The sequence below is a fragment of the Oceanicola sp. 22II-s10i genome (assembly GCF_002210105.1).
Taxonomy (GTDB): Bacteria; Pseudomonadota; Alphaproteobacteria; order Rhodobacterales; family Rhodobacteraceae; genus Pseudooceanicola.
Genome location: NZ_AQQU01000001.1, coordinates 782,789 through 838,281, shown reverse-complemented (window position 1 = coordinate 838,281; position 55,493 = coordinate 782,789). Strand labels below are relative to the sequence as shown.

General features: G+C 66.1%; 54 protein-coding genes and 3 tRNA genes (2 of these 57 running past the window's edge). 30 read left to right on the top strand and 27 right to left on the bottom strand.

The window, feature by feature from the left end; translation table 11 throughout:
• The 3 genes in view from ATO6_RS04165 to dapF are tightly spaced (each overlapping or abutting the next) and all read right to left on the bottom strand, a layout consistent with a single transcriptional unit that may run on beyond the window.
• Window positions 1–232, bottom strand: partial view of an FMN-binding negative transcriptional regulator gene (locus tag ATO6_RS04165; RefSeq protein WP_088622652.1) — the start only. Its footprint begins 392 nt before the window's first position; only the first 232 of its 624 coding nucleotides appear in the window; it begins with the start codon at window positions 230–232; the stop codon falls past the left edge of the window.
• Window positions 232–1,491: a tRNA (N(6)-L-threonylcarbamoyladenosine(37)-C(2))-methylthiotransferase MtaB gene (gene mtaB / locus ATO6_RS04160; protein ID WP_088622651.1), complete on the bottom strand. Its 1,260-nt coding sequence runs from the start codon at window positions 1,489–1,491 to the stop codon at window positions 232–234. The genes ATO6_RS04165 and mtaB overlap by 1 nt, the downstream gene beginning before the upstream one ends.
• Window positions 1,491–2,324, bottom strand: coding sequence for a diaminopimelate epimerase (dapF, locus tag ATO6_RS04155; RefSeq protein ID WP_088623403.1), 834 nt, complete (start codon window positions 2,322–2,324; stop codon window positions 1,491–1,493). The genes mtaB and dapF overlap by 1 nt, the downstream gene beginning before the upstream one ends.
• 138 nt (window positions 2,325–2,462) lie before the next feature.
• On the opposite strand from dapF, the gene ATO6_RS04150 reads away from it, so the two are divergent.
• A tRNA-Lys gene (locus ATO6_RS04150) sits at window positions 2,463–2,538 on the top strand.
• Window positions 2,539–2,543: 5 nt separating this feature from the next.
• Window positions 2,544–2,620 (top strand) — tRNA-Met (locus ATO6_RS04145).
• Window positions 2,621–2,678: 58 nt separating this feature from the next.
• Here the strand turns inward: ATO6_RS04145 and ATO6_RS04140 are convergent.
• Both ATO6_RS04140 and ATO6_RS04135 read right to left on the bottom strand, forming a co-directional pair.
• Entirely contained in the window at window positions 2,679–3,542 is an 864-nt protein-coding gene (locus ATO6_RS04140; RefSeq protein ID WP_088622650.1) for an amidohydrolase, read from the bottom strand.
• Between the two features lie 110 nt (window positions 3,543–3,652).
• Window positions 3,653–4,810 (bottom strand): M20 aminoacylase family protein, encoded by a 1,158-nt coding sequence (locus tag ATO6_RS04135; protein WP_088622649.1) that lies wholly within the window; start codon window positions 4,808–4,810, stop codon window positions 3,653–3,655.
• 184 nt (window positions 4,811–4,994) lie between these two features.
• On the opposite strand from ATO6_RS04135, the gene ATO6_RS04130 reads away from it, so the two are divergent.
• Both ATO6_RS04130 and ATO6_RS04125 read left to right on the top strand, forming a co-directional pair.
• Window positions 4,995–6,383 carry a bifunctional enoyl-CoA hydratase/phosphate acetyltransferase gene (locus ATO6_RS04130; protein ID WP_088622648.1) on the top strand — a complete coding sequence of 463 codons (1,389 nt, stop codon included), beginning with the start codon at window positions 4,995–4,997 and terminating at the stop codon, window positions 6,381–6,383.
• Window positions 6,380–7,546, top strand: coding sequence for an acetate/propionate family kinase (locus ATO6_RS04125; RefSeq protein ID WP_088622647.1), 1,167 nt, complete (start codon window positions 6,380–6,382; stop codon window positions 7,544–7,546). The genes ATO6_RS04130 and ATO6_RS04125 overlap by 4 nt, the downstream gene beginning before the upstream one ends.
• Here the strand turns inward: ATO6_RS04125 and ATO6_RS04120 are convergent.
• The gene (locus ATO6_RS04120) at window positions 7,543–8,238 is read right to left on the bottom strand and encodes a TetR/AcrR family transcriptional regulator (protein WP_176440817.1); all 696 of its coding nucleotides are present in this window, start codon (window positions 8,236–8,238) and stop codon (window positions 7,543–7,545) included. The genes ATO6_RS04125 and ATO6_RS04120 overlap by 4 nt on opposite strands.
• A 104-nt stretch (window positions 8,239–8,342) precedes the next feature.
• A complete protein-coding gene (locus ATO6_RS04115) occupies window positions 8,343–9,260 on the bottom strand; it encodes an NADP-dependent oxidoreductase (protein WP_176440816.1) in 918 nt (305 codons plus the stop codon).
• A gap of 157 nt (window positions 9,261–9,417) precedes the next feature.
• Here ATO6_RS04115 and ATO6_RS04110 point away from each other — a divergent pair, with 157 nt between their 5' ends.
• The gene (locus ATO6_RS04110) at window positions 9,418–10,206 is read left to right on the top strand and encodes a xanthine dehydrogenase family protein subunit M (RefSeq protein WP_088622644.1); all 789 of its coding nucleotides are present in this window, start codon (window positions 9,418–9,420) and stop codon (window positions 10,204–10,206) included.
• Window positions 10,207–10,210: 4 nt separating this feature from the next.
• Here ATO6_RS04110 and ATO6_RS04105 read toward each other — a convergent pair whose 3' ends face one another.
• Window positions 10,211–11,404 (bottom strand): winged helix-turn-helix domain-containing protein, encoded by a 1,194-nt coding sequence (locus tag ATO6_RS04105; protein ID WP_088622643.1) that lies wholly within the window; start codon window positions 11,402–11,404, stop codon window positions 10,211–10,213.
• Window positions 11,405–11,407: 3 nt separating this feature from the next.
• Window positions 11,408–12,430 (bottom strand): LacI family DNA-binding transcriptional regulator, encoded by a 1,023-nt coding sequence (locus tag ATO6_RS04100; RefSeq protein WP_088622642.1) that lies wholly within the window; start codon window positions 12,428–12,430, stop codon window positions 11,408–11,410.
• A gap of 141 nt (window positions 12,431–12,571) precedes the next feature.
• Between ATO6_RS04100 and ATO6_RS04095 the strand changes: the two genes are divergently transcribed.
• The 3 genes from ATO6_RS04095 (at window position 12,572) to ATO6_RS04085 (ending at window position 15,068) form a co-directional block, all read left to right on the top strand.
• Window positions 12,572–12,648 (top strand) — tRNA-Arg (locus tag ATO6_RS04095).
• 184 nt (window positions 12,649–12,832) lie between these two features.
• Window positions 12,833–13,279 carry a fasciclin domain-containing protein gene (locus ATO6_RS04090; protein ID WP_254919091.1) on the top strand — a complete coding sequence of 149 codons (447 nt, stop codon included), beginning with the start codon at window positions 12,833–12,835 and terminating at the stop codon, window positions 13,277–13,279.
• A gap of 148 nt (window positions 13,280–13,427) precedes the next feature.
• Entirely contained in the window at window positions 13,428–15,068 is a 1,641-nt protein-coding gene (locus tag ATO6_RS04085) for an FAD-binding dehydrogenase (RefSeq protein ID WP_088622640.1), read from the top strand.
• Here ATO6_RS04085 and ATO6_RS04080 read toward each other — a convergent pair.
• Complete coding sequence (locus tag ATO6_RS04080) at window positions 15,065–15,769, bottom strand: hypothetical protein (protein ID WP_088622639.1); 705 nt, start codon at window positions 15,767–15,769, stop codon at window positions 15,065–15,067. The genes ATO6_RS04085 and ATO6_RS04080 overlap by 4 nt on opposite strands.
• A complete protein-coding gene (locus ATO6_RS04075; protein ID WP_088623402.1) occupies window positions 15,741–16,028 on the bottom strand; it encodes a hypothetical protein in 288 nt (95 codons plus the stop codon). The genes ATO6_RS04080 and ATO6_RS04075 overlap by 29 nt, the downstream gene beginning before the upstream one ends.
• A gap of 195 nt (window positions 16,029–16,223) precedes the next feature.
• On the opposite strand from ATO6_RS04075, the gene ATO6_RS04070 reads away from it, so the two are divergent.
• Window positions 16,224–16,751, top strand: coding sequence for a hypothetical protein (locus ATO6_RS04070; protein ID WP_088622638.1), 528 nt, complete (start codon window positions 16,224–16,226; stop codon window positions 16,749–16,751).
• A 181-nt stretch (window positions 16,752–16,932) separates the two neighbouring features.
• Here ATO6_RS04070 and ATO6_RS04065 read toward each other — a convergent pair whose 3' ends face one another.
• On the bottom strand, window positions 16,933–17,391 hold the full coding sequence (locus ATO6_RS04065) for a MarR family winged helix-turn-helix transcriptional regulator (RefSeq protein ID WP_088622637.1): 459 nt from the start codon (window positions 17,389–17,391) through the stop codon (window positions 16,933–16,935).
• 95 nt (window positions 17,392–17,486) lie between these two features.
• Between ATO6_RS04065 and ATO6_RS04060 the strand changes: the two genes are divergently transcribed.
• From ATO6_RS04060 to ATO6_RS04045, 4 genes are all read left to right on the top strand, one after another.
• The gene (locus ATO6_RS04060; protein WP_088622636.1) at window positions 17,487–17,948 is read left to right on the top strand and encodes a hypothetical protein; all 462 of its coding nucleotides are present in this window, start codon (window positions 17,487–17,489) and stop codon (window positions 17,946–17,948) included.
• Between the two features lie 133 nt (window positions 17,949–18,081).
• The gene (locus ATO6_RS04055; protein WP_088622635.1) at window positions 18,082–18,702 is read left to right on the top strand and encodes a ribonuclease HII; all 621 of its coding nucleotides are present in this window, start codon (window positions 18,082–18,084) and stop codon (window positions 18,700–18,702) included.
• A 108-nt stretch (window positions 18,703–18,810) separates the two neighbouring features.
• Complete coding sequence (locus ATO6_RS04050; protein WP_088622634.1) at window positions 18,811–19,905, top strand: site-specific DNA-methyltransferase; 1,095 nt, start codon at window positions 18,811–18,813, stop codon at window positions 19,903–19,905.
• Window positions 19,906–20,087: 182 nt separating this feature from the next.
• Window positions 20,088–21,620 (top strand): serine hydrolase, encoded by a 1,533-nt coding sequence (locus ATO6_RS04045; RefSeq protein ID WP_141101928.1) that lies wholly within the window; start codon window positions 20,088–20,090, stop codon window positions 21,618–21,620.
• A gap of 63 nt (window positions 21,621–21,683) precedes the next feature.
• Here ATO6_RS04045 and adh read toward each other — a convergent pair whose 3' ends face one another.
• The 4 genes from adh to ATO6_RS04025 form a co-directional block, all read right to left on the bottom strand.
• Window positions 21,684–23,204 (bottom strand): aldehyde dehydrogenase, encoded by a 1,521-nt coding sequence (gene adh, locus ATO6_RS04040; protein WP_088622632.1) that lies wholly within the window; start codon window positions 23,202–23,204, stop codon window positions 21,684–21,686.
• A gap of 124 nt (window positions 23,205–23,328) precedes the next feature.
• Complete coding sequence (locus ATO6_RS04035; protein ID WP_176440862.1) at window positions 23,329–24,291, bottom strand: GAF domain-containing protein; 963 nt, start codon at window positions 24,289–24,291, stop codon at window positions 23,329–23,331.
• A gap of 105 nt (window positions 24,292–24,396) precedes the next feature.
• Window positions 24,397–25,524: an alkane 1-monooxygenase gene (locus ATO6_RS04030; protein ID WP_088622631.1), complete on the bottom strand. Its 1,128-nt coding sequence runs from the start codon at window positions 25,522–25,524 to the stop codon at window positions 24,397–24,399.
• Window positions 25,525–25,553: 29 nt separating this feature from the next.
• Window positions 25,554–26,639 carry an A/G-specific adenine glycosylase gene (locus tag ATO6_RS04025; RefSeq protein ID WP_088622630.1) on the bottom strand — a complete coding sequence of 362 codons (1,086 nt, stop codon included), beginning with the start codon at window positions 26,637–26,639 and terminating at the stop codon, window positions 25,554–25,556.
• Window positions 26,640–26,734: 95 nt separating this feature from the next.
• On the opposite strand from ATO6_RS04025, the gene ATO6_RS04020 reads away from it, so the two are divergent.
• From ATO6_RS04020 to ATO6_RS04010, 3 genes are read left to right on the top strand one after another with little or no spacing between them, the layout of a single operon-like run.
• A complete protein-coding gene (locus ATO6_RS04020; RefSeq protein ID WP_088622629.1) occupies window positions 26,735–27,241 on the top strand; it encodes a DUF721 domain-containing protein in 507 nt (168 codons plus the stop codon).
• Between the two features lie 26 nt (window positions 27,242–27,267).
• Window positions 27,268–27,921: a DsbA family protein gene (locus ATO6_RS04015; RefSeq protein WP_088622628.1), complete on the top strand. Its 654-nt coding sequence runs from the start codon at window positions 27,268–27,270 to the stop codon at window positions 27,919–27,921.
• Entirely contained in the window at window positions 27,921–29,039 is a 1,119-nt protein-coding gene (locus ATO6_RS04010) for a CaiB/BaiF CoA-transferase family protein (protein ID WP_088622627.1), read from the top strand. Before ATO6_RS04015 ends, ATO6_RS04010 begins: the two co-directional genes overlap by 1 nt.
• Before the next feature lie 123 nt (window positions 29,040–29,162).
• Here ATO6_RS04010 and ATO6_RS04005 read toward each other — a convergent pair whose 3' ends face one another.
• A complete protein-coding gene (locus ATO6_RS04005) occupies window positions 29,163–29,981 on the bottom strand; it encodes a sulfotransferase family protein (protein WP_088622626.1) in 819 nt (272 codons plus the stop codon).
• Between the two features lie 150 nt (window positions 29,982–30,131).
• Here ATO6_RS04005 and ATO6_RS04000 point away from each other — a divergent pair, with 150 nt between their 5' ends.
• Both ATO6_RS04000 and ATO6_RS03995 read left to right on the top strand, forming a co-directional pair.
• Window positions 30,132–31,709 (top strand): DUF5928 domain-containing protein, encoded by a 1,578-nt coding sequence (locus tag ATO6_RS04000; RefSeq protein ID WP_088622625.1) that lies wholly within the window; start codon window positions 30,132–30,134, stop codon window positions 31,707–31,709.
• Window positions 31,710–31,718: 9 nt separating this feature from the next.
• Window positions 31,719–32,102, top strand: coding sequence for an HIT domain-containing protein (locus ATO6_RS03995; RefSeq protein WP_088622624.1), 384 nt, complete (start codon window positions 31,719–31,721; stop codon window positions 32,100–32,102).
• A gap of 32 nt (window positions 32,103–32,134) precedes the next feature.
• On the opposite strand, the gene ATO6_RS03990 is transcribed toward ATO6_RS03995, so the two are convergent.
• A complete protein-coding gene (locus tag ATO6_RS03990) occupies window positions 32,135–32,542 on the bottom strand; it encodes a GFA family protein (RefSeq protein ID WP_088622623.1) in 408 nt (135 codons plus the stop codon).
• A gap of 107 nt (window positions 32,543–32,649) precedes the next feature.
• On the opposite strand from ATO6_RS03990, the gene ATO6_RS03985 reads away from it, so the two are divergent.
• Both ATO6_RS03985 and polA read left to right on the top strand, forming a co-directional pair.
• Window positions 32,650–32,844, top strand: a complete 195-nt coding sequence (locus ATO6_RS03985; protein ID WP_088622622.1) for a zinc-finger domain-containing protein — start codon at window positions 32,650–32,652, stop codon at window positions 32,842–32,844.
• 122 nt (window positions 32,845–32,966) lie between these two features.
• Window positions 32,967–35,774 (top strand): DNA polymerase I, encoded by a 2,808-nt coding sequence (gene polA, locus ATO6_RS03980; RefSeq protein WP_088622621.1) that lies wholly within the window; start codon window positions 32,967–32,969, stop codon window positions 35,772–35,774.
• A gap of 13 nt (window positions 35,775–35,787) precedes the next feature.
• Here the strand turns inward: polA and ATO6_RS03975 are convergent, their stop codons facing one another.
• The 3 genes from ATO6_RS03975 to secA all read right to left on the bottom strand — a co-directional run bounded on the left by ATO6_RS03975 (window position 35,788) and on the right by secA (window position 41,237).
• The gene (locus tag ATO6_RS03975) at window positions 35,788–37,362 is read right to left on the bottom strand and encodes a phosphate ABC transporter substrate-binding/OmpA family protein (protein WP_088622620.1); all 1,575 of its coding nucleotides are present in this window, start codon (window positions 37,360–37,362) and stop codon (window positions 35,788–35,790) included.
• Window positions 37,363–37,383: 21 nt separating this feature from the next.
• On the bottom strand, window positions 37,384–38,394 hold the full coding sequence (locus ATO6_RS03970; protein ID WP_088622619.1) for a hypothetical protein: 1,011 nt from the start codon (window positions 38,392–38,394) through the stop codon (window positions 37,384–37,386).
• 134 nt (window positions 38,395–38,528) lie between these two features.
• Entirely contained in the window at window positions 38,529–41,237 is a 2,709-nt protein-coding gene (gene secA / locus ATO6_RS03965) for a preprotein translocase subunit SecA (RefSeq protein WP_088622618.1), read from the bottom strand.
• Between the two features lie 188 nt (window positions 41,238–41,425).
• Here secA and ATO6_RS03960 point away from each other — a divergent pair, with 188 nt between their 5' ends.
• The 5 genes from ATO6_RS03960 (at window position 41,426) to ATO6_RS03940 (ending at window position 45,286) form a co-directional block, all read left to right on the top strand.
• Window positions 41,426–42,328, top strand: a complete 903-nt coding sequence (locus ATO6_RS03960) for a peptidylprolyl isomerase (RefSeq protein ID WP_088622617.1) — start codon at window positions 41,426–41,428, stop codon at window positions 42,326–42,328.
• A gap of 7 nt (window positions 42,329–42,335) precedes the next feature.
• Window positions 42,336–43,559, top strand: a complete 1,224-nt coding sequence (argJ, locus tag ATO6_RS03955) for a bifunctional glutamate N-acetyltransferase/amino-acid acetyltransferase ArgJ (protein ID WP_088622616.1) — start codon at window positions 42,336–42,338, stop codon at window positions 43,557–43,559.
• The gene (mutT, locus tag ATO6_RS03950) at window positions 43,556–43,954 is read left to right on the top strand and encodes an 8-oxo-dGTP diphosphatase MutT (RefSeq protein WP_088622615.1); all 399 of its coding nucleotides are present in this window, start codon (window positions 43,556–43,558) and stop codon (window positions 43,952–43,954) included. The genes argJ and mutT overlap by 4 nt, the downstream gene beginning before the upstream one ends.
• 177 nt (window positions 43,955–44,131) lie before the next feature.
• Window positions 44,132–44,269 (top strand): hypothetical protein, encoded by a 138-nt coding sequence (locus ATO6_RS24975; protein ID WP_088622614.1) that lies wholly within the window; start codon window positions 44,132–44,134, stop codon window positions 44,267–44,269.
• Between the two features lie 153 nt (window positions 44,270–44,422).
• Window positions 44,423–45,286 (top strand): EamA family transporter, encoded by an 864-nt coding sequence (locus ATO6_RS03940; protein WP_088622613.1) that lies wholly within the window; start codon window positions 44,423–44,425, stop codon window positions 45,284–45,286.
• A gap of 60 nt (window positions 45,287–45,346) precedes the next feature.
• Here ATO6_RS03940 and infB read toward each other — a convergent pair whose 3' ends face one another.
• From infB to rimP, 4 genes are read right to left on the bottom strand one after another with little or no spacing between them, the layout of a single operon-like run.
• Window positions 45,347–47,875, bottom strand: a complete 2,529-nt coding sequence (gene infB / locus ATO6_RS03935; protein ID WP_088622612.1) for a translation initiation factor IF-2 — start codon at window positions 47,873–47,875, stop codon at window positions 45,347–45,349.
• Window positions 47,876–47,892: 17 nt separating this feature from the next.
• Window positions 47,893–48,507, bottom strand: a complete 615-nt coding sequence (locus tag ATO6_RS03930; protein WP_088622611.1) for an RNA-binding protein — start codon at window positions 48,505–48,507, stop codon at window positions 47,893–47,895.
• A 23-nt stretch (window positions 48,508–48,530) separates the two neighbouring features.
• Complete coding sequence (nusA, locus tag ATO6_RS03925; protein WP_088622610.1) at window positions 48,531–50,153, bottom strand: transcription termination factor NusA; 1,623 nt, start codon at window positions 50,151–50,153, stop codon at window positions 48,531–48,533.
• Between the two features lie 5 nt (window positions 50,154–50,158).
• Window positions 50,159–50,737 (bottom strand): ribosome maturation factor RimP, encoded by a 579-nt coding sequence (rimP, locus tag ATO6_RS03920; protein WP_088622609.1) that lies wholly within the window; start codon window positions 50,735–50,737, stop codon window positions 50,159–50,161.
• Between the two features lie 195 nt (window positions 50,738–50,932).
• Here rimP and ATO6_RS03915 point away from each other — a divergent pair, with 195 nt between their 5' ends.
• Both ATO6_RS03915 and ATO6_RS03910 read left to right on the top strand, forming a co-directional pair.
• The gene (locus ATO6_RS03915) at window positions 50,933–51,631 is read left to right on the top strand and encodes a hypothetical protein (protein WP_088622608.1); all 699 of its coding nucleotides are present in this window, start codon (window positions 50,933–50,935) and stop codon (window positions 51,629–51,631) included.
• 67 nt (window positions 51,632–51,698) lie between these two features.
• Window positions 51,699–52,121 carry a PaaI family thioesterase gene (locus ATO6_RS03910; protein ID WP_088622607.1) on the top strand — a complete coding sequence of 141 codons (423 nt, stop codon included), beginning with the start codon at window positions 51,699–51,701 and terminating at the stop codon, window positions 52,119–52,121.
• On the opposite strand, the gene ATO6_RS03905 is transcribed toward ATO6_RS03910, so the two are convergent.
• Window positions 52,108–52,461 (bottom strand): helix-turn-helix transcriptional regulator, encoded by a 354-nt coding sequence (locus ATO6_RS03905; RefSeq protein ID WP_088622606.1) that lies wholly within the window; start codon window positions 52,459–52,461, stop codon window positions 52,108–52,110. The genes ATO6_RS03910 and ATO6_RS03905 overlap by 14 nt on opposite strands.
• Before the next feature lie 46 nt (window positions 52,462–52,507).
• On the opposite strand from ATO6_RS03905, the gene ATO6_RS03900 reads away from it, so the two are divergent.
• Window positions 52,508–52,957: an SRPBCC family protein gene (locus ATO6_RS03900; RefSeq protein ID WP_088622605.1), complete on the top strand. Its 450-nt coding sequence runs from the start codon at window positions 52,508–52,510 to the stop codon at window positions 52,955–52,957.
• Here ATO6_RS03900 and pip read toward each other — a convergent pair.
• On the bottom strand, window positions 52,954–53,931 hold the full coding sequence (pip, locus tag ATO6_RS03895) for a prolyl aminopeptidase (RefSeq protein WP_088622604.1): 978 nt from the start codon (window positions 53,929–53,931) through the stop codon (window positions 52,954–52,956). The genes ATO6_RS03900 and pip overlap by 4 nt on opposite strands.
• 49 nt (window positions 53,932–53,980) lie before the next feature.
• Here pip and ubiG point away from each other — a divergent pair, with 49 nt between their 5' ends.
• A complete protein-coding gene (gene ubiG / locus ATO6_RS03890; RefSeq protein ID WP_088622603.1) occupies window positions 53,981–54,727 on the top strand; it encodes a bifunctional 2-polyprenyl-6-hydroxyphenol methylase/3-demethylubiquinol 3-O-methyltransferase UbiG in 747 nt (248 codons plus the stop codon).
• A gap of 84 nt (window positions 54,728–54,811) precedes the next feature.
• A protein-coding gene (locus tag ATO6_RS03885) for a sodium:calcium antiporter (protein ID WP_088622602.1) crosses the window boundary here: on the top strand, window positions 54,812–55,493 show its 5' portion. 356 nt of this gene lie beyond the right edge of the window; only the first 682 of its 1,038 coding nucleotides appear in the window; its start codon is at window positions 54,812–54,814; its stop codon lies beyond the right edge, outside the window.

Genomic DNA, 55,493 nt, shown 5'->3' with positions numbered 1-55,493 from the left:
CAGCCACCACGAGACGCGCGCGCAAGGGCGCGGCGAGGGCCCCAACGATGGGGTTCGGGCGGGCGAGGTGCAGTTCGGCCAGTTGGCCGTCCTCGCTAAGTAGAAAGGGCACATGGCTGACGAACGGCACCTCCGCCCCGTTCGCGACGGTCAGGATGCCGAACCCCTGCTCCCGCGCGAAGGCGATGTTGCGCGCCGTTTCCACATCACGGAAGGCGCGGTTCGGATGCATCAGGCGAACAGGCCCTTGGGCCCGGCGGCGCGGATGGTCGCGGGCACGATCTGCCCCTCGGGCCGGTCGCTGTCGAAATGCACCTCGGCGAACTGCTCGGTCCGGCCCATCCGGGCGTTCTCCATCAGGACGAGGTGATCCCGCCCGACCTGCGCCGCCAGATGCGCCTGCACCGCCCGCTCGCCCGCATCGCGCAGGGCCGAAGCCCGCGCCTTGATAGCATTGCCGTTCACCTGCGGCATCCGCGCGGCGGGGGTGCCGGGGCGGGGCGAATACGGGAAGACATGCAGCCAGGTCAGCCCGCAGTCCTCGACCAGTTTCAGCGAATTGGCGAACATCGCGTCCGTTTCGGTCGGGAACCCGGCGATGATGTCCGCGCCATAGGTCATCTCGGGCCGCAGCTTTCGCGCGTCCTCGCAGAACCGGATGGCGTCGTCGCGCAGGTGCCGCCGCTTCATCCGCTTGAGGATCATGTCGTCGCCCGCCTGCAGGCTCAGGTGCAGGTGCGGCATCAGACGGGGCTCGGTCGCGATGGCCTGCATCAGCGCCTCGTCCACCTCGATCGAATCGATCGAACTGATCCGCAGGCGCGGCAGGTCGGGCACCAGCCGCAGGATCCGCATCACCAGATCGCCCAGCTTGGGCGTCATCGGCAGGTCGGCGCCCCAGGAGGTCAGATCGACCCCGGTCAGCACCACCTCGTTATAGCCGCGATCCACCAGCCGTTTGATCTGGTCGACGACCACGCCGGCCGGCACCGAGCGCGAGTTCCCGCGCCCGTAGGGAATGATGCAGAAGGTGCAGCGATGGTCGCATCCGTTCTGGACCTGCACATAGGCCCGGCTCCGCGTGCCGAAGCCGTCGATCAGGTGGCCCGCCGTTTCGGTCACGGACATGATGTCGTCGACCTGCACGCGCTCCGTCTCGCCGATCAGGTCGGGGACCATCCGCCGCCACGATTCGGGCTGCATCTTCTCGGTGTTGCCGAGGACGAGGTCCACCTCCTCCATCGCGGCGAATGTCTCGGGCTCGGTCTGGGCCGCGCAGCCGGTGACGATCAGCCGGGCGTTCGGGTTCTCGCGCCTGAGCCGCCGGATCTCCTGCCGGGCCTTGCGGACGGCCTCGGACGTCACGGCGCATGTGTTCACCACCACGGCATCGTCCACGCCAGCCCGCGCGGCGAGGTCCTTCATCGCCTCGGTCTCGTAGGCGTTCAGGCGACAGCCGAGCGTCGCGAAGATGGGCGCCTTGCGATCCATCACAGCGCCGCCAGGAAATCCGCGGACAGTTCGGCCCGGAACACCAGCGCGGTCGGCCCGGTCATCCAGACACCATCCTCGCGCCAGTCCAGCACCAGCCAGCCGCCGTCCAGTTCCATCCGCACGCGCCGCTCCGTCAGCCCGCGCCGCGCTGCCGCGACGACCGTCGCGCAGGCGCCCGAGCCGCAGGCCAGCGTGATGCCGGTGCCGCGCTCCCAGACCCGCATCCGGATCTCGTCGCGCGCCCGGACCTCGGCGAATTCCACGTTCGTCTTCTCGGGGAACAGCGAATCGAGCTCGACCGCCCGCCCGCGCCCCGCGACATCCGCCGCTTCGGCGTCGTCCACGAAGAACACGCAATGCGGGTTGCCCATGCCGACGCCGACCGGGTCACCGTCCAGCGGAAGGTGCAGGCTGTCCATCTCGCGCGCCAGCGGGATCTCGTCCCACGCCAGTTGCGGCGGCCCCATGTTGACCGAGACCTCACCGCCCTCGATCCGCGCCGACAGCAGGCCGCGCGTGGTGCGGATGCTGATCGCCTCCGCGCCCGTCTCGCCCATCACCAGCCCCGCGACGCAGCGGGTGGCGTTGCCGCAGGCCCCGGCCCGCGTCCCGTCGCTGTTCCAGAAGTCGAGCGTGATGTCGGTGCCGTCGCCGTCGCGAATCTCGGCCAGCTGGTCGAACCCCACGCCCCGGTGCCGGTCGCCGAGCGCCCGCGCCAGCGCGGGCGTGGTCACGGCATCCCGCCCCCGCGAGTCGATGACCACGAAGTCGTTGCCGAGCCCGTGCATCTTGAGAAACCCGAGCGGAGTATGAGTCGCCTGATCGCGCATGGCGCGCATATACGCCTTTGTCCCAGACATTTGAAGCTTGTCGGGATGGCCGCAACGCAGCGTTGCGCCAAAGGTGACAGGGACGGGGGATTTGTGCTTGACCTCCTATCCGGCCCGCCTTAGACGAGCGCCTCGAGTGGGCCGTTAGCTCAGTTGGTAGAGCAACTGACTTTTAATCAGTGGGTCACAGGTTCGAATCCTGTACGGCTCACCACTCGTGGCGGAGTAGCTCAGTTGGTTAGAGCAGCGGAATCATAATCCGCGTGTCGGGGGTTCAAGTCCCTCCTCCGCTACCATCCCCCTCGGAATGACAGTCTGCGGCGAGAGCATGTCCCGCCGCAAACCGCGCTTGGATCACTCGAACCCGTAGAGCCGCTTGGGATTCTCCACGAGGATCTTCCGACGCGTCCCTTCGTCCGGCACGCAGTCGAACAGCACCTTCATCAAATCCTGCACCTTGGGCACCGTATCCGGCCCGTGGCCGACATGCGGCCAGTCGCTGCCCCAGACGATCTGCTCCGGCGCGGCGGCGACGATGGCCTTCATGTAGGGATAGATGTCCGTATAGGGCGCGCCGATGCGCGTGTTGCGGTCCGCGCCGGAGATCTTGGTCCAGTAGCGCCCGCTGCGCAGGTGGTCGAGATAGGCGACATAGTCCGGATGATCCGCCCCCTTGTCCGCCATGGTGCGGCACATGTGGTCGACCACGTAATCCAGCGGCAGCTTCTCCAGCTCCGGCGCGACGGCGGCGAGGTCCGAGCATTCGACCCAAAGCTGAGCATGCCAGCCGCGTTCCGCGATGCGCGGGGCGAGCTTCTTGAGATCGTCGAAATTCGTGCCCCGCGTCGACATGACCTTGCCGTCCTGCCGGATCAGGTTGATCCGGACACCCCGGAACCCCGCATCCGTCAGCTCGTCCAGCCGCCGGTCGCTGACATCCGGATCCAGCACCGCGACTGCGCGCAGGCGGTCCGGATAGCGCTGCAGCGCGTCGAAGGTGACGTTGTTGTCCTCGCCCGCCGTCGAGGCATGGACGATGACGCCACGGTTCACACCCATTTGGTCCCACAGGTCGAAGGCATCCTCGATCGTGAAGACACCCGTGGGCGAATAGCGCTCGCCGGTGACGAAAGGGAATCTGTCCGGCGGGCCGTAGATGTGGAAATGGCAGTCTATGCTGCCCTCGGGCAGGCGAATGTCCCCGGTGTCGTTCGGCATGGTCGTTTCCTCCTCCAGTTCGGATCCTGTCTGGAGGCAGGCGCCACGGCTCACAAGCCGGGGCGCCCTTTTTGCACCGACATGAGAAATCCGGCCGTCTCAGCCGCCGCTCAGGCGGCCCCGCGCGCCTCGACCAGTCGGGCGAATATGCTGGCCCCGACCGGCAGGATCGCGTCGTCGAGGATGAACCCCGGATTGTGCAGCGGCACGTTCCCCGCATGGCCGACCGTGAAATAGGCCCCCGGCACGACGGCCAGCATGTCGGCCATGTCCTCGCTGCCCATCACAGGCTCGGTCCCCTTGGACACCAGGTCCGTCCCGACGACAGTCCCCGCGACCGAGATCAGATCCTCGGCCCGGTCCGCGTCGTTGACCAGCACGTCGAAGACATTGCGCACGTCCAGCTCGATCTCGCAGCCATGCGCCAGCGCCAGACCCGCGCAGATCGTCCGCATCCGGTCGACGACCAGATCCCTGTCCTCCCGTTCGAAGTAGCGGATCGTCCCCGACAGACGCACCGAATCCGGGATCACGTTGTAAGCGCTGCCGCCGTGGAACTGGGTGACGGACAGCACCACCGGATGGGTGGCGTTCAGGTTGCGTGACACGATGGTCTGCAGTTCCCCGACCAGCGAGGCCCCGATCACCACCGGATCGCGCCCGACATGCGGCGCGGCGCCATGGCTGCCCTTGCCGCGCACGTCGATGTCAAAGAACTCGGCCCCCGCCATGGCGATGCCCGGCTTGATCCGCACCTCGCCCGGCCCGGTGAAGGGCGAATTGTGCAGGCCGTAGATCTCGTCGACCGGGAACTGCTCGAACAGCCCGTCCGCGATCATCGCCCGCGCGCCGCCCAGACCCTCCTCCGCCGGCTGGAAAATGAACACCACCCTGCCGTCGAAATCCCGCGTCTCGGCCAGATACCGCGCCGCGCCGAGCAGCATCGTCGTGTGCCCGTCATGCCCGCAGCCGTGAAAGACCCCCTCGGTCCGCGAGGCGAAGGGCAGGTTCGTCAGCTCGTCCATTGGCAGTGCATCCATGTCCGCCCTTAGCCCGATGGTCCGCCCCGGTCCGCGCCCCTCGAGCACACCGACGACACCGGTCTTGCCCAGACCGCGCGTCACCGCGATCCCCCAGCTTTCCAGCAACTCGGCGACGATCCCCGAGGTCCGGACCTCCTGAAACCCGATCTCGGGGTGCTGGTGGAAATCGCGCCGGATGGCGGTCAGGTCGTCGGCATAGTCCTCGATACGGGGGATCAGCGGCATGGGGCCCTCCTGTTCTGGCGCTTTCAGTTGGGACCGGTGTGGCGGCATGGTCAAGCGGCAGGGGTGCCTTTGCGTAATGATGATCCGCGTCAATCCGCTGTCACGGTCCGCGCAATAGGGTTCCCGGCATTGACAGGACAGCACAGGTCCGTCCCGATGGGCCGGGACCGCGACAGGAGGGATGATGAAGATCGAGAACCGCACATTCGATGAGCTTGAGGTGGGCGACCAGTCCGAGCTCAAACGGCTGGTGACGGCGGACGACCTGATCGTCTTTGCCAATGTCTCGGGCAACCACAACCCGATGCACATCTTCGATGCGGATGGCGACGGCGACGGTCTGGACGAGGCAATCGCGCCCGGTCTCTACGTCGGTTCGCTGGTCTCGGCGGTCCTCGGCAACGTGCTGCCGGGTGCGGGCACGCTCTATCGTGCGCAGAGCTTCACCTTTCACGCCCGCGCCCATGCGGGCGACGAGCTGATCTCCCGCGTTACCGTCACCGACAAGAACGACCGGACCTTCACCGTCACTCTGGCGACCGAGGTCCGCCGCCTGTCCGACGACGCGCTGATCCTGTCCGGCGTGGCCGAGGTCGAGGCCCCCAAGCGCAAGGTCACCTACGACAGCCACGACCTGCCCGGCCTGATCGTCCAGCGCCACCGGCATTTCGAGAAGCTGCTGAAACAGGCCGCCCCCCTGCCCGCACTGGCGACGGCCGTGATCTGCCCCGAGGAGCCCAACTCGCTGGCCGGCGCGCTGCTGGCCCGCGACCATACGCTGATCGAGCCGATCCTGATCGGCGCCTCCGACAAGATCGCCGCCGCCGCCGCCGAGATCGGCCGCGACCTGGCGGGGGTCGAGGTGATCCACGTCCCCGACCACGAAGCCGCCGCAGCGCATGCCGTGTCGCTGGTCCGCTCGGGCCGCGCCGGGGCGCTGATGAAGGGGCACCTGCACACCGACCAGCTGCTGCGCGCGACGCTCGACAAGGAGAACGGCCTGCGCGCCGGGCGGCGGTTCACCCATGTCTTCGTGATGGACGTCCCCGGCCTGACGCATCCGCTGCTGGTCACGGATGCCGCGATCAACATCGCGCCGGACCTGCGGACCAAGGTGGACATCGTCCAGAACGCCATCGACCTCGCCCGTTCCATCGGGATCGAGGAACCCAAGGTCGGCGTCCTGTCGGCGGTCGAGACGGTGAACCCCGACATGCCCTCCTCGCTCGACGCCGCGCTGCTGTCCAAGATGGCTGAACGCGGGCAGATCACCGGGGGCCTCGTGGACGGGCCTCTGGCGATGGACAACGCCGTGGACATTGCCGCGGCGCGGACCAAGGGCATCACCTCGCCCGTCGCGGGACGGGCCGAGGTGCTGGTCGTGCCCGATATCGACGCGGGCAACATGCTGGCGAAACAGCTGACCTACCTCAGCCACGCCGAGGCGGCGGGGCTGGTGCTGGGCGCGCGGGTGCCGATCATCCTGAACAGCCGGGCCGACGACGACATGAGCCGCCTCGCCTCCTGCGCGGTCGCGGCGCTCCACCACGCGCGGATCACGGCAGGCAAATGAGTCACGTCCTCGTCCTCAACGCCGGATCCTCATCGCTCAAGTTCGGCCTGTTCACCGCCGGGGCGGAGCCGCAGGAACTGCTCGGCGGCGGCGTCGAAAGGATCGGCGGCGCGGCCCGGATCAAGCTGACCGGCGCGGCGGGGCTGGAAATCGCCCGCCGCGACCTGGACCCGGCGCAGGGCACCGATCACGCGGCCGCGCTCAGGGCGATTCTCGCCGAAACAGAGACACATTCCCCTGACGCCGCCATCGTCGCGGTCGGCCACCGCGTGGTCCACGGCGGCATGGAGTTCGCCGCGCCCGTGCTGCTGACGCCCGAGGTCATCGCGCAGCTCGAAACCCTGATCCCCTTCGCCCCGCTGCACCAGCCGCATAACCTCGCCGGTATCCGCGCCGCTCAACTGGCGTTCCCCGCTGCACGGCAGGTCGCGTGTTTCGACACCGCGTTCCACCGGGGCCATCCCTTCGTGAACGACACCTTCGCCCTGCCCCGCGCCTATTACGACAAGGGCGTCCGGCGCTACGGCTTTCACGGGCTCAGCTACGACTACATCGCGGGCCACCTCGCCACGCATCACCCCGACCTGCACGCGGGCCGCGTGGTCGTCGCGCACCTGGGCAACGGCGCGTCGATGTGCGGGATGGTCGGCGGCCGCTCCGTCGCCTCGTCGATGGGGTTCACCGCACTGGACGGGCTGCCCATGGGCACGCGCTCGGGCCAGATCGACCCCGGCGTGCTGCTCTACCTGCTGGATCAGGAAGGCATGACCACCGCCGAGGTCGCCGACATGCTCTACACCCGGTCCGGCCTGCTCGGCCTGTCTGGCCTCAGCCACGACATGCGCACGCTGCTCGCCTCCGACGCGCCCGAGGCGCGGCAGGCGATCGACTACTTCACCTTCCGCATCCGCCGCGAACTTGGCGGGCTTGCCGCCGCGCTGAAGGGTCTCGACGCGTTGGTCTTCACCGGCGGCATCGGCGAGAACGCCGCGCCCATCCGGGCCGAGGTCTGTGCCGCGCTGGACTGGATCGGGGTGGAGATCGACACGGAGGCCAACGCCGCGAACGGGCCCGTCATCAGCATGCCCGATGCCAAGGTCCGCGTCCTCGTCATCCCGACCGACGAGGAACTGGTGATCGCCCGCGCCGCCGCCCGCCTCTAGACGTCCGGTTCAGGCTCTATCGTGCCCGGAACGAAGCGTGCTGCGTCCCGCGCGGTCAACCCCGCCACGGCGAAGCCGACCAGCGCATCGCGTGCGGCAGAGCGGTCCGCCACGCTGGTCGCCCCTTGCGACAGCGTGGCCAGCCGGTCCGCATCGCGATCCTCGGCGCTGGTCAGAACGACCGAACTGACCATCAGCATGTAGCGCCAGAAAAGGTCGCCGACCGGCACGTCCGGGCAACACAGCCGGAACGCCGCGACATAAGCCGTGGCCAGCGGGTTCAGATGCTCGGCCACGATCCGGCGGGTCGCATCGTCGGGCGTCAGCCGGTGCATCAGGATGAACCGCGCCATCAACACGCCCTGATCCTCGTTTCCGTCCCCGAGATACGGTTCGATGAAACTCGACACCACGGCGGCCAGGTCCGGCACACCCTCGCCCGCCTCGGCCACCATCCGGTCCAGTGCCGAGAGCCGTTCCCGGCTGACCCGCGCGATGGTCCGTTCGAACACGGCGGCGGCCAGATCGTCCTTGGACCCGAAATGGTAGTTCACCGACGCGACGTTCACCTGCGCCATGGCCGTGATCTGCCGGACCGAAGTCGCCTCCACCCCATGCCGCGCGAACAGCACCTCCGCCGCCGTCAGCAGTCGCGCCGCGGCGGGCGCCTCCGGATCCACAGTGCGTTTCAAACCCATGTTTCAATCAATGCCGCAGCGCGGCCCGATGTCAACGACCGAGCCGCGCCTGATGGGTCTTGCCAGCACTGTTCCGTGGCGCGAAGACCACGCCCGGTTCAGGGCACCAGAACGATCTTGCCGCGTACGTGCCCGGCCTCGCTCAGCTCGTGCGCCTTCACCGCATCGCTCAGCGGCATCACCTCGATCACCGGCGGCTTCCACGCCCCGTGCTCAAGATGCGCCGTCACCCGCTCCAGCCGTTCCCGGCTGCGCGATACCGCGGGCCGCAGCGAGGTAACGTCAGGCCGCGTCGCCTCCGGCGCCGTCGCGCCCGATGCGACAAAGGCCGCCCGCCCGCCGGGTTTCAACGCGGCAAAGGTGCCCTCGACAGTCCCGCCGCCGACGCAGTCGAACGCCGCGTCGCAATCGCCCAGCAGTTCCCCCAGGTCGGCACCCCGGTAGTCGATCGCCTGATCGACACCCAGCTCGCGCAGGTAATCGTGGTTCTCGGCCCGCGCCGTCGCCACGACCGTCGCGCCCAGGTGATGCGCAAGCTGCACCGCCATGCCGCCGACACCGCCCGCACCGCCCTGGATCAGGATCTTTTCCCCGGCCTTCAGGTGCAGCGTATCCTCCAGCGCCACCATTGCCGTAAGTCCGGCCAGCGCGATGGCCGCCGTTTCCACGTGGCTCAGCGCGGCGGGCTTGCGCCCCAGAAGCTCGGACTTGAAGAGGATATGGCTGGCATAGGCCGCCTCCGTCTCGGTCGGGCAGACACCGAACACCTCCTGCCCCACCGGCAGGTCCGCGCCCGGCCCGGCGGCGACGATCACGCCCGAGAAATCGCGCCCCGGCACGTGCGGCAGCGGGTGCTGCGCCAGCGACTTGCCGCGCCGCACCTTCCAGTCGGCCGCGTTCACGCTCGCCGCCTTGATCTCGACCAGCACCTCGCCGTCACCCGGCACCGGGTCCGGACGTTCGGCCGGCGTCAGCACCTCGGGGCCGCCGTATTCGCGGATTTCCATGACCTTCATTTGCGCATCCTCCTGTTTCCGCGAAACATAGCGGTCCCTGCGGCCTGCGCATCCCTGAAACCGTATTCCGCACATATTGACACTCGCGGCGCAGGGTCCGACTGTGGCCCCGCGCCCGCCAGCCTGCACCGCTGGCCCACGATCAGGGAGAGATGGGATGTACGATTTCGAACTCGTGAAACCGAAGACGCTGGCCGAAGCACTCGAAGCGCTCAAGGGCGATGAGGCACAGCCGCTCTCGGGCGGGCAGACCCTGATCCCGACGATGAAGCAGCGCCTCGCAGCGCCGGAAACGCTGGTCAGCCTTCTGGGCATCGACGAGTTGAAGGGCGTGAAGAAGGACGGCGACACGCTGGTGATCGGCGGCGCGACGAACCACGCGACCGTGTGCAAGGAAGCGGCGGGCGTGTTCCACGGCCTGTCCTATCTCGCCGGCAAGATCGGTGACCCGGCGGTCCGCAACCGTGGCACCATCGGCGGGTCCATCGCCAACAACGACCCGGCGGCCTGCTATCCCTCGGCGGCCATGGCCTGCGGCGCGACCATCGTAACGAACGACCGGGAAATCCCGGCTGACGAGTTCTTTCAGGGCCTGTTCACCACCGCGCTGGAAGAAGGCGAGATCGTCACCGGCGTCCGCTTTCCGATCCCCGAGGTGTCGGACTACCAGAAATTCGAACAGCCCGCGTCACGCTTTCCGCTGACGGGTGTGTTCCTCGCCAAGTTCGGCGACCGCGTCGGCGTGGGCGTCACCGGCGCCTCCGAAGACGGTGTGTTCCGCTGGACCGAAGCCGAAGAGGCGCTGGCCGCCGATTTCCGCCCCGAGGCCATCGCGGACCTGACCGTGTCGCCCGACGGGATGATCGGCGACCTGCACGGCACGCCGGAATACCGCGCGCATCTGGTCAAGGTCCTGACCGGCCGCGCCGTGAAGGCGGCCAAATAAGGCTCTAGTCCAGCCAGTCCGGCGCGTAGTCGACCCGCTCGACCCCCGCGAACCGCGCGACGCGGGCCAGTTCCGCGTCCAGTTTCGCCAGCCGACCCTTCGACGCCTTCACCCCCGGCTCCAGCCAGAGCCGGGTGACGGACAGCACCCCGGCATCCCGCAGCGCCTTCATGTCGATGCGCCCGATCAGCCGGTCGCCTTCGAGGATCGGGAAGACGTAGTAACCGTATTTCCGCTGCGCCTCGGGGACGAAGATCTCGATCCGGTAGTGATAGCCGAACAGGTATTCGCAACGCTTGCGGTCACGGATCGCCGGATCGAACGGGCTGAGGATCCGCAACCGCCCCGTCACCGGCGCCGCCGCCCCGGCCTCCTCGACCAGCCCCGGCCGGGCATAGAACGCCCGCGCACCGCCGCCCGCCGCCCCGACGCGGATCTGCTCCAGCCGTCCCGCCGCTTCCTCCGCCCGGCACCACTCCGCCGCCTCGGAGGGCGTGACATGCGCCCAGAAGGCCGCGATCTGGCCCGAGGTCGCAAACCCCAGCCGGTCCATCGCCGCGTTGTTCAGCCAGTCGATGCTTTCGGCGTGCTCGCCCGGCTCGTGCGGCGGATGCACCCGTTCGGCCAGATCGTAGACCTTGGCGAACCCCTCGCGCCGCGTCACCGCAAGCGATCCGGTGTGCCACAGGAATTCCAGCGCGGTTTTGGACGGATGCCAGTTCCACCAGCCGCCGCCGTTCCCGGCATTGCCGTCCTCGGCCAGATCGCCCCCCCGGACGGCACCCAGTTCGCGCACCTTCTCCATCACTGTCTCGAGGCTCGACACGAAGGCATCGCCCTGCCAGCGCGTCCACTTCGCCTCCATCTTGTCGCGGTTGCGGGCATAGCGCAGGTGCCAGTGCGGCAGGAACTCCGTCGGGATGACCGAGGCGTCGTGGGTCCAGTGTTCGAACAGCCGCCGGTCGCGTTCCAGCAACGGCTTGAGGTGCTTGGGCCGATAGGCCGGACGTCGCGCGAACAGGATCATGTGATGCGCGCGTTCGACCGTGTTCACGCTGTCGACCTGGACAAAGCCGAGGCCGCGGATCACCTCCATCAGGTCGTCGCCCTTGCCGGGCCCGGCGGGCGCGTCGCCGAGCAGGTGACGGTGGAGGAAAATCCGGCGCGCCGCCGTGTTGTCCAGCTCGGGCGCGGCCATGGTTCAGACCTGGCGCAGCGTGTCGCCGGGGTCGATGGTCGGCGTCAGCTCGATCTTCTGGCCTGCCTCACCTTCGCCGGTCAGCCGGTCCGCGATGATCTGCGCGGCACGCATCCCGATCTCTTCACGGCAGGAATCCATCGTGGCCAGCCGCTGCGGCAGGCCCTTGAGCAACCGCACGCCGTTGAAGCCCGCCATGCCGACCTTGCCGGGCACGTCGTAGCCCTTCTCGATCATCCACAGCAATCCGCCGGCTCCGATCAGGTCGTTGGAATAATAGAGGAAATCGAGGTCCGGACTACGCGCCATCATCGCCTCGGTCATCTCGCGCCCCTTGGCCAGCGCCGATCCGCCGGAATAGAACTCGTGATCCTCGATCTCGACTCCGCCCTTGGCCAGCCCCTCGGTAAAGCCCTCGAACCGCTTGCGCGCCCTGTGGTCCAGTCCGATCGCGCTGCCGAGAAAGCCGATCCGGCGGTATCCGGCGGCCAGGATCGCCTTGGCCATCTCGCGCCCCGCACGGCGGTGCGAGATGCCGACCATCGAGTCAATCGGCGTGCCGTCCGTGTCCATGATCTCGACCACCGGAATGCCCGACCCGCGCAGCATCGCGCGCGCGGCGTCGTTGTGTTCCAGCCCCGCGATGATGACGCCCGAGGGACGCCACGACAGCATCTCGTAGAGGACCTTCTCCTCCTTCTCGGGCAGGTAGTCGGTCAGCCCCACGACGGGCTGAAGTTCGGTCGTCTCAAGGACCTTGCTGATCCCGCTCATCACCTCGGGGAACACGAGGTTGGTCATCGACGGAATGATGACGGAGACGAGGTTCACCCGCTGGCTGGCCAGCGCGCCCGCGATCTTGTTCGGCACATAGCCCAGACGTTTCGCGGCCAGCAGCACCTTTTCCCGCGTCGCCTCGGACACATCCCCCCGATTCCGCAGAACGCGGCTGACTGTCATCTCGGACACGCCCGAGGCTTCGGATACGTCGCGGAGCGTCAGCGGTCGGGTCTCTGGTCGGGTCAAGCGGGGGTCCTCTGCCGGGGCCTAAGTGGTAGCGCGAACCCCGGAAGCGTAGCAAGTGAATTGACCCGGCGGCGCGGGCGCGCGCGTAAACCGCCGGAGGCGGATGACATCCCCGGAAACGCGCTGTAAGAGGGGCGCGGCGGTCCCGTGGCTCAACTGGATAGAGCAGCCCCCTCCTAAGGGGCAGGTTGCAGGTTCGAACCCTGCCGGGATCACCATCGCATCCGCACCGATCAGACCTGCCATGTTCACGTCCGAATGCCGGTTTCGTGACTGCCCCGGCACCCGCGTCGTTGATCCGCCGCTCAGACCCTCCCGTAACTCCGACATCGCCCACCGAGGCGCATTGCAACAGGAGCTGATACAATGCTGAGAAGGACTTTCCTCGCCACCGCCGTCGCCATGACCGCACTCACCGCCGCGCCGGTGCAGGCATCTGAATCCGACATCGTCGACACCGCTGTCGGCGCCGGGAACTTCACCACGCTCGTCACCGCGGTCGAAGCGGCCGGTCTGGTCGAGACGCTGAAAGGCGAAGGCCCGTTCACCGTGTTCGCCCCCACCGACGAGGCCTTCGCCAAGCTGCCCGCCGGCACGGTCGAGGACCTGCTGAAGCCCGAGAACAAGGACAAGCTGGTCCAGATCCTCACCTACCACGTGGTTCCGGGCGCGGTGATGTCCTCGGACCTGAGCGACGGCATGACCGCGCCGAGCGTCGAGGGTTCGGAAATCACCATCAAGACCGAGCCCGAAGTCATGGCGAATGACGCCAAGGTTACGCAGGCCGACATCGAAGCGTCGAACGGTGTGATCCACGTCATCGACACCGTGATCATGCCCGGCATGTAACCCGATCCTGCGGCCGCCGGTCCCTGCCGGCGGCCGCGGCTGACAATTCGCCCCGAAAAGCCGGGGCGGCCTGTCCATCTCACCAATTCCTTTCCGCAGCGTCGTCAGGCTCTATACTCTTGCTGCGGTGCAGAAGGAGAGGAGTGGCATGACAAGCGATGTGATCGTGATCGGGGCGGGCCTTGCGGGGCTGGTTGCGGCGACGGAACTGGCGGACCGGGGCAAGACCGTGACCGTGCTGGACCAGGAAGGCCGGCAGAGCCTCGGCGGTCAGGCGTTCTGGTCGCTCGGCGGGCTATTCATGATCAACACGCCGGAACAGCGGCGCATGGGAATTCGCGATTCCATCGACCTCGCGCGCACCGACTGGATGGGATCCGCCAGCTTCGACCGGCCCGAGGACAACTGGCCGCGGCAATGGGCCGGGGCGTATCTCGACTTCGCCGCGGGCGAGATGCGCGGCTGGCTCAGGGACATGGGCATGCGCTGGTTTCCGGTCGTCGGCTGGGCCGAACGCGGCGGCGGGGCGGCGGACGGGCACGGCAACACCGTGCCGCGCTTTCACCTGACATGGGGCACCGGGCCCGGCGTGCTGGCACCGTTCCTTGCACGGGCCGAAGCGCATGAGAAGGAAGGCCGGATCACATTCGCCTTCCGCCACCGCGTCGATGCGCTTGAAACCACGGGCGGAGCGATCAGCGCCGTCACAGGGTCGGTGCTGAGCGACGACGACGTCAAACGGGGCGAGAAAAGCTTGCGCGAGCTGGCGGGCCAGTTTCGGCTGGAGGCGCAGAGCGTCATCGTCGCCTCGGGCGGAATCGGCGGAAACCTCGACCTCGTCCGGCAGAACTGGCCGATCGAACGGCTCGGACCGCCGCCGGAGCACATGATTTCGGGCGTGCCTGCGCATGTGGACGGGCGGATGATCGGCATTGCCGAACAGGCGGGCGCATCGCTGATCAACGCCGACCGGATGTGGCACTATTGCGAGGGGATCCGGAACTGGGACCCGATCTGGCCCAATCACGGCATCCGCATCCTGCCCGGCCCTTCGTCGATGTGGTTCGACGCGGATGGCGAACGGCTGCCCGCGCCCTGCATGCCGGGGTTCGACACGCTGGCCACGCTGAAGGAGATCCGCAGGCGGGGGCACGACCATTCGTGGTTCGTGCTGACCCAGAAGATCATCGAGAAGGAATTCGCGCTGTCGGGATCGGAACAGAACCCCGACCTGACCTCGGCCCGCTGGGGCGAAGTGCTGAAGTCGCGACTCGGCAAGGGCGCGCCGCCGCCGGTCGAGGCGTTCAAGGAGCATGGCGAGGATTTCGTGGTGGCCGAAGACCTCGATACCCTTGTCGAAGGGATGAACCGCATCGGCACCGGCAAGATCGACTCGATCCGCCTGCGCAGCCAGATCCTCGCCCGCGACGGGCAGTTGTCGTCGCCGTTCGCCAAGGACGCCCAGATCACCGCCCTGCGCGCCGCCCGGAAATATCGCGGCGACCGGCTGATCCGCACCGCGCCGCCGCATGCGATTCTCGACCCGCACAACGGGCCGCTGATCGCCGTCCGGCTGAACATCCTGACGCGCAAGACGCTCGGCGGGCTGGAAACCGATCTGAGCGGTCAGGTCATCGGCCGGGATGGCGCGAAGGTCGACGGGCTTTACGCGGTCGGCGAGGCGGCGGGATTCGGTGGCGGCGGCTACCATGGCTACAACGCGCTTGAGGGGACGTTCCTCGGCGGCTGCATCTTCTCGGGCCGTCAGGCGGGACGCGCGGCAGGCTAGACCACCCGGATCACGTCCTTGCCGACGGCCAGCATATAGCCGCGCCGGGCGATGTTCTTGACCAGCAACTCGCTGACCATCTGATTCCCCAGCGTGTCGCGCAGGCGCTTGATCCGCGTGGCCCCCGCAGCTTCGTCGCAGTCGGCCTCGGCCTTGCCCGAGATCATCGATTCGATCTGCGCCCCGGTCAGCACGTCGTCGTCCATCCGCGCCTCGGCGAGAATCGACAGCGTCTCCATCGCGGCATCGGTCAGCTTGAAGCCCATGTCGTTCAGGTAGACGGTCTTTTCCCCGCGGCTGACCACCAGCGAATTGACCTCGATCCCCGCCTTCTCGATCTGCGCCATCCGCCGATTCATCGCGACCAGCAGAACGAGAAAGATCAGCGAGGCGAGCATCAGCGCCGTGGCGAACACCATCAGGACGAAGATCACCACGCGGTAGCTGTCGAGCGTTTCGGAAAAGGCGGTGCCGGACTGGGCGAGAATCTCCAGCAGCTTGACCTCGGTCTGGGTCTGCAGAGCGTCGTTCTCGGCGAATATCTGGGCGACACGGTCGTTGAAGGCGTTCGCATCGGGCAGGTTGGCCAGCAGCAGAACACCGGCCAGGGTCAGCAACCCGACGATGACGGCCAGGCCGATGACGACAGCGCGCGATCCCGCGCGCCGCACGTCAGAAGCGAAGATAGTATTCTCCGGCATTGGCCTTCCTCTGCTCCAGCCCCGAGGCGTCGAAGACGCTGAGGACATTCAGCAACGTCCAGCCGTTCTGTGCAAGCCGCCGCGACACCTCGGCCTGCGCCGCCCCGCGGTCACAGGCGGAGACCTGCATGACACCGTAGTGCAGCTTGAGCGGAGAGTCGCGCCGCGCCTTGTAATCGGCGTAGCAGGCAGCCTGCGCCGAGGCGGGAACAAGCCCGAAAAGCGCGGTTACGAGGAGCGAGGCGAGGATGTGTTTCATGTATTCGTGATCGCACATGCGTGGGCCGTTATTCAATAACGGCGGGGGTTTGGAGCGATGTTATCGGATAACAACCCGGCGTTATTGTGCGATTTCGGCATCCGGGGCGAGGGTTGGTCCATCACCGCTCGGGCCGACTTGTCCGGGTCACGACATCCCCGGGCCGATGCCCCACCACCCGAAAGGACCCACCCCATGGCACGCAAGTTCCTCGCCACCATCCTCGCCGGCGCCCTCGCCATCACCGGTTTCACCGCCCCTGCACGGGCCAGCGACAATGATGCGCTGGTCAAGTTCCTGGCCGGGGCCACCGCGCTTGTCATCATCGGCAAGGCGATCGAGAACAGCAACAAGTCCAAGGCCACGGTCTCGCGCCATGACAACAACCGCTGGGACAACCGTCATGACAACAAACGCTGGGACAACCGTCATGACGGGCGCCGCGACGGGCGTGACCACCGCGCCGGGCGGCATGATCGCGACGACCGCTGGGGCCGCAACGACCGTGACCAGCGCCGCGGGATCTCGATGCCCTCGGCCTGCCGCACCGACGTGCAGACCCGCAACGGCACGGTTCGCGGCTACGGCTACCGCTGCGTCCAGCAGCATCCGCGTATCGCCCGCAACATGCCCGGCCAGTGCCTGACCCAGGTCCGGACGCATGGCCATACCCGGTTCGTCTACACCTCGCATTGCCTCGCCCGGAACGGTTTCCGCGTCTGAGGCACACGAATGGCGGTCGCCCCGTGCCACGGGCGGCCGCCGGTCCCGGCGGGTGAGCAGCGCCGGGGCCGTTTGAAGCAAGGGGGCGACACCGGTCGCCCCCTTTTTCATTGTCGGTGTTGGAGGCCTCTCGACGGCGGCGTCCGCCAGACCCGCGCCGATGACATGGCGCGAGGGTCGATCAAGGATCAGTCGGCGGCGGTCCGTCGTCATGCTGGCCGAAAGTCTCCACCACCTTCGCCAGTAGCCCGAGGAACTGATCCCGCTCCTCGGGGGTCAGCCCGGACAGGGCCGAGCGGTTCACCGAAAGGGCCGCCTCGATCGCCGGATCGCGCAGGGCCTTTCCCTTTTCAGTCAGATGGATGACCTGCACACGCCCGTCGTCCGGGCTCTGCCGCCGTTCGATAAGTCCGTCGCGGTGCATCCGGGACAGGGTGTTTGCCATGGTCGCCTGTTCCACGCCGATCCTGCGAACCAGCTCGGCCTGGGTCAGCTCCGTTCGCTCCCAGAGCTGGACCATGACCGGGAACACGCCGGTCGACAGCCCCATCGGCTTGATACGCGTCTGCAGGGCGGCCGCGAACCGGCGCGCAAGGTCGTTGACCAGATAACCGGCCGAGGTTTGCCGAGAGAACGTCATAGGGGACCGGATACATAAGAATAGCACGCTATGCAATATATCCATAGCGTGCTATGTTGATGCGACTCGACCCCGGCTCAGCAAGGAAGCACGACATGGCGAAAATCATTCATCCGATCGCAGGCGCAGTGGCCCTGCTGCTGATATTCACCTTCTGGAGCACGACGATAGGCGTGGAACTGTTCGGCACGACCCGACAGGTCATCGCCGTCAAACAGGCGATCCCCTGGGGATTCCTGCTGCTGATCCCGGCGATGGCCGTGACGGGCGGAACCGGCGCGATACGGTCCCGTGGCCGAACCGGCGGCCTCGTCGGACGCAAGACGCGGCGCATGCAATATGCCGCCGCCAACGGGATCCTCGTGCTGATACCGGCGGCCCTGTTCCTGTCACGACAGGCGGCGGCGGGGGATTTCGGCTGGGCATTCCAGACGGTCCAGGCCGTCGAGCTGATCGCAGGCACCGTGAACCTCGCGCTGATCGGGCTGAACATGCGCGATGGCCTGCGCATGTCGGGTCGCTTGAGACGGCGGTCGCGCGGGAAATCGGTCGGCTGACGCGCCAGTCGGGCGATGCACGAGGCGGGGGAGCGACCTGCCCCCGTCCCGCGCCGCAGGCCAGGCGGACAAGGCGTCGCCCCTGGCTCAATTCCCCTTGCCCCCGCGCGCCGCGCGGGGTTCATGGGGAGCCATGGAAGGTCCCGATTTCTCGTTCGAACAGATTGCCATGTCCAAAGGCATGGTCCGCATCGCCGGCGTCGACGAGGTCGGGCGCGGTCCGGTCGCAGGGCCGGTGACCGCCGCAGCGGTGGTGCTGGACGCCGCACGGATCCCCGAGGGGCTGAACGATTCCAAGAAACTGACGGAAAAACGCCGCCGCGCCCTCGCGGAAGAACTGCACGCGGTGGCCGAGGTCTCGATCGCGCACGCAAGCGTCGAGGAAATAGACGCGATCAACATCCTGCGCGCCAGCCATCTGGCGATGTGCCGTGCCGTCGCCGGGCTGGCCACCCCGCCCTGTCACCTGCTGATCGACGGCAACATGATCCCGCGCGACCTGACCCTGCCCGCCGAAGCGGTCATCAAGGGCGACGCGCGGTCGCTGTCCATCGCCGCTGCGTCGATCGTGGCGAAAGTCGCCCGTGACGCGATCATGTGTGACTTGGCGCAACACCATCCCGGCTACGGCTGGGAAACGAACGCCGGCTATCCGTCAAAAAGCCACAAAGCGGCGCTTCTAGATCTGGGGATAACCCCACACCATAGACGGTCCTTTGCGCCGGTGCACAATATCTTGTGGCAAGACGTTTAGTTAACCTCTTGATTCAAAAAAGAAATTGACCGCGAATCGGCTTTGACTCATCCTTCTCGGCAATGATCGAGCGCCACCAACGGCGCCGGGACGAGGCAGATAAGAACGATGACGAACGCAAAAGGCGCAGCCCCGCTGCCGCTGAATACGATCCTTGCCGGTGATTGCGTGGAGGCGATGAACGCGCTTCCCGAGAACTCGGTCGACCTGATCTTCGCCGATCCGCCCTACAACCTGCAGCTGAAAGGCGACCTGCACCGCCCCGACAATTCCCGCGTCGACGCTGTCGACGACCACTGGGACCAGTTCGACAGCTTCCGCGCCTATGACGAGTTCACCCGTGCCTGGCTGGCCGCCGCGAAACGCGTGCTGAAGCCCAACGGCGCGATCTGGGTCATCGGCAGCTACCACAACATCTTCCGCGTCGGCGCCGAGCTTCAGAACCAGGGCTACTGGATCCTGAACGACGTTGTCTGGCGCAAGTCGAACCCGATGCCGAACTTCCGCGGCAAGCGCTTCACCAACGCGCATGAAACGATGATCTGGGCGTCCAAGGACGAAGGCGCGAAATACACCTTCAACTACGAGGCGCTGAAATCGCTGAACGAAGGCGTGCAGATGCGGTCCGACTGGGTGATCCCGATCTGCAACGGCGGCGAGCGGCTGAAGGACGCCAACGGCGACAAGGCCCACCCGACGCAAAAGCCCGAGGCGCTGCTGCACCGCGTGCTCGTCGGCTCGACCAACCCCGGCGACGTGGTGCTGGATCCGTTCTTCGGCACCGGCACGACCGGCGCGGTGGCCAAGATGCTGGGCCGCAACTTCATCGGGATCGAGCGCGAGGCCGCCTATCGCGAGGTCGCCGAGAAGCGGCTGAAGCTGGTCCGCAAGTATGACCGCGAGGCGCTTCAGGTCTCGACCGGCAAACGCGCCGAGCCGCGGGTACCCTTCGGCCAGCTGGTCGAACGCGGGATGCTGCGTCCGGGCGAAGAACTGTTTTCCATGAACGGACGGCACAAGGCCAAGGTCCGCGCCGACGGCACGCTGATCGGCGACGATATCAAGGGGTCGATCCATCAGGTCGGGGCGCATCTGGAAGGCGCGCCAAGCTGCAACGGCTGGACCTACTGGTGCTTCAGGAAGGACGGCAAGACGGTGCCGATCGACCTGCTGCGCCAGCAGATCCGGGCCGAGATGGACTGAGCCCACCCCCCACCGACATTCCAATTCCGAGCTGAACACCGCCAGCGTCGCGCAGCCCGCGTGATGCTCACCTATGCCCCGTCTCGTCAGAGGCGGGGTTTTTTCTGGTGCGTTGACCGGTGTCAAAGCGCGTCGGGGCCCGACGCGCAAACCTGCGGCGATCCCGATCGAAAGGACCGCCCGTGCTACGCTTACTCGCGATCGTCTGCCTCGTTCTGTCGTTCCGGCCTGCCATGGCCCAGCAACCCGGCCTGCACTACGCGGCGCTGACCGGCGACATCCCCATGCTGCAAGGACTTCTGACAGCCGGCGCCGATCCCGACGCCCAAGACGCCTACGGGTCGACCCCGCTGAGTGTGGCCGTCACTTTCGACAAGGACGCGGCGGTCGCCGCGCTGCTGGCCGGTGGGGCGGACCCGGACGCGGTCGAGGCACAGGGTTCGACTCCGCTGCACCTGGCCGCATTCTTCGGACGGCGCGCCGCAGCCGAGGCCCTGATCGCGAGCGGTGCCGATATTCATCTGCGAAATGGCGAAGGCTCCACCGCCTTCGACATTGCCGCGCAGCCAGCCGCGCTGGACGCGGTGGCGTTGGCCACGATCAGCGGCGCCCTCGCACCGCTCGGGTTCCGGGCCGAAGCCGGGGACATCGACGCGGCGCGACCCGGCATCGCCGCGCTGTTGCGCGCGGACATGGCACCGCCGCCCGACTACACACCTGCACCCGGCGGAATGCGCAGGGGCACCCCGGACCTGCCCGCAGGTGCCTTGGACGCGCTCTTCGGCGATGCGACACACCTGCCGAACCTGCGCGCCCTGCTTGTCGTTCAGCACGGCGACCTCGTGGCGGAACGCTACTTCAACGGCGCCGAACGTGACCGGCCCGAACTGATCCAATCGGTCAGCAAGAGCGTGATCTCGGCCCTCGTCGGTCTGGCGATCGAGGACGGCTGCCTGTCCCTTGACGACACCGCCGCAAGCCTGCTGCCCGAGGTATCCGCCGACCCGGCCAAGGCGTTGATCACCCTGCGCCAGTTCCTTCAGATGCGCTCGGGCCTTCCGTGGGAGGAAACCGATCCCGCGCTCTGGCAGGAACTGCTGAAGGGTGAAACGCTGAAGATGGCGCGCGACTTTCCTCTGGTGGCGCAGCCCGGAACGGCCTTCCACTATTCCAACCTGACCGCGAACATCCTCGCCCTCGTCACCGCACGGCAGTGCGGGACCGACCTGATGGACATGGCGCGCGACCGCATTTTCGACCCTGTTCAGGGGCAACTCGGTGAATGGTGGGCCGATCCCGACGGCTACCGCTACCCGCTGTTGCATATGACGGCCCGGACCGCCGCGCGGTTCGGCCTGCTCTACCTCAACGGCGGAACATGGAACGGGCGGCACTTGATCCCGGCCGGATGGGTCGCCGCGTCGCTGGAACCTCACACGCCCGAAGCGAAGCTGCGCGACAACGAAGAGGCCCGGATCGGGCGGTGGTTTCGCGATGTCGGCTATGGCTACCAATGGTGGTCGGCGCGCATCGGCACGCGCGAAGTCGATTTCGCATGGGGCCACGGCGGCCAGCTGATCATCCTCGATCCGCAGGACGACCTGATCCTCGTCACGCTGGCCGATCCGTTCTGGAACCAGCACGATGCCGTGTCATGGCGGCATGAACGCGGTGTGTTGAACCTGGCGGGCAAGTTCATCGCCCTGCTGCCCTGAGAAACGGAGAGCGGGCCGGGGGAGTGCCCGGCCCGCTGCATGCCCGAACGCCGAGGAGGCGGCTTAGAAGAAGCCCAGCTTGTTCGGGTTGTAGCTGACCAGCATGTTCTTGGTCTGCTGGTAGTGGTCGAGCATCATGCGGTGGTTTTCGCGCCCGATGCCGGACTGCTTGTAGCCGCCGAAGGCCGCATGCGCCGGATAGGCGTGGTAGTTGTTGATCCACACCCGCCCGGCCTCGATCGCGCGGCCGAAGCGGTAGGCGCGGGTGCCGTCACGGGTCCAGACACCGGCGCCGAGGCCGTACATCGTGTCGTTCGCGATGGCGAGCGCCTCGGCCTCGTCCTTGAAGGTCGTGACCGAAACGACGGGGCCGAAGATCTCCTCCTGGAACACGCGCATCTTGTTGTGGCCCTTGAGGATCGTCGGCTGGATGTAATAGCCGCCCGCGATGTCGCCGTTGAACCGCGCCGCATCGCCGCCGATCAGCACCTCGGCGCCTTCCTCGACCCCGATGGTCAGGTAGGACATGATCTTGTCCTGCTGTTCCTTGCTGGCCTGCGCGCCGACCATCGTCTCCATCAGGCGCGGATCGCCCTGCTGGATCGCCTTCACCCGTGCGATGCACTTCTCGATGAACGCCTCGTAGATGTCCTCGTGGATCAACGCGCGGGACGGGCAGGTGCAGACCTCGCCCTGGTTGAAGGCGAAGAGGACGAAGCCCTCGACCGCCTTGTCGAGGAAGGCGTCGTCTTCGTCCATGATGTCCTTGAAGAAGATGTTCGGGGACTTGCCGCCCAGTTCCAGCGTCACCGGGATCAGGTTGACGGTCGCCGCCTCCATGATCCTGCGCCCGGTCTCGGTCGAGCCGGTGAAGGCGATCTTGGCGATGCGCGGCGAGGTGGCCAGCGGTGCGCCGACCTCGGGGCCCATACCGTTGACGATGTTCAGCACGCCGTCGGGCAGCAGGCCGCCGATCAGTTCGGCAAGGACCATGATCGCGGCGGGCGTCTGTTCGGCGGGCTTCAGCACCACGCAGTTGCCGGCGGCCAGTGCGGGCGCGAGTTTCCACGCGGCCATGAGGATCGAGAAGTTCCACGGGATGATCTGCCCGACCACGCCGAGGGGTTCGTGGAAATGATAGGCGACGGTGTCGTTGTCGATCTCGGACATCGTGCCTTCCTGCGCGCGCAGGACACCGGCGAAATAGCGGAAATGGTCGATCGACAGCGGGATGTCGGCGGCGGTCGTCTCGCGGATCGGCTTGCCGTTGTCCCATGTCTCGGCGGTGGCGAGCAGGTCGAGGTTCGCTTCCATCACATCCGCGATCTTCAGCAGGATGTTCGAGCGTTCGGCGGCGCTGGTCCGGCCCCAGGCACCTTTCGCGGCATGCGCAGCATCCAGCGCCTTTTCCACGTCGGCGGCGTCGGAGCGGGCAACTTCGCAGACCTTCTCGCCGGTGATCGGGGTGATGTTGTCGAAGTATTTCCCGTTCACCGGGGCGACGAACCGACCGCCGATGTAGTTGTCGTAGCGGGTCTTGAAGGGCGAGGTGAAATAGGCCTCGACGCGGGTTTGGGTGTTCATGCGGATCCTCCTCCGTTCTCCGGCACAAGCGCCGGATCAAGGGAAAGATGCGTGAGCGATCCCTGTCTGTAACCGGGGGGTCGGCGGGCTGTATCGCGCCACTGTCTCAGCGCTGAGACAGGTTTCAGCCGTTTTGAGAGATACCGAGCCGGTTCATCCGGCGATAGAGCGTCGCCCGCCCGATCCCGAGCGCCCGCGCCGCCTGACTGACGTTCCCGCCGGACCGCGCGAGCGCGCGCATGACCGCCGCGCGTTCGGCCTTTTCGAATCCCCGCGCCTCGTCATCGCGGCCGAGGATATCGCTGGCGGGAACCGGGGCGATGCCCCCCTGCGCGCCGAAGCCATAGGCCCGGCGCGCGGCGCGGGTGGCGCCCACGACCAGATCGTCGCCGTTCACGGCCAGCAGCGAGGCCGCGCCCTGCATGTCGTCCGAGGCCACGACGATGCGATGACCGGGAAAGGCCGCGCGGAAGGTGTCTGCCTCGATCGCCTGCGCGGTCTGCGCGACCATCGCGCCGATCAGGCGGTTGAACGCCTCGGTCTGGTCGGTCCGGGCGGACGACACGTCCAGCGCCGCGATCAGGGTGCCGTCGGGGCCGTGGATCGGCGCGTCCATGCAGCTCATCCCGATGTTGCGGGCAAGGAAATGCTCGTCGCGGTGGATGGTGACCTGCCGCCGCTCTACGAGGCAGGTGCCGATGCCGTTGGTGCCCTCCGCCGACTCGCTCCAGTCCGCGCCGGGCCAGAGGCCCCACGCGCGGAACACCTCGGCATCGCCGTCGGTGCAGCGGTGTTCCATCACGATGCCCTCGGCATCGGTCAGCAGGACGCTGCAGCCGGAATGCCCGACAAGGCCGAATAGCGCGTCCAGCCGGGGCACCGCCAGCCGCAGCACATCCGCCATCGCCTCGCGACGGTCGGACAGTTCCCGCGCCTCGACCCGCTGGCCATGCGCCGCCACGGCCGGATCCAGCCCGTGGGTCTGGAATGACCGCTGCCATGAGGCGGCCAGCCGCGATTTTGCCGCGGCAGAGCCCGAACTAAGCGACGTAAGAACCCGCTCCACATGCTTGCTGGACGTCGCGATGATCGCCTCCCCTGCAGCGGCCCACGCTCCTCCGGTGCGCCGTGTCGCACGATGCTAGGCCGACTCAGCCCCGCAACTCAACCCGCTCTGCGGAATTTGAGCGGGTCAGGCGGTGTGGCGGCCGGTCTTGTAGGGCGCCCAGTCGGTGATCTCGGGGTAGTACATCGCCCGCCACTTGCGCACTCGCGGGTTCATCATCCGCCGCCAGACCGGCGGGACCATCGCGACCGAGCCCATGATCGGATAGCCATAGGGCAGCTGCGGCGCTTCGTTCTCGCCATAGGTCTGCAGCAGGGGGAACCGACGGTCCGGCTTGTAGTGATGGTCCGAATGGCGCTGCAGGTTGATCAGCAGCCAGTTCGTCGCCTTGTGTGCCGCGTTCCACGAATGATGGGGCTTCACATGCTCGAACTTCCCGTTGCCGAGGTATTTCCGCGTCAGCCCGTAGTGTTCGACGTAATTCGTAAGTTCCAGCTGCCATACCGCAACCAGAGCCTGCCACAGGAACAGCGCCAGCCCCGCCAGACCACCGATCAGGACCGCCAGCGTCAGCATCAGGATCTGCAGTGCCGCATAGCGCCAGAACGGATTGCGACGGTCCCAGACCGGTGCCTTCCGGCGGGCCAGCATCCGCTTTTCCGCCTCCCATGCCGAGCGCGGGCATTCCCGCAGGACCCGAAAGAAGAAACGGTGGAAGCCCTCGTTGTATTTCGCCGTCACCGCATCGCGGGGCGTGCCGACGTCGACATGATGGACCAGCAGATGTTCCGTCCGGAAATGGGAATACAGCACAGACGCCAGCAGCAGATCCCCCAGCCAGCGCTCGGTCCTGTTCTTCTGGTGCAGCAGTTCATGCGCAAAGACGATGCCGGTCCCGCCCGCCATGACCCCCACGCCGTAGAACAGAACAATCTTTTCCAGAGCGCCCAGATGCGTCGCGCGGGTGACATACCAGATCAGCCCGAACACCGTCAGCGCCTGCAGCGGGAACCAGACCAAGGTGACCAGCCGATACCAGAACAGTCCCTCTTCAGGCGTGTCGGGATCGGGATTCTCCTCGTTCATCCCCATCAGCACGTCCAGCAGGCTGGACACGACGTAGCCATAGACCGGCAGCAGCAGCACCATCCAGCCGCCCCAGATCGCCCCGATCCATGCAAGCGGCACGTTGATCAGCGCAATGGCGAACGGCAGGGCGGAACTGGGGCGAAGTGTAACTGACTGCGGTATCATGTGGCCTCCCGGCTCGGGACGCGGTTTCCTCAGGCAGTGTCGAACGCGTGCCGGGCGAGGTCAAACGCCTTCCGCATCACGGTGGGCAGATCGGACGGGCGGAATGACGCAGGCGCAACAAAAGCCCGGCCACCCGGCGGGATCTCGGCCGCGCGGAGGGTCTCCAGCCCCGCGATCGCACCATTGCCGCTGACCGCGACCGTCAGTTTCAGGTGGAAATGCGTGAAGGTGTGCAGCGCCTCGGCCTCCAGCAGCCGCCAGTCGCCGGGCACGGGCGGTTCGCTGTCGGGCAGCGGTTCGCTGACGTCCACCCAGGCGGTTCCGGGCCAGCTGAGCGTGCCGCCCAGCAACCCGCTCTCCACCCGACGCTCCAGCAGGACCGCCCCGCCGGCACCCCGCGCGACGAACACGATCCCGTGTCGCACCGGTTTCGCCTTCTTCGGCGTCTTCTTCGGCAGCTCGGCAGCCGTCCCCGCCCTCCGCGCCAGGCAGGGTTCGCGCAACGGACATATCCCGCAGGCGGGCGAACGCGGCGTGCAGATCGTCGCGCCCAGATCCATCACGGCCTGCGCATGGTCGCCGGGCCGCGCCTCGGGCGTCAGCCGCGCGGCCAACGCGGTCAGCTCCTTCTTGGACCCCGGCAGCGGCGCATGAATGTCGAAGAGCCGCGCCATCACACGCTCCACGTTTCCGTCCACTACCGTCTCGGGCCGGTCGAACGCGATCGCGCTGATGGCCGATGCGGTATAGGGCCCGATCCCCGGCAGGCTCATCAGCCCCTCGCGCGTGTCCGGGAACCGCCCTCCATGCTCCGCCACCACGGCCCGCGCGCATTTCAGCAGGTTCCGCGCCCGCGCATAATAGCCAAGCCCGGCCCATTCCCCCATGACCGCCCCGTCCTCGGCCCCGGCCAGCGCACCGACATCGGGCCAGAGCGTCGTGAACCGCGCGAAATACTCCTTCACCGCCGCGACGGTGGTCTGTTGCAGCATGATCTCGGACAGCCAGACCCGGTAGGGATCGGGCACGACACCCGCCTCCCTGTCCGCAGGCCCGACCCGCCACGGCAGGTCCCGCGCATGGACATCGTACCAGTCCATCAGCGCGGCGCTCATCTCCCGATCACGCAAGTTTTTCCCCCTGTAACACATCGCGTCTGGCCCCTGCCCCGCAGGCCACTACAATAGGGCCCGTCAGACCGAGGCAAGTCATGAACCGCCGGACCACCACGACCTACGGGTTCAAACGCACGTCCAGCCTTCTCGAAGGCCGGATCCGCCGTGCCGGCGAAACCCGCGGATTCGCGGTCACCCGCCTGCTGACCCACTGGGACGAGATCGCAGGCCCCGATCTCGCCGCTCTCGCCCGCCCGGTCGAGGTGAAATACGGCAGGCAGGGCCTTGGTGCCACCCTGACGCTGCTGACCGACGGCGCCCGCGCGCCGCTGGTCGAGATGCAGAAGGAAAAGCTGCGCGAACGCGTCAACGCCGCCTACGGCTACAACGCCATCTCGCGCATCCGCATCACCCAGACCGCCGCCACCGGCTTTGCCGACGGGCAGGTCGCCTTCGACGCCCGACGCCCGCAGGCCACGCCGACCGAGGATCCCGCCACCGCCATCGCCGCCCGCGCGGCGGCCAGCGACGTGGCCGACACGGACCTCAAGGCAGCGCTTGAGGCTCTGGCCCGTAATGTTCTAAGCAAACGCAAGAATTGAGAAAGGACCATATCTTGGACCGCAGGATGTTCATCGGAAGCGGCATCGTGGCCGCAGCCGCCGCGACCGGCACCTGGTACGCGATGCGCGACACCGGACCGGACGTGACGCTGATCAACGCGTCGACCACCGAAAACACGGAAAACGTGGACACGTCGGGCATTGTCGAGATGGTGCTGGGCGATGACGACGCCAAGGTGACGCTCAAGGAATACGCCAGCTTCACCTGCCCGCACTGCGCGAACTTCCACGAAACGGTGTATCCCGATTTCAAGCGCGACTACATCGACACCGGCAAGGTCAAGTTCGTCTATCGCGACGTCTATTTCGACCGCTTCGGCCTCTGGGCCGCGATGATCGCCCGCTGCGATCCCAACCGGTTCTTCGGCATCGCCAGCCTGATGTACAAGCAGCAGAAGGAATGGGTCGGCGGCGAATCCCCCGCAGCCATCGCCGAGAACCTGCGCAAGATCGGCCGCGTCGCCGGGCTGAACAACGAACAGATCGAAGCCTGCCTCGCCGACGAGGAAAACGCCAAGGCCCTGGTCGCATGGTCGCAGGCCAACACGGCGGCCGACGATGTGAACGCGACACCGACGCTGTTCATCAACGACGTGAAGCATTCGAACATGAACTATTCGGATCTGAAGAAAGTTCTCGACGAGGCGCTGGAGGCCTGATGACGACACCGCTGACCGGCCTCAAGGTCGTCGAACTCGCCCGTATCCTGGCCGGCCCCTGGGCCGGTCAGACTCTGTCCGACCTCGGCGCAGAGGTGACCAAGATCGAAGCGCCCGAAGGCGACGACACCCGCACCTGGGGTCCGCCGCACATCACCCGCAACGGCGAGACGACGGCGGCCTACTACCACTCCGCCAACCGCGGCAAGCGCTCGGTCACCTGCGATTTCCGCACGCCCGAAGGGCAGGAGTTTGTCCGCAACCTCGTCAAGGATGCCGACATCCTGATCGAGAACTTCAAGGTCGGCGGGCTGAAGAAATACGGGCTGGATTACGACAGCCTGAAGGAAATCAATCCGCGCCTGATCTACTGCTCGATCACCGGCTTCGGCCAGACCGGCCCCTACGCGAAACGCCCCGGTTACGATTATATCATCCAGGGCATGTCGGGCTTCATGTCGATCACCGGCGAACCGGACGGCCAGCCGCTGCGCGCGGGCGTTGCGATCACCGACATCTTCACCGGCGTCTACTCAACCGTCGCGATCCTCGCCGCCGTCGAACAGCGCCACCGCACCGGCCGCGGCCAGCACATCGACATGGCCCTGCTCGACTGCGCGGTCTCCGTCATGGCGAACCAGGCGCTGAACTATTTCGCCTCGGGCAACCCGCCGGTCCGCACCGGCAACACGCACCCGAACGTGGTCCCTTACCAGGTCTTCGAAACGGCGGACGGTCACATGATCGTCGCCACCGGCAACGACGGCCAGTACCAGCGCCTCTGCGACATCCTCGGCATGCCGGAACTCAAGGACGATCCCCGCTTCCTGCGCAACGGCGACCGCATCGCCAACCGCGAGATCCTGGTCCCCTTCTTCATCGAAAAGATCAAGACCTGGACCAAGGCTGACCTTCTGGCCGCCTGCGAGGCGAACAACGTTCCCGCCGGCCCGATCAACGACATGGCCGAGGTGTTCGACGATCCCCATGTCATCGCGCGCGGCATGAAACTGCATCTCGAAGGCGTGCCGACCGTCCGCTCCCCGATCATCTTCTCGGATGCGGAACTGAACCTGACCACACCCTCGCCGACCCTGGGCGAACACAACGGGAAATAGCGCGCAGCTTCCCCTGCTTCTTCTGGTCACAAATACTTTGGGGGAGCGCGAGGGGGCAAAGCCCCCTCGTCACCAAACAAGTAAAGGAATGCGCCGCAGGCGCGCATTCAGGTCACGCCCGGCTCATTCACCCAGCTTGGCGTGCACCTCGGCCAGGTCGATCTCTCCGACCGGCATCTTGTTCGACGGATCCTCGAAGTCGTATTTGAACAGCTCGAAGTCCTTCTTGTAGATCTCGTAGACCAGATGCATCGACAGGTCGTCGAAGTAGTCCTCGACCGGATGCGCCCGCTTGGGCCCGTGCCCCTCGCTCTCGTTGAACCGCGGGATCGCGTTCAGATCGACAGGCACCTTCGTGTCGATATGGTCCAGAACGTCCTGCATCCCGGCGTTGAAATCCTCGGTCCAGAAAATCTTGTCGTAGGTCCCGCCATTCACGATGAAGGTCGAGATGTGACCCGACATGGCCGACCAGTGGATGTCCGGCTCCATCGGCCTGCGCCAGCGTATGGTATCGCGGGCGAACAGCAGGAACCGGCGGAAGCTCTTGATCTGGTCGAACTCCTCCTTGCCGTCCTCGCCGCCGACCTCGATCCCGTATTTCTGGATCAGCATCGGCACGAGGTTGCCGCGATATCGGTTGCCATTCCGCTGGATGCCGCAGATCTTGTCGAAGAAGGACGACAGGATGCGCGTATAGGGGTTCCGTACGCAGGTGAATGCATAGGACGTGTGACCGCGCACGTTCGCCTCGATCAGGGGCTGGCTCTCATCCATCGCCCACTTGTGCATCCCGTGCTGCGCATCGTGGATATCGCCGTCAAAGAACGCGCCATGGTCCGAATAGAACATGATCTGCCCGATGGTCGAGCAGGCGCATTTCGGGACGACCCGATAGACAACGCTCTCGCTTTCGGTCATCCAAGTGCCTGGAAAGCCCATTTCCGCTACAACCCCAACGTGCCAGACCCGCTTTTGTGCGGCCTTTCTGTTCTGATTGACAAAAAAGCAAAGTTATCCGGTTTTATCAATGCGGCTTCATGCGTATCTCTAGCCATACCCTGACACCGTTGCCGTAGCCTCACGCCCGACATGGCCTCGATCGCCTTCATATTGCTCTGCCACAAGGACCCAGATGGCATCATCCAGCAGGCCGAGCGCCTGACGGCTGTCGGCGACTACATGGCGATCCACTTCGACGCGCGGGCCAATCCGGCCGACTACCAGAAGATCAGGACAGCCCTGGACGACAACCCACGGGTGACTTTCGCCAAGAAGCGGATCAAGTGCGGCTGGGGCGAGTGGTCGCTGGTGCAGGCGACACTGAACGCGATCGAGGCGGCGGTCGACGCCTTTCCGCGTGCCACCCATTTCTACATGCTGTCGGGCGACTGCATGGCCGTCAAATCGGCCGAATTCGCGCATGATTACCTCGACGCGCACGACTGCGACTTCATCGAGAGCTTCGACTATTTCGAAAGCGACTGGATCAAGACCGGCTTCAAGGAAGAACGGCTGATCTACCGGCACTGGTTCAACGAACGCACCCACAAGGCGTGGTTCTACCGCTCGTTCGAGTTGCAGAAACGGCTGGGCCTGACCCGCGAGGTGCCCGAGGACCTTCAGATCATGATCGGGTCGCAGTGGTGGTGCCTGCGCCGCCGGACCATCGAATGGGTGCTGGATTTCTGCCGCACACGGCGGGACGTCATCCGGTTCTTCCGGACCACGTGGATCCCGGACGAGACGTTCTTCCAGACCATCGTCCGCCACCTCATCCCGGCGTCGGAAATCCAGTCCCGGACCCTGACGTTCCTGATGTTCACCGACTACGGGATGCCGGTGACTTTCTACAACGACCACTACAACCTGCTTCTCTCGCAGGATTTCCTCTTTGCCAGGAAAATCTCGCCCGAGGCGAAGGAGCTCCGGCGCAGGCTGGGCCAGCTCTATGCCGCCAAGGGCGTCAGTTTCGACGTCAGCAACGAAGGGCGGAACCTGTTCAGGTTCCTGACCGGTCAGGGCCGGATCGGCCAGCGGTTCGCCACCCGTTTCTGGGAGGCGGAATCGAGCCTCGGGCGGGAACGCGAACTGATGATCGTGATCTGCAAGAAATGGCACGTCGCCAAGCGCCTGCTGGAACGGATCCGGCAGGAAACCAACCTGCCCGCCATAGATTACCTGTTCCACGAGGAAGGCACGCCGCTGCCCGACCTGGGCGGCATCCAGCGCACGCTCAGCAAGCGGACGCGGCACCGCCGGGCCCTGATGCGGATGCTGTTCGACTACTACAACACCGACCGGATGCTGATCTGCATGGATCCGAACGGGATCGACCTGCTGAACGATTTCTGCAGCGACCGCGCCGTCACGCGGCTGCTCGAGGTCGAATGCCAGTTCACCGACGAATTTCTGGCAGGCCACGCCAAGCGGGTCGGCCTGGCGGGCGAAAGCACCCCCAAGGACGCTTTGAACCGGCTGTTGCCGACCATGCGCAACGACATCGCGTTCGAAGGCGACCGTATCCGGGACGCCGGGTTCGAGAACTTCTATCGCATCCGCGAACTCGATCCCCCGGAAAAGAACGCCGATGCGCTGTCCGAATTCCTGTCCATACCGCAAGAGAAGGCACGGCAGATCGCGGCGATGGACCACCTGTTTAGCGACTGAGGACCCTGAATGACCTACGTCTACGATGACCAGAACATCTTTGCCAAAATCCTGCGGGGCGAGATTCCCAACAAGACGGTGCTGGAAACCGAACACACGCTGGTGTTCGAGGACATCCGCCCGCAGGCGCCAATCCATGTGCTGGTGATACCCAAGGGTCCCTATGTCACCTACGACCACTTCGCCGCCGAGGCGAGCGATGCCGAGATCGTGGATTTCAACCGCGCGGTCGGGGCGGTGTGTCAGACACTCGGCGTGACGGCGGACATCGGCGAAGGCTGCCGCTTCATCTCCAACGCCGGGGAACATGGCGTGCAGGAGGTCCCGCACTACCACCTGCACATCCTCGGTGGCCGCAGGCTTGGCCGGATGCTGGAGAAGGCGGCGGGGTAATCCCCCTCACGGCCGACGCCTGCGCCCGGATATTACCGCGGCGGCAACCTGTCGTATTGCGGCACCCCTTTGGCCACGCAGTGGAACGGCTGCGCCTCGGCCATGTGGATCGCGGCACTCGGACCGCCGTAGAGCGTGGGATCGTCCATCGTGCCGACCTTGACCACCAGCGTCTGACCGCCGGGCTGCCGGGTGGTCAGATGCGTCCCGCAGGTCGGGCAGAAGTCGCGCGTCCGGGGCGCGTCGAGGTCAGGTCGCGTGAACTGCGACACCGTGCCCTGCGTGTAGGAAAACGCCCCGACCGGCATCATGATGAAGAAGTTCGGCCCCCCGCCCGAGACATACTGGCAGGGCCGGCACTGGCACTGCGCCTGGAACAGCGGCTCGCCGTCGACCGCGTAACGGATCGCGCCGCAGTAGCATCCACCCTGAAACTTCATGGCATCCTCCCTTTTTCGCCAGCCTACGCCCGCCACCCGGTCTTGCCCAGACCCGGCGGATCCACCATAGTCCGGCCCGGAGCCACGCCCGAGAAAGGATCGCCCGGATGCCCATCGACCCGCCCGAAACCAAGATCGTCGAGAGCCACAAGATCGCCTGCGACGGCGGCGAAGGCGCGCTCGGCCATCCGCGTGTGTGGCTGCATATCCCGGAAGAGACCGGGTTCGTCGAATGCGGCTATTGCGACGCGAAATACGTTCTGAAAGGTCGCGAGGCCGACGCGGGCGTCAGCGCCTCCTGACCGGGCTGATCGTGGCCGAATTCCCCCCTGGAGGGGGGCCTTCGGCCACGATGCCTCCGGCGGGAGTTTATCCGGCCAGATGAAGCAGGGGATCGGTCTGCCGCCCCGGTAGTGAGAAGGGGATGCGCATGGCTTTCGGCAAGGGATGTCACCTGCACCTGATCGACGGGTCGGCCTTCATCTTTCGCGCCTACCACGCGCTGCCGCCGCTGACGCGCAAGTCCGACGGGCTGCCGATCGGCGCGGTGTCCGGCTTCTGCAACATGCTGCACCGCTATGTCGAGGGGAACACCGGCCCCGACGCGCCGACCCACGTGGCGGTGGTGTTCGACAAGGGCAGCCATACGTTCCGCAACGACCTGTACGACCTCTACAAGGCCAACCGCGAGGCGATGCCCGAGGACCTGCGCCCGCAGATCCCGCTGACCCGGCGCGCGACCGAGGCGTTCAACATCGCCTGCAAGGAGCTCGAGGGCTACGAGGCGGACGACATCATTGCCACGCTCAGCTGCCAGGCGCGGGATGCAGGCGGGCGGGTGACGATCATCTCGTCGGACAAGGACCTGATGCAGCTGGTCGGCGACGGGGTCGAGATGCTGGACGCGATGAAGAACCTGCGGATCGACCGCGAGGGGGTCTTCGAAAAATTCGGCGTCTATCCGGAGCGTGTCGTCGACGTGCAGGCGCTGGCCGGGGACTCCGTCGACAACGTGCCGGGCGCGCCGGGGATCGGGATCAAGACCGCCGCGCTGCTGATCAACGAATACGGCGATCTGGACACGCTGCTGGAACGGGCGGGCGAGATCAAGCAGCCGAAGCGGCGCGAGACGCTGATCGAAAAGGCCGACCAGATCCGCCTGTCGCGGCGGCTGGTGCAGCTGGATTGCGAAACGCCGCTGGATTTCACCATCGACGATCTGGAGGTGCGCGATCCGGATCCGGAAACGCTGCTCGGCTTCCTGTCCGAGATGGAGTTCCGGACCCTGACCAAGCGCATTTCCGACGCGCTCGGGGTCGAGGCGCCGGCGATCCCCGAGGCACCTGCGCAGACCGAGGAGGACGCGCCCGCGAAGGTCGAGATGCCGTCCATCGACCCGGCGGCATACGAATGCGTATCGGACCGCGCGGCGCTGGACCGCTGGATCGCACTGATCCGCGAGCGGGGGTATGTGGCCGTCGACACCGAGACCACGGGACTGGACGAGATGCGCGCCGATCTGGTCGGCATCTGCCTGTCGGTCGAGCCGGGCAGCGCCTGTTACATCCCGGTCGGGCATAAGGCGGGCGAGGGCGAAGGGTTGTTCGGCGACGATACGCTGGCCGAGGGGCAGTTGCCGCTGAACGAGGTGCTGGATGCGCTGAAGCCGGTGCTGGAGGACGACGCGATCCTCAAGATCGGCCAGAACATGAAATACGACGCCAAGATCCTGAAGCGCTACGGGATCGAGGTCGCGCCCTTCGACGACACGATGCTGATCTCATACGCGCAGCACGCGGGCGAGCACGGGCACGGGATGGACACGCTGAGCGAGCTTTACCTCGCCCACACCCCGATCCCGATCAAGGACCTGCTGGGATCGGGCAAGAGCCAGATCACCTTCGACCGGGTGCCGATCGCCGAGGCGGTGAAATATGCCGCCGAGGATGCCGACATCACGCTGCGCCTGTGGCAGGTGCTGAAGCCGCAGCTGCATCGCCGCAAGGTCACGACCGTCTACGAGACGCTTGAGCGGCCGCTGGTGCCCGTGCTGGCCCGTATGGAGATGTCCGGGATCAAGGTCGACAGGGACACGCTGTCCCGGATGTCCAATGCCTTTGCCCAGAAGATGGCGGGGCTGGAGGACGAGATCCAGGAACTGGCGGGCGAGAAGTTCAACGTCGGCTCCCCGGCACAAGTCGGCGAGATCCTGTTCGACCGGATGGGTCTGCCGGGCGGGTCCAAGGGCAAGACGGGCAAGTACTCCACCCCGGCGGATGTGCTGGAGGATCTGGCGACAGAACACGACCTGCCCGCGCGGGTGCTGGACTGGCGTCAGCTGCAGAAGCTCAAGTCGACCTATACCGACGCGCTGCAGACGCACATCAACCCGGACACGGGCCGGGTGCACACGTCCTATTCCATCGCCGGGGCGAACACCGGGCGGCTGGCCTCGACCGATCCGAACCTGCAGAACATTCCCGTCCGTACCGAGGAGGGGCGCCGCATTCGCGAGGCTTTCGTCGCCGAACCGGGCAAGGTTCTTGTCTCGCTCGACTACAGCCAGATCGAACTGCGGATCCTCGCGCATATCGCCGGGATCGAGGCGCTCAAGGAGGCGTTCCACGAGGGACAGGACATTCACGCCGCCACCGCGTCGGAGATGTTCAACGTCCCGCTGGACGAGATGACGCCGGATGTGCGGCGGCAGGCCAAGGCGATCAACTTCGGCGTGATCTACGGGATCAGCGCCTTTGGCCTGGCCCGGAATCTGCGGATTCCGCGCGATCAGGCCAAGGGTTTCATCGACCGGTATTTCGAGCGCTTTCCGGGGATCAAGGAATACATGGACGAGACCGTGGCCTTCGCCAAGGAACACGGCTTTGTCCAGACGCTGTTCGGTCGCCGGATCAACACGCCCGAGATCAACGCAAAGGGCCCGCGCGCCGGGTTCGCGTGGCGCGCGGCGATCAACGCGCCGATCCAGGGCACGGCGGCGGATGTGATCCGGCGGGCGATGATCCGCATGGACGAGGCGATTGAGGGGCTCCCGGCGAAGATGCTGCTGCAGGTCCATGACGAACTGGTCTTCGAGGTCGAGAAGGGCGCCGAGGACGCGCTGATCAAGGCAGCCCGCGACGTGATGGAGAACGCGGCGGACCCGGCGGTGAAACTGTCCGTGCCGCTGGTCGTCGACGCGGGCACCGGCGCGAACTGGGCCGAGGCGCACTGAACCGGTCAGCGCCTCAGCGCACCCAGACCTCGACCCGGCGGTTGACCTGCCGCCCCCACGCGCTGTCGTCACAGGCCATCGGCATCGCCTCGCCAAAGGCTTCCGCCTCCAGCGTGATGCGTGCGGGATCCAGCGTTTCCGCGGCCGACAGGATCGCGCGACGGACGCTTTCGGCCCGGCGCAGGGCAATCTGGCGGTTCGACTGCGCGGGACCCTGCCCGTCCGAGAACCCGACAAACAGCAGGCGCCGTCCGTCGTATTCCCCAGCCTCAAGCGCGTCGGCCAGCAGGCGGATGTTCGACCGCGACTGTGCGTCCAGTGCCGACGAGCCCTGTTCGAAGCGGAACGAAACCGTCAGGCGACGCAGGGGGGACAGGGTGGCGACCATGCGCTGCAAATCCTCGAGCCCGGTTTCCTCCCCGGCCTGCGAAATCGCGTTGGCGAACCGGTCGCCCTGATCGGCGACCGGAATTTCTTCGGCCATCTGGTCGATGAACCCGGCCCTGCGGATCACCAGCTGTGCGGCAGGGGTGCTTAGATAAGCGTAAAACTCGCGCCCGACGCGCGGCAGACGGCGGACCGGCGTGTAGAGGAAGACCGGCGCGGTCAGGGGATAGTCTTCGGTCTTGGCGTTGCGCCGGGTGGCGGGGATCGAGAATCCGCATTCGCCCGACAGCGCCAGCTGTTTCGCGTTGCCGGTGTCGGCGGCGGTGGTCAGGGCGATGCCGAACGGGTCCGTCATCACGGCCCGCACCAAGGCGCGGTTGCTGACATGGCGGATCACGTCGGGGCGGAGCGTCGCCCGGATCGGACCAAGCAGGCGGTCCTCGGCGGCCTGGCTCAGCCCGGCGGCGGGGTCGCGCAGGTAGGTGCTGATCGGCGCGTCGGGTCCGCCCAGATCGGACCAGTTCACGATCCGGCCCGAGAATATGCCCGCCAGATCGGTCAGTGTGACCTCGGTCAGCGGGTGGCCCGGCGCGACGATCGGGACAAGCGCATCCAGCGCGAGCACCCGCGCCCGGCCCGGCCCGCGCAGATCGCCCATGCCCGCTTCCCATGCGCGGCTGGCCTCGTCCGGGCGCACCTCGCGCAGAGACATGACGATGTCCGTCTCGTTGGCCAGCAGGTCGGCGAAACCTTCGTCCGTATTGGTGGAATGGATCAGGAACCGCGCGGCCGCCTCACCGCTGCCGGAATCCGACAGCAGGTATTCCACCTGCCCGGCGCCGGCATCGCTGCGCGCGATCTTGTAGCCGCTGCGCAGGGCGAAGCCTTCGATCAGCGAAGGCAACAGGACCTCGCCGACCGACGAGGCGCCCGAGATGGCGATTTCGGCAACGTAGGCCTCGAGGTCCGGGCAGCCCGGCCCCTCGCACAGCACGCCGGTGCCATCGACCGTCAGCTCGCCATAGGCGGTCTCGACGCGATAGAACTGGCCGTCGAAGCCCAGCAGGTTGCCCGCGATTTCGACGCCGCCGTCGCGCGACGTCAGCGTCACGTCCTGCGCGGCCGCGCGGGTCGGGGCAAGCGCGAGGGCTGTCGCCACAACAAGATGTGCGGCGAAGATCGCCGCACAGGAAAATCGCATCTGAAGACCTCGGTGGTCGCGTTACTTCATCGCGATTGTCAGGTCATCCAGCGGGGTTTTCAACACCAGATAGTCACCCACGGCATCACAGTCCGGCATGGCGATCTGAATGTCCTGAACCGGGCGGCGCACGCCGCCATTGACCTGAACCGTCTGTGCCGTCAGGTCGCGGCCACAGGTGCCGTCCAGCACCTCGACCTCGACGAACAGGTCGATGTCCCCACCCGTCTTGGCCATGCCAGAGGGGAAGGTATAGACCTGCGCGAACCGGCCTTCGGACAGTGTCGGATCGCCCAGAACCATCAGAAAGCCACCCTCGCCGCGCGATGCGACGACGGGATCGCGCGGCGCGTCGGCGCTGACGTGGCCTTCATCGTCAAAGCCCGCGCCAAATTCCAGCGCGTGCAGGGCGACGCCCCGGGTGCCTTGGCCGAATACGACGGCGCGGTCGTAAAAAATCAGGCTGTCCACCGTCGTGATCGCGACCGCGGCACCGCCTGCGGCGATCTCGGCCGTGAAGCGCGCGGTTTCGGCCAGCGCGGGCACCGTGAGTTCGATCTGGCCCATGCTGTCGGTGAGTTCGGTAAAGCTGATGCCCGCATGGTGGAAAGTCACGCGGGTGTAGGGATCGCATTTGGACGAAAAGCTCAGATCGACCAGCGCGGCGATCGTCGGCGTGGCCGTCATCGTGATCGGGCAGGCCTCATCCACACGGGGGGCGTTCGGCAGGGTGTCGGGCAGCGCCTCGCTCATCGTCGCCAGCTTGGGCGAGACCGGCGGCAGGGCCACCGGGCGTGAAGGTTCGGGATCGCGGTCGGAGGAAGTCAGCGTAATGTCCGACACCGGGAGTTCGTCCGCGACCTCGACGGTCCGCGCCAGCGGGGCGGTGTCGATATCACCGGCGGCAAATTCACTGACGGCAAATGCCGCCTGAGGGGCAGGCGCGTCCCTGCCGATCTGCATCAGGAAGCCGACCGCGGCAGCAGTGCCGATTGTGCCGGCGGCAATCAGGACCTTGCTCGATTTCGCCATGTCACTCTCCGGTTCCGTTGCTGGCGTTAAGTCGGGCCGAAGTTGACGTGAGAAAGCGGCTGCGATGTGACGCAGCCGCGGAACCATTTTGGCATAGATTTGATCAGAACATGCCGCGCAGGCGCGCGGCGCGGTCAGAGCGCGCCGTGGCAGTGCTTGAACTTCTTGCCCGATCCACAGGGGCAGGGTTCGTTCCGGCCCGGCGTGCCCCATGTGGTCGGATCGTTCTCGTCGAACCCTTCGACCGCTTCGGCGGCGGTGCCCGGCTCCGGGACCGGCGTCGCCTGCGCCTGCTTGATGGCCTCGGCCTGCGCGCGCATCTGGGCCTGGAACGCCTCCATCTGTTGGCGCTGTTCCTCTTCGGTCATCGGGCGGACGTGGGCCAGCGTCGTGGTCACGTCCTCTCGCAGGCTGTCCAGCATCCCCTCGAACAGCTGGAACGCCTCTTTCTTGTATTCGTTCAGCGGGTCCTTCTGCGCATAGCCGCGGAAGCCCACGACCGACCGCAGGTGTTCCATGGTGAGCAGGTGGTCACGCCACTTCTGGTCGATGGTCTGCAGCAGGACCTGCTTTTCGATCCCGCGCATGTTCTCGGGGCCGAAGGCGCTGGCCTTTTTCGCCATCGCCTCGTCGCTGGCCTTTTCCAGACGTTCGATCATCACCTCGTCGTCGACGCCTTCCTCGGCGGCCCAGTCAACGACCGGAACGTCGATACCCAGCTTCTCGATCGCGGCGACATAGAGCCCTTCGGCATCCCACTGATCGGCATAGGCCTTGGGCGGAATGAACTCCTCGACCAGATCGTCGACGACCTCGTGGCGCATTTCCTCGACCATTTCCGAGAGGTCCTGCGATTCCATGATCTCCATGCGCTGCTTGAACACCAGCTTGCGCTGTTCGTTCATCACGTCATCGAACTTGAGGACGTTCTTGCGCATGTCGAAGTTGCGGCCTTCGACCTTGGCCTGCGCGCGTTCAAGAGACTTGTTCACCCAGGGATGGATGATCGCCTCGCCTTCCTTCATGCCGAGCGAGGACAGCACCTTGTCCAGCCGTTCGGACCCGAAGATGCGCATCAGGTCGTCTTCGAGCGACAGGAAGAAGCTCGACCGCCCCGGATCGCCCTGACGGCCCGACCGGCCGCGCAGCTGGTTGTCGATGCGGCGGCTTTCGTGACGTTCGGTGGCCAGAACGAACAGGCCGCCGGCCTCCTTCACCTTGGCCTCTTCGTCGGCATGCTCGGCCTCGATCCGGGCGCGGACCTGTTCGGGATCGGCCTCGGGATCGGCGGCCAGCGCCTCGATCACCTTCAGTTCGACGTTGCCGCCCAGTTTGATGTCGGTGCCGCGGCCCGCCATGTTGGTTGCGATGGTGATCGCCCCAAGCTTGCCCGCCTCGGCGACGATGGCTGCTTCCTGTTCGTGGTGCCGCGCGTTCAGGACGTTGTGCGGCAGCTTTTCCTTCTCAAGAAGTTGGGACAGGATTTCCGACTTTTCGATCGAGGTGGTCCCGACGAGGATCGGCTGACCCTTTTCATGCGCTTCCTGGATCGTCTTGACGATGGCTTCGTATTTCTCGCGGACGGTCCGGTAGACGGCGTCGTCCTCGTCCTTGCGGGCGATCGGCTTGTTGGTGGGCACCTCGACCACGCCAAGCCGGTAGATTTCCATGAATTCCTCGGCCTCGGTGATCGCGGTGCCGGTCATGCCGGCCAGCTTGTCATACAGGCGGAAGTAGTTCTGGAAGGTCACCTGCGCGAGCGTCACGTTCTCGGGCTGGATCTTGACGCCTTCCTTGGCCTCGATCGCCTGGTGCAGACCGTCGGACAGGCGGCGGCCGGACATCATGCGCCCGGTGAATTCGTCGATCAGCACGACCTCGTCGTTGCGGACGATGTAGTCCTTGTCGCGCTGGAACAGCTTGTGGGCCCGCAGGGCCTGGTTCACGTGGTGAACGACGGTGGTGCTTTCCGGATCATAAAGCGACTGCCCCTCGGGCAGGATGCCCCGGCGGTGCAGTTCGGTTTCCAGATACTCGTTGCCCTCGTCGGTAAAGGTCGACTGGCGCATCTTTTCGTCGACCGTGAACATTTCGTCCGTGATCGAGGGGATCAGGTCGTTGATCGTCTGGTACAGGTCGCTGCGGTCCTGAGCGGGGCCCGAGATGATCAGCGGCGTCCGCGCCTCGTCGATCAGGATCGAGTCGACTTCGTCCACGATCGCGAAGTTGTGCCCACGCTGGAACATGTCCTTGAGATCGGACTTCATGTTGTCGCGCAGGTAGTCGAAGCCCAGCTCGTTGTTCGTCGCATAGGTGACGTCGCAGCGGTAGGCGGCCAGCTTTTCGTCGTTGGGCTGCTGCGGGTAGACCGCGCCGGTGGTCAGGCCGAGCGCGCCGAACACCTTGCCCATCCACTCCGCGTCACGCCGGACGAGGTAGTCGTTGACCGTGACGATGTGCACGCCCTTGCCGGTCAGCGCGTTCAGGTAGGCCGGGAAGGTGGCGACCAGCGTCTTGCCCTCGCCGGTCTTCATCTCGGCGATATTGCCCTGGTGCAGGAAGATGCCGCCCATGAGCTGCACGTCGAAGGCCCGCAGCCCGAGCGCCCGCTTGGCCGCCTCGCGGCAGTTGGCAAAAGCCTCGGGCAGGATGTCGTCCAGACTCTCGCCGCCCATGGCGCGTTTGGCGAGCTCTTCGGTCTTGGCCTTGAGATCCTCGTCGCTCATCGCCTCGAACTCGGGCTCCAGCGCGTTGATCCTTTCGACTATCGGCCGTGTCGCCTTTACCTTACGGTCGTTCGGTGTCCCGAACACCTTCTTGGCGATTGTCCCGATACCCAGCATGTCAGATCCAGTTCGAACGTTGACGATTTCGTGCGGCTGCGCGGGGTTGTGTGGCGAGTCCCCGCCTCTTAGAAAAGGCCGGAAAATGCCACCCGCGCCTTGGAAACATAGGGGGATGTAAGTGGGTGGCAGGGTAGTGTCAACGCCGCGTGCCGGAACGTCGCGCCGCGCTGTAGGAAAGGATCCACATGACTGTTCAGATGACCCTGCGTGCCGGGCTGGCCGCGGCCGCCCTCATGATCCCGTCCGGGGCGTTCGCGCAGCCCGCCGACGCAACCAAGCCGGGCGAGAGCCAGGTTGAAACCGCAGCCACCCCCGCTGATGCCGATACGGTCGTCGCCACGGTGAACGGGATCGACGTGACGCTCGGCCATATGGTCATGATCCGCCGCGGCCTGCCCCAGCAGTACGATCAGCTGCCGCCCGACGTGCTGTTCCAGGGCATCCTCGACCAGCTGGTGCAGCAGATCGTGCTCGAACAGTCCTGGCAGGGCGACCTGCCGCGCGAGGTCGAGCTGGCGCTGGACAACGAACGCTCGGGCCGGGTCGCCAACGCGGCACTGAACAAGTACCTGGAAAGCGCGATCACCGAAGAGCAGATCAAGGCGGCCTATGACGAGAAATACGCGTCCGGCAGCGGCGAGATGGAATACAAGGCCCGTCACATCCTCGTCGAGACCGAGGAAGAGGCCAAGGCGCTGATCCAGGAACTGGACAACGGCGCCGACTTCGCCGCACTGGCGCGCGAGAAATCCACCGGTCCCTCGGGCCCCAACGGCGGTGATCTGGGCTGGTTCGGGCCGGGCATGATGGTGAAACCGTTCGAGGACGCCGCCGTCGCGCTGGAAGCAGGCAGCTACACCAAGGAACCGGTCGAAACTCAATTCGGCTGGCATGTCATCCTGCTGGAGGAAACCCGCGCCAAGGCCGCGCCGAACCTGAACGAGGTCCGGGGCGAGATCGAGCAGGAGTTGCAGCGCGACGCAGTGCAGGCCCATATTGACGGACTGGTCGAAAACGCCGAAATCGACCGGGGCGGGGCCGAGGGAATCGATCCGACCCTGCTGACAAAGGCTGACATTCTGGAGTAGTCCGCACATGGGCAAGTATCCCGTCTCTCCGCTCGCACCCGCGAATTTCCCCGACCTTCCGGTGATCGAGGGCGTGTCCTTCGCCACCGTCGCCGCAGGGGTCCGATACGCGGGGCGAACCGACGTGATGCTGGCCCGGCTTGCTCCGGGGTCCGTGATGGCCGGGGTCTTCACCCGGTCGTCCACCCGCTCCGCCCCCGTGCTCGACTGTCAGGCCAAGATCGGCGGCGACGGCGACGCGGGCGCGGCAATCGTCGTGAACTCGGGCAACGCCAACGCCTTTACCGGCCGCAACGGGATCGAGGCGACTCGTGCCGTCACCACCGCCGCGGCCAAGGCGCTCGGCCTGCCCGAGGATCGCGTGTTCAGCTCCTCCACCGGCGTCATCGGTGAAAAGCTCAAGCACGAGCGGATCACCGACAAGCTCGAGGAACTGAAAGCCGCGCTGGACCCTGCCAAGATCGGCGAGGCGGCGCAGGCGATCATGACCACCGACACCTATCCCAAGGGCGCAATGGCCGAAGCCGCGCTGCCCGGCGGCACCGTCAGGATCGCGGGCATCGCCAAGGGCTCCGGCATGATCGAGCCCAACATGGGCACGATGCTGGTCTACATCTTCACCGACGCCAAGATCGCCCGCGCGCCGCTGCAGGCCATGGTGTCGGACATCGCGGACCGCACGTTCAACTGCATCACCGTCGACAGCGACACCTCGACCTCGGACACGCTGCTGGTCGGTGCGACCGGCGCCTCGGGCGTCGCCGCCGAAGGCGAGGCGGCCTTTGCCGATGCGCTGCATGCCGTCATGCTGGACCTCGCCCATCAGGTGGTGAAGGACGGCGAGGGCGCGACCAAGTTCGTCGAGGTCGAGATCACCGGCGCCGCGTCGGACAGCGACGCGCGCATCCACGGCAAGGCCATCGCCAACTCGCCGCTGGTCAAGACCGCCATCGCGGGCGAGGATCCGAACTGGGGCCGCATCGTCATGGCGATCGGCAAGTCCGGGGCCGAGGCCGACCGCGACCAGATCACCATCCGATTCGGCGACATCCTCGTCGCGGAAAAGGGCTGGGTCGCCGAAAGCTACCGCGAGGATGACGGCGCGGGCTACATGAAGGGGCAGAACCTGAAGATCGCCGTGGACCTTGGCATTGGGGAAGGCCGGGCGACCGTCTGGACCTGCGACCTGACCCACCAGTACATCGCGATCAACGCCGACTACCGGTCGTGAAGATCGTCCTCGTCTCGGCCGTCGCACTGATCGACACCGACGGGCGCGTGCTGCTCACGCAGCGCCCCGAGGGCAAGTCGATGGCCGGGTTGTGGGAATTTCCCGGCGGCAAGGTCGAAGCCGGTGAAACGCCCGAAGCCGCGCTGATCCGGGAACTGCACGAGGAACTGGGGATCGACACATGGTCGTCATGCCTCGCGCCGCTGACCTTCGCGTCACATGGCTATGACGATTTCCACTTGCTCATGCCACTGTTCGCCTGCCGGAAGTGGCAGGGCACGCCGCAGGGGAAAGAGGGGCAGGCGCTGAAGTGGGTAAGGGCGGCCGATCTGCGTGACTATCCGATGCCCCCGGCGGATGTTCCACTGATTCCCATTTTGCGCGACTGGCTGTGAAAATCTTTCTGCAATTGCAATACCGCAGTGCAGAATTTTGGGCGCAAGCGTACCATTTAGGCCATGCATTTTTTCGGCATCCAACATTTAGGCTAAAATTGCTCAAAAAAGGAATGTATTGTTCACCCTTCTGCTGTAATACATCAGTTACGTTTCTCGTGGGGAGGAAACACAGAGATGCAGACGATCACAGTAGGGAACTATATCTCGGTTCAGGGAACCTTTGTCCGCCATTTGCCGGACGGCAGGATCGAAGTCCGAGTTGGCGACAAGGTGTTTGCCGGTAATCCGGTCAATCGTTCCACCGCCGCCTGACAGATCACCGAATCGGTGCGGCACTCAGCACTGAAGGCACAAACAACGGACGGGTCTTCGTGACCCGTTTTTTTTTCGCCCCCCATCTGACATCGACTGGCACCCGCGTTCGAAGTGCATAGTATCGCCGGGAAACGGACGGCGCGGGACATCATGGAATTGGGCTTTGTGCTGACCGCGCTGACCGCGGCCTTCTTCTACGCAATGGGTATTGTGCTTGCCCCGCTTGGTCTGCGGGTCGCGCCGCCGATTCCCGGTGCGTCGGTCAGCGTCCCGACCTCGGCGCTGTTTTTTGTCCTGATCGCACCCTTCACCTGGGATTTCGCGACCTACGACCAGACCAGCGCGATCATCTTTTTCTGCCTCGGCCTGTTCTTCCCCGCCGCCGTGACCCTGCTGAACTTTGCCGGCAACCGCAGGCTCGGGCCGAACCTGTCCGGCGCCCTCGGCAATCTGACGCCCCTCTTCGCCGTCGCTCTGGCCGCCGTCATGCTGAGCGAAACGCCGGGCCCCTGGCAGATGGTCGGCGTTCTGGCCGTTGTCGGCGGGCTCCTGTCACTGGCCGCCGAACGGGCGCGCCTGCACAGCCGCGCCGCCCTCTGGGCGCTTGGCCTCCCGCTGATCGCCTCGGTCCTGCGCGGCGCGGCCCAGCCGGTCGCCAAGCTGGGACTAGAAGGCTGGCCGGACGCCTTCGCCGCGACGACGCTGGGCTATGTCGCATCCGCGCTGGTGCTAATCACCGTCAAACGTGTCTTCGTCCCGGCCCCGCTGCCCCGCGACCCGCGTCTTCTTTGGTATTCTCTGACAGGCCTCTGCAACGGCCTGTCGGTCGTGTTCCTCTATGCCGCCCTGTCCAATGGTCCGGTGACGGTCGTCGCCCCGCTGCTGGCGACCTATCCGCTGTTCGTCATGGGGCTGAACCGTCTGATCCACCAGGATCGGACGCTGACGCGCACCTCGTTCATCGGGATCACGGTCTCGGTCGCCGGGATCGCGCTGGTTCTGGCCGCCGCCTAGGCCGGAAAGCAGAACGCGCCGCCCGAGGGCAGCGCGTTCCGTTTCGTATCAGGCGAAGGATCAGGCCAGTTTCCGGGCCACTTCCTCGCGCTCGAAGATCTCGATGACGTCGCCGGGGCGGATGTCTTCGTAGTTCTCGAAGGCCATGCCGCATTCCTGTCCCGACGGGACCGAGGCGACCTCGTCCTTGAAGCGCTTGAGCGTCTTCAGCGTGCCTTCGTGGATCACCACGTCGTCGCGCAACAGGCGGACACCGGCAGAGCGGCGCGCCACACCTTCGGTGACCAGGCAGCCTGCGACCTTGCCGACGTTGGAGACCCTGAAGACCTCCTTGATCTGCGCGTAGCCGATGAACTTCTCGCGGATCTCGGCGGACAGCATGCCCTCGGCCGCGGCCTTCACGTCGTCCACGAGGTCGTAGATCACGCTGTAGTAGCGAATCTCCACGCCCTTCTGGTTCGCGGAATTCCGCGCAGGTGCGTTCGCCCGGACGTTGAAGCCGAAGACCGGCGCGCCCGAAGCCTCGGCCAGGCCGATGTCCGATTCGGTGATGGCGCCGACGCCGGAGTGCAGCACGCGGACGCGCACCTCCTCGTTGCCGATCTTTTCCATCGCCTGCACGATCGCCTCGGCCGAGCCCTGCACGTCCGCCTTCACGACGATCGGCATCTCGGTGACGTTCTCGTCGTCCTTGGCCTTCTGCATCAGCTGTTCGAGCGTGGTCGCCGCACCGGCCGCCGCGCGCTTGTCCTTGGCCGCCTGCTGGCGGTACTCGGCAATCTCGCGCGCCTGCGCCTCGGTCGAGACGACGTTCAGGACATCGCCCGCCTCGGGCGTGCCGTTCAGACCCAGCACCTCGACGGGAACGGAGGGACCCGCTTCCTTGACGCGCTCGCCGCGGTCGTTCTCCATCGCGCGGACCTTGCCCCACTGCTCGCCGACGACAAAGATGTCGCCCTGCTTCAGCGTGCCCTTCTGCACGAGGACGGTCGCAACCGGGCCACGGCCCACGTCGAGCTGCGCCTCGATCACCGCACCTTCGGCGTTGCGATCCGGGTTGGCCTTGAGCTCGAGTATCTCGGACTGCAGCGCGATCGCTTCGAGAAGTTCGTCCAGACCTTCGCCGGTATGGGCCGACACCTCGACGTCCTGCACTTCGCCCGACAGCTTCTCGACGATGACTTCGTGCTGAAGCAGGTCGGTCCGCACCTTCTGGGGATTGGCCTCGGGCTTGTCGATCTTGTTGATCGCCACGATCATCGGGACCTTGGCGGCCTTGGCGTGGTTGATCGCCTCGACCGTCTGCGGCATCACGGCGTCATCCGCCGCAACCACCAGCACCACGATATCCGTCACCTGCGCGCCACGGGCCCGCATGGAGGTGAACGCGGCGTGGCCCGGCGTGTCGAGGAAGGTCAGCGTCGCGCCGCCATCCGTCGTCACCTGGTAGGCGCCGATGTGCTGGGTGATGCCGCCCGCTTCGCCCGCGACGACCTTGGCATTCCGGATTGCGTCCAGAAGCGAGGTCTTGCCGTGGTCGACGTGGCCCATGATCGTGATAACCGGCGGACGCGGCTTGAGATCTTCGGCCTTGTCGTCTGCGGTGGTGATGACCTGTTCGACATCGGAATCCGACACGCGGACCATCCGGTGGCCGAATTCCTCGACGATCAGTTCCGCCGTGTCGGCGTCGATCGACTGGTTCTGCGTGACCATCATGCCCATCTGCATGAGCGACTTGACCACGTCGGCGGCGCGTTCCGCCATCCGGTTCGCCAGTTCACCCACGGTGATCGCCTCGGGGACCTGAACGTCACGCACGACCTTTTCGCGGCTGACGGGCCCGCCCATGGCTTTCTGACGCGCACGCTCCTGCTTGCGCTTCATCGCGGCCAGCGACTTCTGCCGTCCGCCTTCGCCACCCGACAGGGCCTGGTTCAGTGTCAGCTTGCCGGACCGGCGGTTGCCGTCGTCGCCGCCACGGCCCTTGCGGCCGCCGCGATCGTCACGGTCGTTGCGGTCGGGCTGCGCGGGCGCGCCACTGCGGCCCGCAGGCGCGTTGGTGCGCGCGGCGGGGGCGCCGCGTCCACGGGTCCCCTGATCCTCGGCCGGTGCGGCGGCGCTGGCGGCGGCAGCGGCTGCGGCGCGCTTGGCCGCTTCCTCTTCCTCGCGCTTCTGGCGCTCTTCCTCTTCGGCCTTGGCCTTCAGCGCCTCTTCGCGCTCGCGCTCTTCGCGCGCCTTGGCTTCCGCTTCCTCGCGGCGGCGCTCGCGCTCTTCCTCGCGGGCCTTTTCCTCGGCCTCACGCTGCGCGGCTTCCTCGACCTCGCGGGCCTTCGCGGCCTGAAGCGCCCTCAGGCGGCGCTCCATCTCCGCGTCGGAAATACCGGCGGGACGCTTGGAGGGATCGCCAAGAGGGCGGCCGCCCCCCGGCTTGTCGCCACCCGACTGACCGGGCTTGGGCACGACGACGCGCTTGCGCTTGGTTTCCACCACGACGTTCTTGGTCCGTCCGTGGCTGAAGCTCTGCTTCACATTCCCCGAACGGGGTCCACGCACGCCCAGAGTTTTCTTGCCGTCTTGGTCACTCATATACGTCATATATCCTTTCAGGCGGGGCTCTGCCCGCCAGAGTCGACGCGCAGGCCCTTCAGCCGTTGCGCCTCCTCTACAACACGTTTCGCCAGACCGCCAGTCGCCAAAGCCGCATGCACGGTGGTTTGACGGCCGAACGCCTGTCCGATTTCGTCAGCCGAGAGGCATCCGACAAAGCGGGCCCCCTCGGGTGTCCAGAGCTTCGACTTGCCCCGGCCGGAGCCGTCGTGGGCCTGGATCAATACCTTGACCTGACCCTTGTCGAGCCAGTCACGCACCTTTTCGAACCCCGAAATGGCCAGCCCGGATTTCCGGGCCAGCGCGATCAGTTCGACCAGGTGGCGCGCGAGGATCCCCTCGACCAGCCCGGCCATGTCCTCGGGCACCTCGACCGGCTGACGGGCAGCACGGGCGAACATCTTCTTCTTCACCGCCGTCTCGATCGCGCCGCGGTCGGCGCTGACCCAGATGCCGCGGCCCGGCAGCTTGCCCAGAACATCCGGGACCACCTGCCCGTCAGGCCCGACCACAAATCGGATCAGGCCGGACTTCGGCTGCGCCTCGCCCGTGACGATGCATTTCCGTTCTGGACCGTCGGTCCGGTCCTTTGTCACGCCGCCACGGGTCATCCGCGCCTCCGGGGGTCAGGGCCTCAGGCCCCGGCCTCCTCTTCCTCGGCTTCGCCATCCTCGGCATCGGCCTCTTCGGCCTCAAGCTCGGTCGGATCGACCCAGCCGAGCATGACACGGGCGGTCATCACCAGGTGCTGGGCTTCGTCGAGGGACATGTCGAACTTCTCGAGCAGGCCCTCGTCCTTGACGCGCTCGCCGTTGACCGTCGTCCAGCCGCCGGCCAGTTCCCAGTCCGCGCAGGTGGCGAAGTCTTCGAGCGTCTTCACGCCGTCCTCGGCCAGTGCTTCAACCATCTGGGGTGTCAGGCCGTCGAATTCAATAAGGCTGTCCTCGGCACCCAGTTCGCGGGCATGAGCCAGCGCCGCCTTGGCCTGCGCCTCGAGGTAGTCGCGGGCACGGGCCTGCAGCTCCTCGGCGGTCGACTCGTCGACGCCGTCGATGACCAGCAGTTCGTCCTGCTCGACATAGGCGACTTCTTCGAGGTTAGTGAAGCCTTCGGAGACCAGAAGCTGGGCAAAGAATTCGTCCAGATCCAGCGTGTCGACGAACAGCTTGGTGCGTTCCTCGAACTCGGCCTGACGGCGCTTCGACTCTTCCTCTTCGGTCATGATGTCGATGTCGAGCCCGGTCAGCTGCGACGCCAGACGCACGTTCTGACCGCGACGGCCGATGGCCAGCGACAGCTGCTCGTCCGGCACCACGACCTCGATCCGCTCCGCGTCCTCGTCCAGAACCACCTTCGACACTTCGGCCGGCTGCAGCGCGTTGACGAGGAAGGTCGGGATGTCCTCGGACCACGGGATGATGTCGATCTTTTCGCCCTGCAGTTCGTTCACCACCGCCTGCACGCGCGACCCGCGCATACCGACGCAGGCGCCGACGGGGTCGATCGAGTTGTCGTAGGAGATGACGGCGATCTTGGCGCGCGAACCGGGGTCACGGGCAACGGCCTTGATCTCGATGATGCCGTCGTAGATTTCCGGCACTTCCATCTTGAACAGCTCGGCCATGAACTGCGGATCGGTGCGCGACAGGAAGATCTGCGGCCCGCGCGTCTCGCGGCGGACATCCTTGATGTAGCAGCGGATGCGGTCGTTCGGGCGATAGGCCTCGCGGCCGATCTTCTCGTTCCGGCGCAGGATGGCTTCGCCACGGCCCACGTCGACGATGACGTTGCCGTATTCCTCGCGCTTGACGACGCCGTTGATGATGGTCCCGGCGCGGTCCTTGAACTCTTCGTACTGGCGGTCACGCTCGGCTTCGCGGACCTTCTGCAGGATGACCTGCTTGGCCGACTGAGCGGCGATCCGTCCCATGTCGACCGGCGGCACTTCCTCGACGTAGGTGTCACCCACCTGCGGATCAGCCATGTACTGCTTGGCCTGCTCGACCGTCATCTCGGCCTGGTAGTTCTCCAGCAGCTCGTCCTCGACCACGGTGCGGACGCGGGTGAAGGTCGCGCGGCCGGTCTTGCGGTCGATCTTGACCCGGATGTCCATTTCCGAGCCGTAGCGCGACTTGGCGGCACGGGCGAGCGACTCTTCCATCGCCTCGACGACGAGGCCGGGGTCGATCATCTTCTCGCGCGCGACAGCCTCGGCGGTTTGCAGCAGCTCAAGCTGGTTTGCAGAGGTAATTGCCATATCCCTTAGTCCTCCTCGGAACCATTATCCGCCTCGATCTCGTCGAAGGCGCTTTCGTCAAGCTGGCCCGCGTCTTTCCGGGCCTTGAGCATTTCCTTGATCAGCTCGTCCGTCAGGACCAGCTTGGCGTCGGACAGCCAGTCGAATTTCAGCCCGACGGTGCCCTGTTCGATGTTGATCAGAACCTCGTCGTCCTCGACCCCGGCCAGCACGCCCTTGAAGCGGCGCTGCCCGTCGATCATCTGCTCGGTCTCGATCCGGGCCTCGTAACCTTCGTAGGTGTCGAAATCCTTCAGCCGGGTCAGCGGACGGTCGATGCCGGGGCTGGAGACCTCCAGCGCGTAGGGGTCGGTGATCGGGTCCTCGACATCCAGCACAGCGGAGACGGCGGTCGAGATCTTTGCACACTCGTCCACCTCGATCCCGCCGCCGGGACGTTCCGCCATGATCTGCAAGGTCTTGCTGGACATGGCCCCGCCCATCAGGCGGATGCGAACCAGTTCGAAGCCCATGTCTTCGATCACGGGGGTGACGATCTCGGCCAGGCGCCGGTCGATGGCGGCTTTGGCGATCAGGTCGGTCATACGGGGGCCTTTCGGGGCACAAAAAAACGGGCGCGCGGCCCGACGATGTTTCCCGGTGGAGCTTCGGTGCAGGACCGGCGCGCCGCTGATGACGCGCATATAGGGGGAATCGGGGGGCCGCGCAAGTCCCGCCGGCCCGCCTTGCGCGAAACCCGCCGGGGGCGCAGCATGGCCACGGGGCAGAGAGGTGCGCACATGAAGGATCCCACCGTCGAAATGGCCATATCCTACTACCGCGTCCGGCAGGTGCTGGGCGGGCTGGGGATTGCCCTGCCCTTCCTGCTGCTCGCCGCCGGTCTGGTCGAGGACGCGCGCATCCTGCCGTCGATGAGTGACTATTATCACAGCCTTCAGCGGGACATCTTCGTCGGCTGCCTTTTTGCCATCGGGATGTTCCTGATCGCCTACAAGGGCCACGGGCCCGAGGGGGCCGAGCGGGTGTCGGACGACTTCGTCACCAGCCTCGCAGGCTTCGCCGCGCTCGCGGTGGCGCTCTTCCCCAACGAATCGCAGACCGGAGACATCATCACCGTCACGCAGGCCGCCGTCGGCCTGAAGGTGGCGGTCGGCGCGCATTACCTCGCCGCGCAGGTGTTCCTGTTCTCGCTCGCCTACATGTGCCTCGTGAAATTCGCCCGCACCGCCAGCCCCGCGCGCCGCCGCATCTACCGCGCCTGCGGTGTCGCGATCATCGGTGCGGGGCTGCTGGCCACCCTCTCGGCCTACCTGCGCGCCCGCGGCGGCGAGGCGGCGCAGGCCTTCGTTCAGGACAATGCCATCGTCTTCTGGTGCGAAGCGGGCGGGGTCTGGGCCTTCGGCATCGCGTGGCTGACCAAGGGCCGCGCCGAACTGCTGCTGTCCCGCAAGTATCGCACACGTGCCGGAGCGGCCTGACGGCATTCCCCTTGCCCGCATCCCGTGCTAGCCCTGCGCCGGACAGGATACATGAGGATCGCATGCAATGAAGGACGTGATGAAGACGCCGCCGGGCGAAGGCTGGGAAAAGGTCGAGGATGACGGCTTTATCGGTCACGTCGGACCGTTCTGGCGCAAGGACGACGGCAAGGGCGGCGAGATCATCGGCTTCATCGCGGACGACTATCACCGCAACATCAACGGCGTCGTGCAGGGCGGGATGCTGATGACGCTGGCCGACCGGGGCATGGGCCGTCAGGTCCGCCACGCAAACGGCGGCAAGCCGGTGGCGACGGTGAACTTCAGCTACGACTTCATCGGCGCGGGCCAGATCGGGACCTTCGTGATCCTCTACCCCAAGATCACCAAGCAGACCGGCACCATGACCTTCATGGAAAGCGAAGTGCACGCGGACGGAGAGCTGATCGGCCGCGCCCACGGGATCTGGCGCAAGTTCAAGGGGAAGTGACGGCGGTCGCTTCCCCGGCCCCTTCCAGTTCCGATTTCAAGCGCGCGATCAGTCCGACCGCGCCGCTGGCGTAATCCCCGATCCAGCGGTCGTTGATCCGCTTGATCGGCATCACGTCGAGGTGGTTCCACCTGAGCCGCCCCTGCCTCCGCGCGACGACGATCCCGGCCTCTTCCAGCACCCCCAGATGCTGCATCACCGCGCAGCGCCCAAGTTCCGGCAGACGTGCATCCAGCGCGCCGGTGGTCATCGGTTCCTCGCGCAGCAGGTCCATGATCCGCCGCCGGTGCGGCGAGGCGAGCGCGCGGAAAACCTTGTCGTCGTCGGGCTGTTCTGACATGTTACGAATCTATAACATATGTAGACACCACGCAACAGGAGCCGTCATGAAACCGAGGTTCGAAGTCAGCGGCCGCATCGCGAAACCGGTCGAAGAGGTGTTCGAGGCGGTCGTCGATCCCGGCATTCTGTCGGAATACTTCACCACGGGCGGCGCCAAGGGGCGCCTGACGCCCGGCGCGACGGTTACGTGGGATTTCCATGACTTCCCCGGCGCCTTCCCGGTCTTCGTGACCGAGGTCGAACAGAACACCCGCATCGTCCTGAAATGGGGCGGCGAGACGCCGGAGCATCCGGCCAACACCCTCGTCACCATGCGGTTCGAGGCGCTGGAGGACGGGCGGACGCTCGTGTCGATCACAGAGGAAGGGTTCGACCCCGGCGACGACGGGATCAGGCAGTCCTACGGCAACTGCATGGGCTGGTCACAGATGATCTGCGCCATGAAGGCCTGGCTGGAACACGGCATCAACCTGCGGGCAGGGATGTATCGTTAATCGTCCTGCGCCGCGATCCGGTCCATCGCGCGCACCAGCTCCTCGCTGATCTGCGGTTCGGACAGGGCGTGGCCGGAATGGCTGGCCATCCTGAGTTCGGAATTGGGCCAGCGCGACGACAGTTCGTAGGCCATGCGCGGTGGACAGATCATGTCGTAGCGGCCCTGAACGATGACGCCGGGAATATCGCCGATCCGGTCCATCCGGTTCAGGATGTGCCCGTCTTCCTCAAGGAAGCCGTTGTTCGTGAAATAGTGGTTCTCGAGCCGGGCGAAGGCGCGGGCATAGTCGCCCGGCGGCTCGCCCCCCAGCCCGCTGGACGACATCGAGGCCAGCGCGTTTTCCCACTGCGACCAGGCGCGGGCATAGCGCACCTCTTCGGCCTGGTTTCCGGAGAACAGGCGCTTGTGGTATGCCGCGATCATGTCGTCGCGCTCGTCCTCGGGGATGATCCCCGCGAACCGCGCCCAGGCTTCGGGCCAGAAATTGCCCGCGCCGCCGCCATAGAACCAGTCCAGCTCGGCCTGCGTCATCAGGAAGACGCCGCGCAGGATCAGGTGACTGACCCGGTCTGGATGGGTCTGGGCATAGATCAGCGCCAGTGTCGCGCCCCAGCTGCCGCCGAAAACCGCCCAGCGCTCGACACCCACGGTTTCGCGGATCTGTTCGATGTCGCGCACCAGGTCCCACGTCGTGTTGGCATAGACGCTGGCATGGGGCCGCGACCGGCCACAGCCGCGCTGGTCGAACAGGATCACGTGGTATTTCTCGGGGTCGAAATAGCGCCGCATCGCCGGGCTGCATCCGCCCCCCGGCCCGCCGTGCAGAACCACGACCGGAATGCCGTCCGGCTTGCCGGACTGTTCCATGTAGACGGTATGACCATTCCCGACCTCCAGCATCCGGCGATCGAACGGGTCGATCGGCGGATAGAGGAAATGGGCTGCGCTCTTTTGGCCGGAGTATTTGTCCATATTCGTCCTATATAGGGGGGCACAACCGGACGCCAGAATGAGTTGATCCATGACCGACGCACCGACCACCATTGACCCGAAAGAAGTCGCCAAGTTCGAGGCGATGGCGGCGGAATGGTGGGACCCGACGGGCAAGTTCAAACCGCTCCACATGATGAACCCGGTGCGGCTGGACTACATCACGCGCCAGATCGCCGAGGAATTCGACCGTGACCTTGCGTCGTCCCGGCCATTCGCCGGCCTGCGCCTGCTGGATATCGGCTGCGGCGGCGGTCTGCTGTGCGAACCGATGGCCCGTCTGGGCGCCACGGTGGTCGGCGCCGATGCGGCGGAGCGGAACATTCCCGTCGCCCGTCTGCACGCCGAACAGTCCGGGCTCGACATCGACTATCGCCACACCACGGCCGAGGCGATGGCGGCGGCGGGCGAAAGGTTCGACGTGGTCCTGAACATGGAAGTGGTCGAACACGTCTCCGACCCGCTGGCCTACCTGACCGCCTGCCACGATCTGCTGAAACCCGGCGGCCTGCACCTGTGCTCCACGATCAACCGCAACCCCAAGAGCTTTGCCATGGCGATCGTGGGCGCGGAATGGGTGATGCGCTGGCTGCCCAAGGGCACCCACGAATGGTCGAAGTTCATCACCCCGGACGAACTCTTCGACCTGATCCGCAAGGCGGGGATGGAGCCGGTGGACCGCAAGGGCTACGTCTTCAACCCGGTGTCCTGGCAATGGCACATCTCGGACCGTGACCTGACGGTGAACTACGTCACCGCAGCCGTCCGCCGCAGCTGATCCCGGAACCCGCGCACCGGGGCCGCGTTATGGCCCCATGCGACGCCCCGAACACACCCCCGCCCCGCCACACGGGACAGGTCCGTGCTGAGCGACGCCTCCCTTCCCGTTCTCATCGCGATCTTTGCCGCCGCCGGGGCCGTCATCTGCCTCAGCGGTATCCGCATGACCGGCATCGCCGACCGGATCGCGGATCGCACAGGGCTGGGCGAGGCGATCGTGGGCGGCGTGATCCTCGGGGCCGCCACCTCGCTCTCCGGCACGGTGGTCTCGGTCACCGCCGCGCTGGACGGCCGCGCCTCGCTCGCCTTCTCGAACTCCATCGGCGGGATCGCGGCGCAGACGGCGTTTCTCGCCCTCGCCGACCTGCTGTTCCGCAAGGCCAACCTCGAACATGCGGCGGCCGAAGTGACGAACATCTTTCAGGGCGTTCTGCTGATGGTGCTGCTGATGCTGCCGATGGCCGCGCTGACCACACCGGAATGGACGCTCTTCGCGATTCACCCAGCGTCGGCCCTTATCCTCATCGCCTATGTCGGCGGTCTGTTCGTCAGCCGCATCACCCGCGAACAGCCGATGTGGCACCCGGTCCGCACCCGCGACACCCGCACCGACGCGCCCGAGGACGAAGACGACGAAAGCGCCCGCCAGTCGAACCTGTCGCTGTTCGGCGGCTTCGCCCTGCTGATGGCCGTCATGGGGATCGCGGGCTGGTTCATCGCCCGCTCCGGCTCCGGCATCGCGGACCGGGTGGGACTGTCGGATT

Bases quoted from the DNA above. Each gene is read 5' to 3' on its own strand.
- adh (WP_088622632.1), bottom strand. From the start codon at position 23,204: ATGAACACCCAAACCCGCGTCGAGGCCTATTTCACCTCGCCCTTCAAG.
- ATO6_RS04060 (WP_088622636.1), top strand. From the start codon at position 17,487: ATGGCGAAAATCATTCATCCGATCGCAGGCGCAGTGGCCCTGCTGCTG.
- nusA (WP_088622610.1), bottom strand. From the start codon at position 50,153: ATGGCAATTACCTCTGCAAACCAGCTTGAGCTGCTGCAAACCGCCGAG.
- ATO6_RS03995 (WP_088622624.1), top strand. From the start codon at position 31,719: ATGACCTACGTCTACGATGACCAGAACATCTTTGCCAAAATCCTGCGG.
- ATO6_RS03910 (WP_088622607.1), top strand. From the start codon at position 51,699: ATGAAGGACGTGATGAAGACGCCGCCGGGCGAAGGCTGGGAAAAGGTC.
- ATO6_RS04085 (WP_088622640.1), top strand. From the start codon at position 13,428: ATGACAAGCGATGTGATCGTGATCGGGGCGGGCCTTGCGGGGCTGGTT.
- infB (WP_088622612.1), bottom strand. From the start codon at position 47,875: ATGAGTGACCAAGACGGCAAGAAAACTCTGGGCGTGCGTGGACCCCGT.
- rimP (WP_088622609.1), bottom strand. From the start codon at position 50,737: ATGACCGACCTGATCGCCAAAGCCGCCATCGACCGGCGCCTGGCCGAG.
- ATO6_RS04005 (WP_088622626.1), bottom strand. From the start codon at position 29,981: ATGGGCTTTCCAGGCACTTGGATGACCGAAAGCGAGAGCGTTGTCTAT.
- ATO6_RS04070 (WP_088622638.1), top strand. From the start codon at position 16,224: ATGGCACGCAAGTTCCTCGCCACCATCCTCGCCGGCGCCCTCGCCATC.
- ATO6_RS04080 (WP_088622639.1), bottom strand. From the start codon at position 15,769: ATGCCGGAGAATACTATCTTCGCTTCTGACGTGCGGCGCGCGGGATCG.
- ATO6_RS03900 (WP_088622605.1), top strand. From the start codon at position 52,508: ATGAAACCGAGGTTCGAAGTCAGCGGCCGCATCGCGAAACCGGTCGAA.
- ATO6_RS04030 (WP_088622631.1), bottom strand. From the start codon at position 25,524: ATGATACCGCAGTCAGTTACACTTCGCCCCAGTTCCGCCCTGCCGTTC.
- ATO6_RS03975 (WP_088622620.1), bottom strand. From the start codon at position 37,362: ATGCGATTTTCCTGTGCGGCGATCTTCGCCGCACATCTTGTTGTGGCG.
- argJ (WP_088622616.1), top strand. From the start codon at position 42,336: ATGGGCAAGTATCCCGTCTCTCCGCTCGCACCCGCGAATTTCCCCGAC.
- ATO6_RS04015 (WP_088622628.1), top strand. From the start codon at position 27,268: ATGTTCATCGGAAGCGGCATCGTGGCCGCAGCCGCCGCGACCGGCACC.
- ATO6_RS03985 (WP_088622622.1), top strand. From the start codon at position 32,650: ATGCCCATCGACCCGCCCGAAACCAAGATCGTCGAGAGCCACAAGATC.
- ATO6_RS04000 (WP_088622625.1), top strand. From the start codon at position 30,132: ATGGCCTCGATCGCCTTCATATTGCTCTGCCACAAGGACCCAGATGGC.
- dapF (WP_088623403.1), bottom strand. From the start codon at position 2,324: ATGCGCGATCAGGCGACTCATACTCCGCTCGGGTTTCTCAAGATGCAC.
- secA (WP_088622618.1), bottom strand. From the start codon at position 41,237: ATGCTGGGTATCGGGACAATCGCCAAGAAGGTGTTCGGGACACCGAAC.
- ATO6_RS04130 (WP_088622648.1), top strand. From the start codon at position 4,995: ATGAAGATCGAGAACCGCACATTCGATGAGCTTGAGGTGGGCGACCAG.
- ATO6_RS04055 (WP_088622635.1), top strand. From the start codon at position 18,082: ATGGAAGGTCCCGATTTCTCGTTCGAACAGATTGCCATGTCCAAAGGC.
- ATO6_RS03940 (WP_088622613.1), top strand. From the start codon at position 44,423: ATGGAATTGGGCTTTGTGCTGACCGCGCTGACCGCGGCCTTCTTCTAC.
- ATO6_RS03930 (WP_088622611.1), bottom strand. From the start codon at position 48,507: ATGACCCGTGGCGGCGTGACAAAGGACCGGACCGACGGTCCAGAACGG.
- ATO6_RS04075 (WP_088623402.1), bottom strand. From the start codon at position 16,028: ATGAAACACATCCTCGCCTCGCTCCTCGTAACCGCGCTTTTCGGGCTT.
- ATO6_RS04090 (WP_254919091.1), top strand. From the start codon at position 12,833: ATGACCGCACTCACCGCCGCGCCGGTGCAGGCATCTGAATCCGACATC.
- ATO6_RS04140 (WP_088622650.1), bottom strand. From the start codon at position 3,542: ATGCCGAACGACACCGGGGACATTCGCCTGCCCGAGGGCAGCATAGAC.
- ATO6_RS03970 (WP_088622619.1), bottom strand. From the start codon at position 38,394: ATGGCGAAATCGAGCAAGGTCCTGATTGCCGCCGGCACAATCGGCACT.
- ATO6_RS04125 (WP_088622647.1), top strand. From the start codon at position 6,380: ATGAGTCACGTCCTCGTCCTCAACGCCGGATCCTCATCGCTCAAGTTC.
- ATO6_RS04115 (WP_176440816.1), bottom strand. From the start codon at position 9,260: ATGAAGGTCATGGAAATCCGCGAATACGGCGGCCCCGAGGTGCTGACG.
- ATO6_RS24975 (WP_088622614.1), top strand. From the start codon at position 44,132: ATGCAGACGATCACAGTAGGGAACTATATCTCGGTTCAGGGAACCTTT.
- ATO6_RS04025 (WP_088622630.1), bottom strand. From the start codon at position 26,639: ATGAGCGCCGCGCTGATGGACTGGTACGATGTCCATGCGCGGGACCTG.
- ATO6_RS03960 (WP_088622617.1), top strand. From the start codon at position 41,426: ATGACTGTTCAGATGACCCTGCGTGCCGGGCTGGCCGCGGCCGCCCTC.
- pip (WP_088622604.1), bottom strand. From the start codon at position 53,931: ATGGACAAATACTCCGGCCAAAAGAGCGCAGCCCATTTCCTCTATCCG.
- ATO6_RS04105 (WP_088622643.1), bottom strand. From the start codon at position 11,404: ATGGCCGCGCCCGAGCTGGACAACACGGCGGCGCGCCGGATTTTCCTC.
- ATO6_RS04135 (WP_088622649.1), bottom strand. From the start codon at position 4,810: ATGCCGCTGATCCCCCGTATCGAGGACTATGCCGACGACCTGACCGCC.
- ubiG (WP_088622603.1), top strand. From the start codon at position 53,981: ATGACCGACGCACCGACCACCATTGACCCGAAAGAAGTCGCCAAGTTC.
- ATO6_RS04110 (WP_088622644.1), top strand. From the start codon at position 9,418: ATGTACGATTTCGAACTCGTGAAACCGAAGACGCTGGCCGAAGCACTC.
- ATO6_RS04065 (WP_088622637.1), bottom strand. From the start codon at position 17,391: ATGACGTTCTCTCGGCAAACCTCGGCCGGTTATCTGGTCAACGACCTT.
- ATO6_RS03990 (WP_088622623.1), bottom strand. From the start codon at position 32,542: ATGAAGTTTCAGGGTGGATGCTACTGCGGCGCGATCCGTTACGCGGTC.
- ATO6_RS03915 (WP_088622608.1), top strand. From the start codon at position 50,933: ATGAAGGATCCCACCGTCGAAATGGCCATATCCTACTACCGCGTCCGG.
- ATO6_RS03905 (WP_088622606.1), bottom strand. From the start codon at position 52,461: ATGTCAGAACAGCCCGACGACGACAAGGTTTTCCGCGCGCTCGCCTCG.
- mtaB (WP_088622651.1), bottom strand. From the start codon at position 1,491: ATGGATCGCAAGGCGCCCATCTTCGCGACGCTCGGCTGTCGCCTGAAC.
- ATO6_RS04020 (WP_088622629.1), top strand. From the start codon at position 26,735: ATGAACCGCCGGACCACCACGACCTACGGGTTCAAACGCACGTCCAGC.
- ATO6_RS04010 (WP_088622627.1), top strand. From the start codon at position 27,921: ATGACGACACCGCTGACCGGCCTCAAGGTCGTCGAACTCGCCCGTATC.
- polA (WP_088622621.1), top strand. From the start codon at position 32,967: ATGCGCATGGCTTTCGGCAAGGGATGTCACCTGCACCTGATCGACGGG.
- ATO6_RS04050 (WP_088622634.1), top strand. From the start codon at position 18,811: ATGACGAACGCAAAAGGCGCAGCCCCGCTGCCGCTGAATACGATCCTT.